Here is a 51,795-nt window from a genome sequence, read left to right as displayed (position 1 = left end):
ACCTCTTGCCGCTTAACTTCAAGCTCATTAATAAGCTCCTCAATAGTCTTCTCAGGCATGATTACCCCTCTACCCCCTTTTTCAAAAAAATAAAGCGAAGAGATTTTTCTTTCCCTTCGCTTTATCCCGTCTTCCCATTTTCACAAACCCTATTCTATTGTTATTCTCACTTTTTCACATTATCAGTAAAACTGCTTAATCTCCTAAATGCATTACTCCCAAACCTATTCTGCGATGATTAGTCAGAACATGAAAAGCAGATTCACCAAACATACAAACAGCCAACCATTTACCATTACTAACCACAGACACTTTTAAAAGCAAGCTACTGCTTAAAGGAGCATCCATCAACAAACCTCTTTCAGCCTCAAGCACAGCATGTATAACAGCGTGAACATCCGACTTAACCTGCCTTATAACACCATGCTTTAAACATGTTGTGACCGTTTGAATACCGAGCTTAGGACGCAACTCATCATTTATACCGCCTATCTCGAAGACACACGCCTTCAAACCTAAATTCGATAAAAGCTCCTTAATAAAGGCCTCCTCTTCTCTGGTCCTAGATATAGCCAGAAGCACAGCTGCCCGCTCCACATCTATATTTTGGAAAAACCAAATATCTTGAGTTTTACTTACTTCCCTCTTCTCCAAGCTAATCTAACCTTAACATAAGATGATCTATATGTCAAGAGAAAGAATAATAACCGAAGCTAAAGGAAATCCCTCTTTTTAGATAATAGAAGAATAATAAAAGCGGACACTAGCTGCAACACTAAGGAGAAAAATACAACATAAGTTAAAGAAAAATCATATAGTAGTCCTATAAAAGCGCTCCCTAAAAACCAGGAAACCCCATATATGGCATTAAAAATTCCATAGGCTGTAGCCCTCTTTTCAGGAGAAACCATTCCACCAACAAGGGCTCTTAATATCGATTCTTGGGCTCCCATTCCCATACCCCAAAGGAAGACTCCCAAAATTAAAAGATACAAACCTCCAAAGAAGATAAGAGGAGCAAAAAGAGAGGATAAGACGATAACGAAAGCTAAAACACGTAATCCCCATCGATCAAAAAGATATCCGTAAAGTAAAGCGGATATGGCATCAACTCCCATTGCCAACGCATAAAGAAGAGGTACATAATTAGGTGAGATTATACCGCTTTTAACAACATGAAAGCCAATCAGAGGATAATCAACATATCCAGCTGCTATAAGAGCTATAGCGATTAAGTAAATCCAGAAGTTCCTCGATAAGATACTTTCTAATTTAAAATAGGAAAGCTTCTCCATTTCCTCCGGAGAAGGATATAAAAGCCTACTAATAAGAAGCGTTAAGAGCGCTAAAGAGGCTGGAAGAAAGAGCCAAAGAAAAGCAGACTTATAATCGTTTTTAAGATAAAGTATTAAACTAACTATAGCAGGACCCAATAAAGCACCTATTTGATCTAAGGCTTCATGTATTCCAAAAGCTCTTCCTCCACCGATCTGAGAGGCAGCATGAGATAACATGGCATCCCTAGCAGGCGTTCTTATGGCTTTCCCCAATCTCTCAGCAACTATCAAAAATGCTGCAGCTTGCCAGCTTCCGGCAAAAGCTAAAAGAGGCACTGCTAATAAGTTAACAAGATAGCCTAGTATAGTAAACATCCAGTATCTTTTAGTTACATCGCTCAAGTAACCAAAGAGGATCCTTAAACCTTGACCGATAAACTCACCAAATCCAGCTACAAAGCCAACAACCGTGCCGCTTGCTCCCAAAGTTGCGAGAAATGGTCCTGCTATGCTACGAGCTCCCTCATATGTCATATCAGAAAGGAGGCTAACGATACCTAAAATAATAACGAATTTAAAGGCCTTTTCCTTCAATCCTTTTCTCTCCCAAGCAAAATGGAAACCCTCTCTATTTCCCTCTTTAGCTTTCTTGTGGCCTCAGTTATGTCTTCCTGAGAGAGAATATAAGAACAAACAGCTATACCAGAAGCCCCAGTCTCAAATATACTCCTAACATGCTCAAGCCTTATCCCACCTATAGCCACAACAGGTATAGTAACTGCAGAAATCACTTTTTGCAAACCTTCAAGACCTATGAGAACTATTTCCCTCCTTTTAGTAGCCGTTGGGAAAATGCTCCCCACCCCTAAATAGTCTGCTCCCTCTTCTTGAGCTTTCAAGGCCTCTTCAACACTATGAACAGTTGCTCCTATTATAAAGTTCTCCGGAGCCACCTTCCTCACATCGAAAACAGGTATATCCTCAGATCCAAGGTGAACACCATCAGCACCGCTTACCAACGCCACATCAACCCTATCATCCACTATCAAATAAGCACCATAAGCATGACAAATCCTTACCATCTCTTTAGCTATCTTAACCATTTCTCTGTCACTTTTATTTTTATCTCTGAGCTGAATAACGGTTGCCCCTCCCTCAAGAACCTCTTTAGCTATTTCAATGTGAGATTTTTTAGCAATTTCCTCATCTGTTATTACATAAAGGCTCAAATCTATTTTCATACATATCCCTCCCACAACAGATAAAGCTCATCTAAAAAACTCTCTTTAAAGCTACCAGGACCTTTACTTTTAGAGTAAGCCCTCTTTGAAATTTCAGAGAATAGCTCAAGAGCGCAGATAGCTGATAACCAAGGATCAACAACTGTTAAAAATGCAGCCATAATGGACCCTAAAGCACACCCCATACCTGTAACGTAAGCCATTATTCTCTCCCCACCAACAATCTTAGAAACCTTACTTCCATCAGAAACGATATTCTCCCTTCCGGTCATGGCGAAAACGCAATTATAATTAAGCGCTAGGCTCCTAACGATGTTCTCCACTTCCCCCTCTAAGACATCATAAGGAGCAGAATCAACCCCCTTCGCAAGGCCACCTAATCCATATATAGAAAGAATCTCACCCGCATTCCCCTTAACTATACATATCCCACCTACATTCAGAAGCTCAAACACCAACTTCCTTCGCATCTCTGAAACACCACAGCCAACCGGATCCAAAACCACAGGAATACCTTCATCTTTAGCGTACCTTATAGCCCTCCTTATACAGTTCATTCTCCCCTCATCAATAGTCCCAATATTCACCAATAAAGAATCAGCTTTAGAAAGAATTTCCTCTATTTCCATTTCGCTTACAGGCATCATAGGATGAGCCCCTATAGCTAAGGTAGAAGCAGCTTGAAAGGAAGCAGAAACGAAGTTCGTAATTTGAACTACCAAAGGAGAACGCCTTTTAACTTCACCCACTACTTTTATAAAATTATTATCACTTTTCATATTTTTACGTTATGATAAAGAGGGCCGAAACCATGCCCTATGTTCTTTGGGGCCTCCTTTATTGCCAAGTTAATATATTTCTCCGCATCAGATACAGCCTTGTACACATCCTTACCCTTAGCAAGCCCTGCAGCTATAGCTGAAGAAAGGGTGCAACCTGTACCATGAGTGTTTTTCGTCTCAACCTTATCCGATTGAAATACGTAAGAAGCTTTACCGTCAAACAAAATATCTATAACCTTAGAGTATCCCATTAAATGTCCACCTTTAATAAGAACATGTTTAGCTCCCATGTTAAAGATTATCTTCGCTGCCTCCTTCATATCCATAGGATTAGATATCTTAATTCCCGTTAATATCTCCGCTTCTGGAATGTTAGGAGTTATAACATAAGCAAGTGGAATCATAACTTCCTTAAGCGTTTTTATAGCCTCATCTTTTATGAGCGGCGCTCCCGTCTTAGCAACCATAACCGGATCAAGCACAACCTTCTCTATCCTATATTTCTTAATATTCTCAGCTACAACTATCATTATCTCACTATTTGACAGCATCCCTATCTTTACAGCACCGATATTTAAATCCTCAGCCACAACTTCAAACTGCTTCCCCACTATTTCAGGCGGAATATCAAATACAGCAAAAACCCCAGTCGTATTCTGAGCAGTTATAGAGGTAATTACAGAAGCACCATATACATTAAAGGCAGCAAAGGTTTTCAAATCAGCTTGAATCCCAGCACCACCGCTTGAATCAGATCCAGCAACAGTCAAAGCTATACCTTCGTAACCCAAAAAGATCACCCTCTTTTCAACAAGTAAACTAATCCCGCTACAACCATGCTGGGAATCGAAGCTCCTATCCAGGGAGCCTTAAGAGCTATAATCTCGTAAAGCACAAAACCTAAAGCCCAACAAAAGACCGCCCACCAGTTTACACCACCATTATACCAGTAAATCCCTTCTCCCATTTTATATAGATCCTCTACTTTTATAATCCCCTTTCTTAAAATGAAGTAATCTGCCAGAACCACTCCAAATATAGGACAAAACATTCCACCTATAAGGAGAAGGAAACCTTCATAAGCCCCTGGCGGAAAAACTAAGGCTATTGCAATGCCTATAATTCCAGCTATCACCAAAATTAAATTTCTATTAAAGCGAGAACTGAAGTTCATAAAAGATACTGCAGCAGAATAAAGATCAAGAAAAGTAGTAGTAACTGTCGAAAGGAGAACAAGAATCAAAGCTAATCCTGTAAAACCAAGCTTAACCATAACGGATATCACATCAGTGGAACCAGTGCTTAAGAAGGCCATTAATCCTAAAGCATACATCCAGGAGCTACCTATCATATAACCAAACCATGTACCCCAAAAAGCCCCGCTAACACTCTTAGAGTATCGAGAATAATCGCTAACCAAAGGAAGCCACGAAACAGGCATAGCTATGACAAGATCAAGAGCAAGTCCGAAATCCATACCTGATGGAGATTTGCCAGGGATTCCTTCCTTTAAGATAGAGTATGTCGCAACAACACAAACACCTGCAAGAGCTAAAACGCCGATTCTTCCAGCCCATTTCCAATACCTCGAGCCACCTATAGCCCAAAGCGTAGTTACAATTCCTATTAAGATTATCCAGAGTCTCCTGTCTATACCGGAATATATGGCATAAGCGGCATCACCAGCAACAAAAAGCATTACAGCAGTCCAACCTATAAGCTGAACAACATTAAGGATACTTCCAAGGTAAGATCCCCTTACCCCAAAAGAAGGTCTTAATGTAACCATGCTGGGTATACCATATTTATTCCCAATGATTCCTCCGAGAGCAAAGGGAGTATTCCCTATAACATGCCCCAAGATTATAACCAGTATACCCATACCTAATCCTAAGGGAGCAAGCATACCCCCAGCCCAAACCTCAGCCAAGGATATAGCCGCTCCTATCCATAAAAGAAAAAGATCAAAACCTGTCAGAATTCGTTCGTTATCCCGAACCGGCCTTATTTCCTCCATCTCTTAAAACACCTCCCTTTCTTATGATCTTTAAGACTATGAAACCAAGAATACTTCCGGGAATACTACTTGCCAAAAATGCAGTTTGAAGAGCAAGCCAACCTATATTGCTCTGAATATAGGGAACTATTATCCAAGCGCTTATAGTCGCACCTATGGGACCAGTTCCCAAAGGCTCGAACAAGGCTACCCAATCTCTTCTTATATATCGATAAAGAAGCCCCACTATGATTCCTCCTGGAATTCCACCTGGAAAAGCAAACAAAGTTCCAACGCCAAGAAGATTCCTAATTATAGCGGCTATAGTAGCTATTATCGCAGCCCAAGCAGGACCCAGCAAAACGCCAGCTATAGCGTTAACCATGTGCTGAAAAGGGTAAACCTTCGTAGGACCAACTGGAATATAGAGTCCTGAAAGAGCAACACAAACTGCTACAAGAACTCCACTTAAAACAACATGTCTTTTAAGCATCATTAACACCTCCTACACTGAAAATAAAGGTCCTCTGGGCATATGCCCAGAGGACCTTTATTTTCAACTACGGTGGTCCCTTCGCTGGCATTACCCAGAGCAGGTTCCACGGGTCGGCAGGTTATACCTACCCTCTCAGCCCCTAAACATCAGGAGCTCCCCGCCACCTATCATATTATTTTTAAGTATATCACAACTTTAAAGAAAAACCAAACCTTAACCCTCTAATATTTTCATGCTTTCCTCATAATCCATTTCCATAACATAAGGAAGACCAGTTACTTTAGAGGCCTCCTCAGTCAAACATATTAAATCACTTCTATCTAGGTACTCCAAGCTAAACTTCCTAGCACCAGCCATAAACTGTTTTAAGCCTGTTGCAAGTCTATCAAAATATGCGTATACTCCCAATGCCGATGGGGGTATCTTCTTCCAATCCTCCCCATACTGCTTCTTAAGATCTGATACGGAAGAGAATATCTCTTCAATATCTTCACCATATTTTTTATACTCCTGAGGAACCTTACCCTCTTTAACCATCTCTCCTATAGTCTTGCCCACCATAGCAGCAGTCAATGTAGATCTCCCCATAGCTACAAGCTTAACAAACGGGGCCCCAAGGGCTAGCCCTTTAAATATATGATCTTCCAAAGTGAAACCACCAGCTATGGCTATCGGTGGAACATACTTACCCTTATTTTTCAATATTTTTGCGTACTTATAAGTAAGGGACTCAAGATAAATAGTAGGAATGCCCCATTCATTCATCATCCTCCATGGGCTCATTCCAGTTCCTCCACCAGCCCCGTCAACTATAAGGAGATCTATTCTAGCTTCAGATGCACATTTTAAAGCCAAAGCCAGATCCCTTGGTCTATAAGCCCCTGTCTTAAGAGAGATATATTTTGCCCCTCTATCTCTAAGCTCTTGAACCCTCTTAAGAAAGCCATCTAAGGAAGCCATTCCTAAGCGAGAATGCCTTTCGAACTCTTTAATACCGCCCTTTCTATATATCTCTTGAACAACAGGATCATCAGGATCTGGATAAACTATATATCCTCTATCTTTTAGGGTCTTAGCCCACTCAATAGAGGGAAGCTTAATCTCTCCTCCTATATCCTTTGCTCCCTGTCCCCATTTTACCTCTACAAACTTGACTCCTAGATCACCCAATACATATTCAAGCACCTTCGCCCTCGAGTCTTCAACATTTTCCTGAACTATAACCTCGCCATAACCATCCTTTTGCCACTCTTTAAAGAGCTTTATTCTTCTTTCCATCTCGGGAGACTTAATAACCTGCCCATTCTTGAACTTGGCATCAGGATCAACACCACATACATTCTCACCTATTCCAACCATTGTACCAAATAAAGCAGAACCTATAGCTACCCCCTCCCAATTATCTCTCGCAACAAATGTAGAACCTAACCCAGTTGTGAACCAAGGAGCTCTAAGCTTAATATCCTTTATCTTAGTCTCAATACTAACCTTAGGGAAAGTAGCTACATCAGGATCAGCTTCAACACCATGAGCTCCTACGCAAGTCCCACTTATATTAATATGAGAAAAGTCAACAGGATAATCCTTCTGCGAACCAGCCGTTATCTTACCATAAGGCTGAGGATAAAGATATTCCCTACCCCTTATAGCAGATCTTCCAATCTCGCAAAGACCAATGCACCCATCCAAACAGGTAACGCACATTCCACTAAATGGAGAAAAATCCCTTTGCCTTAGCCTCGTTAAGGTAGCTTCTGAGGCATTGGGCCTTGAAAAAGACATCACTCAGCTCACCCTCCTCTAAGATTTATTCTAAGGTTTTGCGATACATTATAGATTCATATATGAAATATGTCAAGACCCTTTTTATAAACCTCAAAAGAGTAACATTGAAGGTAGCAATTATGATATAAGAGAGATTTTAACGTAAAATTTCTTGAGGATAGATAAAACTTACTTTTCCCGCCACTAAAAACGGCAGGAAACTACTCTTGTGGAAAAGATAAGTCCTTCACTAAAATAGGGAGCCATACACTTTACAGATGAGGTAACTTACAAAATCACATAGATTTTCTTTCGAAAATCATTAACAGATAAACTTCCATCAAGAACCTTATCTAAAAAGGGGGTTACCTTAATCTCGTTTTCTATAGCATAAATATAGGCACCAGGTTCTTTAATCTCTCCAATAAAAATGAAACCAACAATTACACCATCTCTTAAGGCTACCTTCTTATATTCTCCATCAGCTTTCTTCCTTATCACATCAAACCTATCCTCTACGCTCATTCCACCCGTGAAGATAGTTCTCCCCAATATATTAGCTATATTCCTCGTTACACTACCTTTATATTTAATCCTGAGGCCAGCCATGTTAGATCCGGCAACTTTACCCTGCTCCACCGCTAAGGGCCATATAGCGTGAAGCCTATCATCCCCGAAAACTATATCCCTTGTTTCAGCAACATCTCCCGCTGCATATATGCCCTCTACATTTGTCTGCATAAACTCATCAACCACCACACCCCTATTAACCTTAATCCCTGTACCACCTAATATTTCAGATGCGGGCTTAACCCCTTTACCAAATATGACACAAGATCCGCTCACGACCTTCCTCGAAGAGAGTCTTGCTATAATCCCTTCCCTTGTTTCTTCAACTTCAGTTATATCTTCACCCTTAAATATATCGCAACCCAATCTTAAGAGAATACCCTCAAAAATTTTTGAAGCTTCCGAGTCTAAAATCTGAGAAAGCAGTCTGTCCGATCTAACAACGAAAGTAAAGGGTATGCCCATCTTGTATAAGGCATCAGCTATCTCCATATTTACAAGACCAGCCCCAGCTAAAATAACAGGTTTATCCTTCACTCTCACAATAGCCTCTTTTATACCCTTTATATCCTCCACATTCCTAACGGTAAAGGAAAAAGAACTTTTAACATCAGGAGAAAAGGGGTTAGCGCCAGAGGCTATAAGTAAAGTGTCAAAAGAAAACTTACTCCCCTTTCTCGTTTCAAGAAGCCTATTTTTAGGATCAATCTTAATAACCTCTTCTCCAAGAAGAAGCTTAACCCCTTCTGGCACAGAAAGAAGGGAGACCTCAAACGAGGCCTCCCCACAGAGCATATAAGGAAGGACCATCCTACTATATGGTTTTACGCTATCCCTAGATAAAATTATCACTTCGTCCTTAGGTGAAATAGCCCTTATCCTTCTTGCAGCGGATATACCTGCTGGTCCAGCTCCGATTATTATGTGCCTCATAGTAGATCAGCTATACCAAGCTCCTCAAGTTTAGACTTCGTTGGAACAGAATCTTTATTCCAGCCTCTCAGCTCATAGTACTCATCGAGCATCTTTTCAAACTCTTCCCTATCTACAACCTCTCCTTTAGATGGGCCAGACTTTATGGGCTCCTTAAAGAGCCTTTCCGGTAAGGTATCGTCTTTCCTAGTAAATCCAGCCTTTAAGTTAAATAGCTTCTCAAGATTCCATATTCTCTCCCCTATCTTCATGAACTCTTTGACATCACATTCAAAGCCGGTAGCAGCAGAATACATAGCAGCTAAATCTTCAACATCAAGCCCAAATGTAGTAAATAAACATATGCCAGTCGAATCAAGTGCAGCAGTAACATCCTGCAAGGTCTTATCCAACGCTGCCTTCCCTTCATACCTTAGTCTATCAGCCCCACCGAACCTACCTAAAATTTCAGCAGCTATCGTATATCCTCTAACATGACAAGCTCCACGATTACTCGTAGCATAGTTAAGACCTATACCCTTAATAGCCCTTGGATCATAAGCCGGAAACTCTTGCTTTTTAACGCTCATGGAAAGCTCTGGATGCCCATAGTATTCAGCAAGCCTGTAAGAACCCTGGGCTAAAAGCTTACCCAAAGGTGTATCCTGATTCCCCATAAGTCTAATAGCCTCCACCAAGGCCTCACCACAACCAAACTCTAGCGGAATAGGGGAATCCCCCTTAGGTATGTAGCCCTTCTCATAAAGCTCCATTGCACAAGCAACCGTCGATCCAGCCGATATAGTATCTATACCATACCTATCACAAAGATAGTTAGCCATTATAACAGCATCAAGATCAGAAACACCACACATTGAGCCTAAGGACCAATCAGATTCGTATTCCGGTCCGCCACCACGTTCACCTTTATATTTACCATCTTTTATCTCCGTAACCCTTCCACAAGCTATTGGGCAAGCAGCACAACCCTCATTTCTTATGAGATTCCTTTCTGCGATAGTCTCACCAGCGATATTATTAGCCCCGTTAAAGTAAGCGTCTTGAGCATTGTAGCAAGGCAAACCTCCATGCTCATTAATAACATTAATTAATACTGCAGTTCCATATAAAGCCAAAGCAGAACCCCCAACCGGATCTTTAGCAAGCTTCTCTCTCGCTTTATAAACCGCCTCCATGAAGCGCTCCGGATCCGCAACCTTAACAGGTATAGTCCCTTTAACAACGATCCCCTTCAAGTTCTTACTTCCAACTGCAGCACCAACACCGGTTCTTCCTGCAGCTCTATGAGCATTAAACATCACATTAGCTATAAAAGATAGCTTTTCTCCAGCAGGACCAATAACCATGGTCTCAGCTTCAGAGTGAGTTTCGCTTCTTAAAATTTTATCAGCCTCATCTACAGTCTTACCCCAGACATGTTTAGCACATCTTATTTCAACCTTCTCATCCTTTATCCAGAGATATACAGGCTCCTTAGCCTTACCCTCAAGGACTATCATATCAAATCCCGCATGCTTTAAAGCAGGACCGAAGTGCCCACCAGCATTAGAGCAAGCTATGGTCCCAGTTAATGGTCCCTTAGTGACAACCATCACTCTACCAGAAGACGGGGCAAGCGTTCCACCTAACGGGCCAGTAGTTATAACAACCTTATTTTTCTCAGAAAGCGGATCTATCTTGGGGTCGACTTCCTCATAAATCAACCTTTCAGCATATCCTCTACCGCCTATGAAATCCCTCGCCCACACATCATTAAGAGGTTCAACCTTTATCTCTTCAGTAGAGAGGTTTACCCTTAAAATCTTTCCCTGATAGCCACCCAATTTCATGGGTTAACCCCCCCTTACCATTTCCTTAACCATTTCCTTATAGATATTGGCAGTCGCCTTTTGCTTGCTTAAAACCACATCTTCTAGCTCTTCATAGGCTACCGCCTTAGGTGGACATACTTTTACACAAGCGGGATCCCCATTGCAATAATCACACTTAATTATCTTCTTGCTCCCCATGTGAACTTTAATAGCCCCCCATGGACAAGCAACAAGGCATTGCTTGCAACCAATACATTTATTCTGATCATGTTTAACAAGCCCTGTATCCGGACTCTTCTCAAGAGCCTCTGTTGGACAAACCTCCGCACAGTAAGGCTCATCGCACTGAAGACAAACAGAAGGGACAAAAACTAGATCCTCAAAAAAGTTAAAGACTCTAATCCTGGAATAAGCAGGATTGAAGACTCCATCATGCGCAAAAGAGCATGCATCCTCACACGCCCTACAACCCGTACACCTTAGCGGGTCAACAATTAACACCTTCACGCATCACCACCCCCTAAATAAAAAGAATAGGGTAATGAAAGATGATTGTCAAGTCACTAGAGCAACAATATATTATATTGTTATGATAAAGATATTGATAATTCTCAAAAATTGAATTGCTATTGCAACTTTCCCACAGGAACAATGTATACCGGTTCCGCATTAGATGGTAAATTCAAAATGGCAGAAACCTTATCATCGATAAACGCACCTATAGGAACAGCACCAAGCTTAAGCGAGGTAGCCTGAAGCAAAATATTCTGACAAATGTGACCACATTCTATGTAAGCATATCTTATACCTCTTTGCCCGTACTTCCATGTGATCCTTTCATGAAACGAAGCGAGAATGAAAACTACGCTTGCCTCCTTGACAGGGCCTTGCCAAAGAGCCGCCTCGTAAAGCTTCAAAGATACATCTTCAAGCTTAAGAAGCTCAAGCTTGTGTTCCTTTGGAAGATATCGATAAACTCCCTTGTCAACCCCAGTCACCCTATTAATTACAACGTAGATATCTATCGGATACAAAGCACCAGCAGATGGAGCAGTTCTAAAGCCTCTTCTGGTATCCGTGATACCGTTAGCAGCCCAAAGAAGCTGTGATAGCTCTTCTAAAGACAGCGCTTTATCTATGTAGCTCCTTACAGATCTCCTTTTAAGCAAAGCCTCCTCTAAAGAAATCCCTCCAGAAAGCTTAGGATGTGGAAGACTTATATAGGTAGCAGAAAACGCATCATTAACTAAGCATAAAAGTAAAAGGATAGGGATGAGCAACCGAGAAAACCTTAAAGGCATATTTCATATCACCTCCTAAAAATTAAGGGGAAGGAGGTGAACCTCCTTCCCCTTAAGAAGCTTGCTCAAGGACTTTAGCTACCTCTTTCCTGATCTCCTCTACTTTATCTTTAGGTAGAGGCAAAAGCGGTAAACGCGGAGGTCCTCCATATAAGCCAACTATATCCAAAGCTGCTTTAAGTCCAGGAACTCCATAAGTTGAAGTTACAAAAGCATTTATCTTAAGTATAAGAAGTTGTAACTCCCTTGCTTTAGCTATGTTACCATCCTCAAAATTCTTTATTATTTTAGAACATACATCTGGAATAACGTTAGCCAATGCCATTATTCCCCCAACTCCACCCATAACCAAAGTGGAAAGAAGGAAGTTAGCAGAACCTGCAAATACTGCAAAACCTTTTCTGGCACCACAAACTATCTCTGAAATCTGAACTATATTCCCCGAGCTATCCTTTATGCCTAGTATATTCGGATGACTTGAGAGCTTAACAACAAGCTTAGCCTGCAGGTTTATCCCGCTATTTGCTGGCATATTGTATATTAAAACAGGAATAGGAGAATCATCAGCAAGCTTAAGATAATAGTTTTCTAAGACATCGTTTGTCATGGAACCCTTATAGTAGCTTGGAGGCAAAACTAAAACAGCATCGTATCCAAACTCATAAGCCTTTTTATTAAAGAATAAGGTCTCCTTATATGACTCACAAGAAGTCCCAGCAATAAGAAGCTTATCCTTAGGATAGTTCTCCCTAACAAACTCAAGAAGCTTTAGCTTTTCCTCCTGTGTGAGCATCACAAACTCCCCATTAGACCCCATAACTACTATTCCATCAAGAGAACTTTTGGCCCAAACCTCTAAATTCCTCTTTAAACCGTCAAAATAGAGCTCACCCGCCTCGTCAAAAGGGGTAGGTATCGGAGCTAAACAACCTTTAAGCTTCCTCAATTATCTTACACCGCCTTCCAGAACCTTAGAAGCAGCATCTAAGCCCTCTTGAACGTTAGCTCTGAAACCTAAGGACCTGAGAATTTCACCAAATGCAGAAAGGAAAAGCATTATATTCCTTGGAGTAGATGTACATCCCATAAGACCCACTCTCCAAATCTTTCCTTTAAGCTCACCTAAGCCGGCTCCTATTTCGATTCTATACTCGGTCATTAAACGCTTTCTAACTAGAGCTTCATCTACACCTTGTGGGACTTTAATTGTAGTTAAAGGAGGCAAACGATATTCAGGCTTAACCAAGAGCTCAAGTCCCATTGCTTCAAGTCCAGAAGTTAACGCTTTGGCATTTCTTATGTGTCTTTTCCACCTATTTTCTATTCCTTCTTCAGCTACTATCCTCAAAGCCTCATTTAAGGCATAGATAAGGTTCATCGATGGAGTATGATGGTAAACCTTCCCTCCATCCCAATACTTTTCTATTATTGAAAGATCAAGATAGAAGCTTCCCACCTTATTTTTGCGATTCCTTATATAATCGGCAGCTTTCGAGCCAACCGTTACAGGAGCCAAACCAGGTGGACAACTCAAGCACTTCTGGGTCCCACTATAAACGAAATCTAAGGAAAGCCTGTCGGTCGGAACCTCAACACCACCTAAAGATGTCACAGCATCAACTAAAAGGAAAGCCTCTCTTTCATGAACTATTCTAGCTATCTCCTCAAGAGGTTGCAAAACACCTGTTGATGTCTCAGCATGAACTATACCTACAAGCTTAACTTTCCCCGCCTCTTTTAAAGCCTTCTCTAAGTCATCAGGACAGATAGGCTCACCCCATGGAGCTGAAACTACCTTAACATCTGCCCCATATCTCTGAGCTATCTCAACCATCCTATTACCAAAAAATCCTTTAACGCATATAATAACCTTATCTCCAGGTTCTATAAGATTAGACAATGCTGTCTCCATTCCAGCAGTTCCAGTTCCAGAAACGGCTAGAGTTAACTCATTTTTGGTCTGAAAAACATATCTCAATAGTTCACGAGTTTCGTTTAATATAGATAGAAAATCTTCGTCAAAATACCCCATAACCGGCTCAGACATAGCCCTTAAGACGCGAGGCCCCACAGTTGATGGACCTGGTCCCATCAGAATCTTGTCGTAAGTTGGTCTCCTCCCAAGAGTCTTCAACGGAAAAACCCCTCCTTTCAAACTTGACCTTATACCCTGTTTCTTTTTAGCACCAATGCCCTCTCAAAAGCTTCCTTAACTATATTATAACAACAGCTACCTGTAGGATTATTGATCTCACATTTACAGTTAGACATGGCACCTGTAATTTTGCAAACATCAGCAATTGTATTTGCACCTTTCTCCAAAACAGCATTTATAACATCTTCCTCAGTTACCTTACTACAGTAGCATACATACTTGGGATTGGCATCCCTTTTAAGCCAAATGGGAACTTTTAACTGATTCTTCGAAAATACTTTCCCACGGCCGTAATAGCCCACATCACACTCTGGATTCATACATAAAAAGTAATCACCATCACCCACATCATTTAAATACTGCTCTTTAACGATATGTTTCACTGTAAAGTTCTTAACAGCCAATCCCTGCTTCCCACAAGCAGGACAAACCTCACTTACCAATCGAATGGAACTCTCACACTGACAACAGCTCGATGTTATACAGCAATCTAATCTCTGCACTTAATGCATCCACCTCCTTACCAAGAATCCATTTCTTAAATCTCCAACACTTTATTATATCACCAAAAGCTCGGTTATTTTCTCTTACCAAGTGAGTTTTTTCAACCATTTAACATATGATGTCAAGCAAAACATCATATTAATTTACTGGGCCGATTACCAGTGTTAGCTAAAATTTCTGCAAATCTTGCTATAATAATATTAATACGCTTTTTTTAAAGCTAAGAAAGGAGGGCAAAGATGAAAAGAAATCCTTTTAAAATCTTCGTCATATTTATGTTACTATCTAGTCTTTACACCCGAACATCAGCTAGTGTAGAAAGAATTCTTGATTTCCCATTGAAAATCGGAATAATCCCTGTGGTTAACGAAAGCGATGTCAAAATATACCCTAACAAATATGAAATAAGAGATGTCTTGGGAGAGGAAGCAACTAAAATGATGCTCAGATACTTCAGGAGATTTAATAGGCTGAAAATACATCTTTTACCATCTTTAAAAGAGAATGAAGATCCTTACGAAAAGTACGAAGATATGGATTTCGTTCTTCAAAGTAAGATACTAAGCTGCATAATTCGAAAAGGTGAAACTCTAGGGACAAATTGGAAAGCTACTCTTGAGTTAGAGATTAAACTGCTCGATATAAAAGAGGAGAAGATAGTTTTCGAAAGGGTAATTTTAGGAACGGATAACCAAGTTCTACCATACCTTGAAGATAAGGAAAGAAAAACATGGAAAGAGGTTGAAAAAGGCGCTCTTGGAGGAGCCTTAAGAAAGGTAATCTTTGAGGGAGCAAACCTGGTAGCAAGATATCTTCCTTTAAGAGGAAGAATAATAGCGGTACTCGATGAAAAGAGGTTTTTAATAAACCTCGGAGAAGAGGATGGACTAAGAAAAAACGATACTTTATATCTAATAAGAAGCAAAAGCGTAAAGACCATAGATCCCAAAAGACCAGTAGTACTAATACCACAAAGGCTTTTCGATCTACAGGTTAAGGAACTTAAAGCTCATGAAGCAATAGTGGAAATAATAAGGGTTAGAGATAGCGAAGCAGATCCTCCAAAGGAGGGAGATATAGTTGAAAGGCCTTTGTATCCATAAGGGGAGGTGAATTCCCTTGAAGAAAGTTATAATAATCATTCCTGCCTTTTTAATACTTTTTCTCGCTATTGGGAGACCGGTTTCCTCTCAGATAAATCTTGAACAGGAGTTAGAGAGAGGAAAAGCGCTATACGAAGCAGGAGATTACGAAGAGGGAATTATATTTCTCAAAAAACTTACTGAAAGATATCCTAACTCGGCTGATGCTTGGTTCTGGCTTGGAATGTGTTACGAGAGATTAGGATATTTTGACGCCGCCCAGGAGTGCTATAAAAGGACCCTAAGTATAGAACCTAAATACGAAGCCTTAAGCAAAAGATTAAATAAAATAGAACGGGAAATAGAAAGTCCTCCTCCAGAGTCTCCTCCGAGATTACTAAAAGAAGCAAGAAAGCTTGCCATAATAAGCACTCCGAAAGATGAGAGACTAGAAGGCAGAGTTGAACCGTTCGCTGAGGCCATAGCTCGCGAAATAAGGAGCAGACTTTTAAGATATGAAGGCATAGAGGTGCTAGCAAATCAGCTTTATGAAAATAATATAAAGAAGCTATCAGAAGATGCTGATTTACTTATATTTGTATCCTTTAGCTCCTCAAGAGAAAAGGTAGGCCTAAAAGATGCTGATTTTGCAGTTAACATAAAGGTAGTAGATCCATTGTCGAAAACCATAAAGTGGGAACAAAATATATGGATGGAGGACATGGTTAAAGAAGTTTACAGGGCCGTAAGGTCAAAAAGGCTTGGGACTCTGCTTTTTTATACGGAAATACCTATACTTATAAGCGGTGAAGCTGAAATCATAACAGTTGGAACAGTAATTAACTTTATGACATGGATATTAAATGAAACAATACCAGATTTACTCCCTATAGGAAACCTAACTCAAACGGAGCTCTTAACCGCCTTTGCAGCTCTGACTAAGAAAGTTGCAGATAGGATATTTCAATACTGGAACTTGGCCCCGACAATACACCCTTCAAAGCTTGAAAAGGAGAAACTTGAAGAGGAAAAAAGAAAACTCGAATGGCTCAAGAGAGGCGGTTTAGTAGCTCAAATAGCTTGGATAGATGATAAGGGAAAGGTCATCATAAATGCAGGAGTAGAAAAGGGAGTAGAGAAAGGGGACAAATTCCTTATCTTTAGAAAAGGAAGGCCTATAATAGACCCAACCAAACAAGAAGTTATAGGCTATGATGAGATAGTAATAGGCTACATTGAGATAGAGATGGTTAGAGAAAAGATATCCTTTGGAAAGGTAACAAAGTGGATAAGAAAGGACATAGCCGTGGGAGATTGGATAAGAAAGATAACAGATTGAATTAAAAAGTAGGGGCCCTGGAGGTAAAATCCTCCAGGGCCCCTTTTATAATCTATCTCTTAGTCCATGGGGGGCATTTCAGGCGTTTTTTTCTCCTTTTCAGGCTTCTCAGCTACGAGAGACTCAGTAGTGATTATCATGCTAGCGATGCTTGCAGCATTCTGAAGAGCACACCTAACGACTTTCGCAGGATCAACTATTCCAGCCTCCATCATGTTTTCAAGCCTACCAGTGAGAGCGTTAAATCCAGTTCCCTTGTCAGCCTCCCTGACCTTCTGAACAATTATAGAGCCGTCAAATCCAGCGTTCTCAGCTATCTGACGAATCGGATACTCAAGGGCTTTTCTAACTATCATAGCGCCTGTCTTCTCGTCACCCTCAAGCTTCTCAATAAGCTTTTCAACGGCAGGTATAGAGTTAATATAAGCTACTCCACCACCAGGAACGATACCCTCTTCTACTGCAGCTTTAGTAGCATTCAAAGCATCTTCGATCTTGTATTTCCTAGCCTTAAGCTCTGTCTCAGTAGGAGCACCAACCTGGATAACGGCAACTCCACCAAGTATCTTAGCAAGTCTCTCCCTTAACTTCTCCTTATCGTACTCACTTGTAGCTTGCTCTAATTCTGCCCTTATCTGAGCAGCGCGCTTCTTAATAGCCTCAGGATCACCATAACCACCAATTATGGTCGTTTCTTCCTTGCCAACCTTAACCTTCTTGGCCCTACCAAGCATATTTAAAGTTACGTTCTCAAGCTTGATACCAAGCTCTTCAGAAACCACCTGACCACCTGTAACTATCGCTATATCCTGAAGCATAGCCTTTCTTCTCTCACCAAATGCAGGAGCCTTAACAGCAACACTTAACAATGTCCCACGAAGCTTGTTAACTATTAAAGTAGCCAGAGCCTCTCCCTCTACGTCTTCAGCTATAACGAGCAATGGCTTTCCAGTCTGAACGACCTTCTCAAGAACTGGTAAGAAATCCCTGATGTTAGATATCTTATTACCACTTATCAAGATGTATGGTTCCTCAAGAACCGCCTCCATTCTTTCAGCATCAGTTATCATATAAGGAGAGATATACCCTTTATCAAATTGGAGACCTTCAACCATCTCAAGGGTAGTTCCTATGGTCTGAGATTCCTCAACGGTAATTACACCTTCATGACCAACCTTTTCCATAGCCTCAGCTATAAGGTTTCCAATCTCCTGATCGTTAGCGGAAATAGCAGCAACCTGAGCTATCTTCGTTCTCTCCTTAACGGGGACAGCCATCTTCTTTATTTCCTCAACCACAGTTTCAACAGCCTTCTCTATACCCCTACGCAAGAATACAGGATTAGCACCAGCAGCTACGTTCTTCAAACCTTCACGAACTAAAGCCTGAGCCAAAACGGTAGCGGTCGTTGTACCATCACCTGCTACATCGTTAGTTTTGCTCGCTACCTCCCTAACAAGCTGAGCGCCCATGTTCTCAAAGGGATCATCAAGCTCTATCTCCTTAGCGATGGTTACTCCATCGTTAGTAACCGTCGGAGAACCAAACTTCTTCTCCAAAACTACATTTCTACCCCTTGGACCAAGAGTAACCCTAACAGTATCAGCTACTTTGTTAACCCCTCTTTCAAGGGCTCTGCGTGCATCTTCATCAAAGAGAACTATCTTAGCGGCCATTTAAAATCACCTCCCTATCTTTCAATAATAGCTAAAATATCTCTTTCGCTTAAAATCAAAAACTCTTCCCCTTCTACTTTAACCTCGGTACCAGCATATTTTGAGAATATAACCTTATCTCCAACCTTTACCTCCAATGGAACCTTCTGGCCATTATCAAGAATCCTTCCGGTTCCAACAGCGATAATTTCACCCTGTTGGGGCTTCTCCTTAGCGGTATCTGGAAGAACTATACCACTTTTAGTCTTCTCTTCTGTCTCCAAAACTTTCACAATCACTCTGTCACCAAGCGGACGAAGCTTCATAGTTACATCCCCCCTTCCTCGCTATTAACCTCCTGTTATTATTAGCACTCATTGATGAGGAGTGCTAACGACATCCTAAATAATAAGACCCTTTGCTTAGTAAAGCAACAAAAGAATTAAGCAAAACCGGAGAATAAAAACCAAAGATCAGCCATTTTATGGGGTTTTATGTATAAAATCTCAAAAAATCTTCTCCTATCTTTAAATTAGGATGGGCAGTAATAGTTAAGGGGGCTACCCTCTCCCTTTTCAACTCATAATACCCAGCTGAGGCAACCATAGCAGCGTTATCAGTACACAAAGATATAGATGGATAAAAGACCTCAAAACCTTCCTCTTGAAGCTCCCTCAGTCTCGATCTTAAAAGGCTATTTGCTACAACACCCCCTACTAAAGCGATCCTTTTTATTCTCTTAAGCAAAGCTCCCTTTTTAAGCTTATCTATCAAGATTTCAACTACCTTTCGTTGGAAGCTTGCTGCGACATCTTCAACCCTTACCTTGCCTTTGTTCTCCTCCCAAAACAACCGTACCGCAGTTTTTATTCCGCTAAAACTAAAGTCAAGTCCTTCTTCAAGAGGATATGGAAATTCGATAAAGTAAGGATCCCCCTTTTTAGAGATCTCATCTATAGCTGGTCCACCAGGATAGGGCAAATTAAGTATTCTCGCCACCTTATCAAAAGCCTCACCAGCAGCATCGTCTCTTGTTTCCCCAACAAGTTCGAAATCACCATGATCCTTAAAAAGAAAGAGCTCGGTATGACCACCTGAAACAAGCAAACATAAGAAAGGAAAAGAAAGCTCGTGATATTCTAAAAATAAAGCATAAACGTGAGCCTCAAGATGATTCACCCCTAAAAGGGGCTTTTTCCATATCCAAGCAAGCGTCTTAGCAAACATCAAGCCTATAGTAAGAGATCCTATCAGTCCTGGACCGACGGTAACAGCCACACCATCTATATCCTTAGGAGAAAAACCTGAAAGGACCTGACTTATGAGAGGAAGAAGTCCCTCTAAGTGTTTTCTAGAGGCTATCTCAGGAACAACCCCACCGTAAGGAGCGTGATCTTTAACTTGAGATAAAACCACATTTTTTATAACCCTTTTACCACCTTCTACTAAAGCAACGGAAGTCTCATCACAGGAAGTCTCTATACCAAGTATTATCAAGAATTTCTACCCCCTATGAAGGCTACCTTAACTGCATCGATAAGCTGAGATATAGTAAACGGTTTAACAAGATAGGATGAAACTCCAAGTTTTTTTAAAGCCTTCTCATATTCCTCATCATCCTGAAACGATATAGCTACAACCCTAACTCCTGGAAACCTCTTAGATATAATCTTTAAAACGCTTATTCCATCCATCCTTGGCATACTTATATCCAATATAAGCACATCAGGCCTTAAGCTCTCTACAAGAGCTAAGGCTTCGCTACCATCCTTTGCTTCGCCAATCACTTCTATATCTTTACTGAAAGATAGCATAACCTTAAGATTTCTCCTAGTATCTTCCAAATCATCTGCTAGAACCACCCTTATCTTCTCCAACTTTAAGTCCCTCCCTTAAAACCATTATCACAGCTTGAGTTCGATCCTTCACCCCAAGCTTTTGAAGTATATTGGAAACATAGTTTCTAACTGTCTTTTCCTTCAAACCAAGCTCCTTAGCTATTTCCTTGTTCTTCTTGCCCTTGATTATTAAAGATAGAACTTCCTTCTCTCGAGGAGTAAAGATCGGGAGGTCTTCCTCTTTATAGAAACCACACACACTTCTTATAGCTCTAAGAAGCTCGCAGGCACCGATATCTTTAATTAAATACTCCGAAGCCCCTGCCCTAAGCGCCTCCATCTTACAAGCCTCATCATCATGCATGGTAAGAACTATTATTTTCACTCCCGGTTTTATCTCCTTTATCTTTTTTATAGCTTTTATACCCCCAAGGCCGGGCATAGATATATCCATCAATATAAGATCCACATCAATCTCCCTAACGAGCCTTATAGCTTCCTCTCCTGTTGAGGCATCAGCAACTACCTCTATGTCTCCTTCCGTTTCAAAAAGCTTCCTTAAACCTTCCTTCAAAAGAAGATGATCATCGACAAGCATTACTTTAATCATACGCCCAGCCCTCCTTTAGGGATCCTAACAACTATCTTAGTGCCCTTTCCCTTCTCCGTAAATATTTTAAAGGTACCTCTTAAAGCTTTCGCCCTTTCTTCCATACTAAAAATTCCTAGAGATCCTTTCTCCACACTCAATTTCTTAACTTCATATAAATCAAACCCCAAACCATTATCCTGAATTAAAGCTCCCACAAAGTCATTCCCCACCTCAATGACTATCCTAACAGAGGAAGCCTGAGCATGCTTATAAACGTTACTTAGGGCTTCCTGGACTATCCTAAATAAGGCTATTTCTATCTCCTTGCCACCCGTATCGTTTTCCTCTCCATGTACCCTAAAGTCAACTTTTATCCCAGAAAGCTTAGCCCAATCATCTATATACTTCCTTAAAGCAGGTATAAGACCCAAATCCTCTAACACCATCGGTCGAAGATCGCTTATAAATCTTCTGATATCAGAAAGATTAGTCTTCAACATCTCTTTCAGGTTATTTATCTCTTTAAGCGCATTCTCAACCACACCCTCTTTTAAGAGATGCTCGCACATGTCAAGTCTAAAAACAGCGTTAGCGAGATACTGAGCAGGACCATCGTGTACCTCTCTTGCAACCCTCCTTCTTTCCTTCTCAAGAACCTGAACCAAAAGCGGAGCCATTTCCGCCCTACCTTTTAATTCAAGCAGTTCTTTTTCAACCCTTTCCATATTTCCAGCTAAAAGGTCAAAAGCTAATCTAATTCTCTTAAAAAGATTATCTATCTTTCCAACAAGATCCTCTAGCTCTCTTACCCTTTTATCTATTAAATCCCTTTCCTTACGCAAAGCTCTCTCTTTTTCCCTGAGCCCTAAAAATTCTAACTGTTTTCTTTCCACCATCGCATAAGCCTCTTTTATATCCCTCTCTCCATATTTAGAGAAATCCGACCTAACTTCCACAAGCCACTGCCTGGCCTTCTCAAACTCCTGCTGAGCTTCATCCACATCCTTTATAACCATATCTATCTCTATTGAAAGCTCCTTCCTTCTAAGATAGAGCCTTTGAAGCTCCTCCCTTGCTTTCTCCCACATAGAGTGAACTTCATTACAAGCCTCCTCCAAAGCACTCTGGACCCTGTTTTGAATCTCCATAAGAAGCCCTAAAATATTCTCCTTCATTCAGTCTCCCCCTTTTAAAATGAAAACTTCTATGATAGAATTAATTCCGTTCGAAGAGGAGGTGAAACCAGTTTGCCAAATACTAAATCCGCTGCAAAAAAAATTAGAGTATCAGAGAGAAATAGGTTATACAACAGATTCTGGAAAAGCAGGATAAAGACCGAAATCAAAAAAGTTTTAGCCGCAATCGAAGCTAAGAATTTGGAACTCGCTCAAAATCTCTTTTCTCAAGCTACTTCCATTATAGACAAAGCAGTTAGAAAAGGCGTCTTACATAGAAACAATGGAGCTCGTAAAAAATCCCGCCTCGCAAACAAGATAAACCAACTTAAGGCACTTCTTGCTTCTCAGGCTCCTTCCTCTCTATAAATAAAGGGGAAACTGCCCAAACCAAAAGATCATAGGGGTTTCCCCTTCCCTTTTTAATCAAATCATCTGCAAGCGCTAGCCTCTTATAAGAGATAGATAAACTCATAGGGGCGTAAAGAATCGCCCCTTTTTTAATCTTATTGGCAAAGAAAGGATGCATATCTTTCAGGATTACTTCCTCCAAGGAGGGATCCGCTTTTAAGAAGAACATTATTCTCAGATATTTCCCAATAGTAGAAAGAATCTTAACAGGAGGCTCCTTCATAATAAAGCTCCTCTCCAAGCTTTTTAAAAACTTGAGGCCATCTTTACTTAATAGAGAATCTAAAAGCTCAAAAGGTGATCCCTCGATAAAGGTAGAAGCGACTTCCATAACGTCTTCCTTTTTTATCTCCCTTTTCTCACCCACATAAAGAATAAGCTTTTTTATCTCAGATTCTAAAACCTCAAGGTTTTCAGAAAAGCGCTCAGCCAAGACAAAAACAGCTTCTTCCTCTATCTTTTTGCCGAAACTTTCTACTTCTTCCTCTATCCATTTGTACAACCCTTTACCAGTAGGCTTTTTAAGTTCAGCATAAAGCTTTTTCTGAACCAGTGCCTTAAATACCTTACCTGAAGATGGAATAGATTCAGCTGTTAAGAGAAAAAAAACATTAGGGCTAGGATAAGAAAGGTAGCTTAAGAACAGATCCTCTCCCTCTTTCTGTATATCCTCAGCTTTCTTAACAACGACAAGCCTCCTCACAGAGAACAGAGAGACAGATCTCCCTTCTTCGTAAAGTTTGGACCAGGAAAGTTCTCCTCCATCCAGAAAAGAAGTTTCTTCCACCCCTTGAGCGTTTTTCTCTATCCACTTATGAAGGAGAGCGTCATCTTTACAAACCAAAAGAAATACTGGCTTAAGCTTGATCATGGGTCACTATATTAACAAGCTTCTCAGGAACTATTACAACTTTCTCAACCCTCTTGTTCCCTATCCTTCTTTTAACTATATCGCTCTCAAAGACTATCCTCTTTAATTCCTCCTCAGTTAAACCTATAGGAACCTTAATACTGCCTCTTACCTTACCATCTATCTGAATTACCACATTAACTTCCTCATCTTTCAAGGCTTCCGAGTCAGGTGATACCCAAGGATGATAAGCTAAGATCTCGCTGTGCCCAAGCCTAGACCATAGCTCCTCACATATATGCGGAGTAAAAGGATAAAGCATAACTATTAAGGCTTCCACTCCCTCTTTGAAAACCCTCAAGTCCTCCTCACTTTGAATCTCAAAATCTCCAAGCTCATTAGAAAGCTCCATAAGAGCGCTTATAGCAGTATTGAAATGAAACCTATCCTTTATGTCTTCTGTAACCTTCTGGATAGTCTTATGAATCTTTCTCTTAAGCTCCTTGGTTCTTTTACTAGATATCTCAGAAATAGGGATAGGCTCGGAAGATAAACTCCTTAGTTTTTCGAGCCTTTCATTAACAAGCCTCCACACCCTATTTAAGAACCTGTGGCATCCTTCAACTCCTCTATCGCTCCATTCAAGGTCTTTCTCCGGTGGAGAGGCAAAGAGTATGAATAACCTCGCCGTATCGGCTCCGAACTTTTTCATTATCTCATCAGGATCAACCACATTTCCAAGAGACTTAGACATCTTAGCTCCGTCCTTTATGACCATCCCCTGAGTTAAGAGTTTCTCGAAAGGCTCTCTAAACTTAACCAACCCTTGATCCGCAAGGAACTTGGTAAAGAACCTCGAATAAAGAAGATGAAGTATAGCATGCTCCACTCCACCAATATACTGGTCTACAGGCATCCAATAATCCACATCTTCCCTTTCGAAGGGGGCCTTATCCGTCCAAGGGCTTGTAAATCTTAAATAGTACCAGGATGAACAGATAAATGTGTCCATAGTATCGGTCTCCCTTTTAGCAGGGCCACCGCACTCCGGACATTTAGTATTAAGAAATTCCTCATGATAAGGAAGAGGAGTGGCTCCTCCCTCAAGAACATTCACATCAAGAGGCAAGATTACAGGTAACTCACTCTCCGGTACAGGAACTATCCCACAGCTATCACAGTATACTACTGGTATAGGAGCACCCCAATATCTCTGTCTTGAGATAAGCCAATCCCTTAACCTATAGTTAACTTTCCTTATACCAAGCCCTTGTTCTTCCAGCCACTGGGTCATCCTCTCGATACCCTCCTTATTAGGAAGACCGGTCCATGGACCAGAATTGATCATAATTCCATCGCCTTCGTAAGCTTCCCCAAGCTCATTAGGAAGATCCCTATCGAAGGGCCTTATAACAACCCTTATCGGAAGGCCGTACTGCTTAGCAAACTCAAAATCTCTCTGATCATGAGCCGGAACACCCATTATAGCTCCAGTTCCATATTCCATAAGGACATAATCTGCTATCCAAACGGGAATTCTCTCCCCATTAAAGGGGTTCTTGGCATAAAAACCAGTAAATATCCCTTTCTTCTCTCTACCAAGAGCGCTCCTTTCTATCTCGCTCTCTCTCATAACCTCTTCAACGAAAGTCCTTATCCTTTGACCGTCAGAAGAAGCCTTTACTATCTCATCCACTATAGTATGCTCAGGAGCTAAAGCCAAGAAAGTAGCCCCATAAATCGTATCTATCCTTGTAGTAAATATTGGAACCTTTACATTAAGATCCTCTATCTCAAAGAAAGTCTCCGTTCCCCAACTTTTACCTATCCAGTTTTTCTGCATTATCTTTACCTTCTCCGGCCAACCTTCAAGTTTGTCCAAAGACTCCAAAAGCTCATCAGCATAGGCCGTTATCTTAAGGAACCACTGATTAAGCTTCCTCTTTTGAACTAGAGAGTCGCATCTCCAACATCTTCCTCCTTCAACCTGCTCATTAGCTAAAACCGTTTTACAGCTCGGACACCAGTTAACAGGCGCTTCTTTCTTATAAGCTAAGCCTTTCTTGAAAAAGAGTAAAAATAACCATTGCGTCCACTTGTAGTAATCCGGTGAACAGGTAGCCACTTCCCTATCCCAGTCATAGCTCGCCCCCATCTCCTTAAGCTGCTTTCTCATATGATTTATATTTCTCCAAGTCCAATCATTGGGATGAACACCAGATTTTAAAGCGGCGTTTTCCGCAGGAAGTCCAAAAGCATCCCATCCCATTGGATGAAGCACATTGTAACCATTCATCCTTAGAAATCTAGCTACTACGTCCCCTATAGCGTAATTTCTCAAATGCCCCATATGAAGAGCTCCGGAAGGATAGGGAAACATCTCCAAAACATAATATTTTCTCTTCGACACATCTCTTTCGCATCTAAAAACCTTATTCTCCTCCCAATATTTTTGCCATTTAGCTTCTATAGCCCTAAAGTCATAAGCATCCATCAGAAGTTCCCTCCCCAACAACCCCTCTTAATCAAGCTTAACTAAAGCTATTTTAGCACAAAATCTCATAAAACCCTACCATAAAGGCCGAAGGAGGTTGCCTTCTCAATGAAGGCTTTAATCCAGCGCCCTTTAGGAGGTTCCCCCACAATAGAAAGCTCAACATAATGAGGTAAAAGGGCGCTTCCATCTTCCAAGGCAAAGGCCTCCAAGACCTTTCCAAGAAATCGCTGATTAAACTTAAGAGCGCTTTCCAAAGCTTTTTCTTTAACAGCATTTAATCTCTCCTCTACAATCTTACTTGGAAGACTTGGTAGATTAAAAGCATCCGTTCCAGGCCTTGGAGAGTAAGTAAATATGTGAACTCTACCAAAATTAGCCTCTTCAATAGCTTTTAAGGTCATTAGAAAATCCTCATCAGTCTCCGTAGGAAAACCTATCATTATATCTGTGGTAACATTAAAGTCATCCCTTATTTCTCTAAGTTTAAAGACAAGCTCAAGATACCTTTCAAGAGTATAAGGTCTTCTCATGAGAGAAAGTACCCTATTACTACCGCTTTGAAGAGGAAGATGAAGATGAGGAGCAAGGTTATCAAACCTTTTATAAAGCTCTAAAAAATCATCTCCCAAATCGAAAGGCTCAACGGAACCAAGCCTAAGAAGCTTTAAACCATTAAGAGAAAGAAGTCTTTCAAGGAGCTCTCTCAAACTGCTTCCTATATCCCTACCGTAACTACCAAGATGAACTCCGACTATGGTCACCTCATCATAGCCTAGGGAGATAAGCCCTTTAACTTCGTAAATCACTTCCTCAATAGGACGAGAAACGCTTCTCCCTCTAAGAGCCCTTATTAGGCAATAGCTACAGTTAGCATCACAACCATCCTGAACTTTTACAAACGGCCTTGAGTGATAGAATAGGCCTTGAGATATGGAGAAAAATCTGCCTTTATCATTCCCTTCAATGACCTTATATTTTTCCTCATTGTTAAAGGTTCGATCTGCTCCAAGCTCTAATACTTTATCCCCAACAAGTTCAACATAGCAACCGGTAACAACTATCTCAGCCTTAGGATTAAGCCTCCTTAATTTCCTTATACACTGTCTACTTTTTCTTTCAGCCTCCTTAGTGACAGCACAAGTATTAACTACTATGAGGTCGGCCTCTTCTGGAGAGGAAACCACCTCATAACCTTTTTCTTTTAATTTTGATGCTATTCCCTCTATCTCAGCTTGGTTTACCCTACATCCCAAATAGAATAGATACGCTTTCATATTAACCCCATAAGGCTAAAAGGGTACTTAACACCATTAAAGAAGCAGTTTCACTCTTTAATATATAAGGACCTAAGGTAACAGTCTTAAATCCAGAGGACATTAAGGAGAGTACCTCTTGAGGAGAAAAACCACCTTCTGGTCCTATGAAAAATAAAATCCTTTTATTTCTTTCCTTCAAGAGAATCTCTCTTAAGGGGACAGGCTCTCCCCTTAAACAGGGAGCTATTTTTAATCCTCCTATTTCTCCAGACAACTTTATAGCGTCATCAAAGCTTATAGGCTCCTTAACCTCCATAACATCGGGCCTTCCGCACTGCTTAGAGACTTCCTGGGATATCTTTCTCCACCTTTTAAGCTTCTCGTCTCCCACATCATTAACAACTGTATACCTGGTTATCATCGGATAAAAAGCCTTACAACCGAGCTCTGCAGCCTTCTGAAGAAGCCAATCTATCCTTTTTCCTTTTGTTACCCCTTGAAAGAGGATCGCCTCAAAAGGTAGAGGCTCTATCTCCTTCCTGCTAATCAGTGAAACCTTAACTTCATCTCTTGAAATCTCTTCTACCTTCCCTATCCATATACCCTGAGAGGTTAAAAGTTCAACCTCATCCCCCCTTTTAAGCCTCAGTACAACCGAAAGATGGTATGCCTCTTCTCCCTTAACTATAGCAAAATTCTCCTTTAAGTCAGCAAAAAACCGCCGCCGCTCCAATCCACCCATCCTCCTCCAATAAGGCCTTTATCTTAAAAGAATAATGCTCAAGAAGCTTCAAGAAAGGGGCCTTCTCCGCGATAGAAACCCCTGAAGCTATGAAAAGCCCTCCCTTTTCGATATACTGAGTTATTTCACCTAGACAAACTTCAAAAAGTGGCATAACCAGATTCGCAACAACTAAGCTAAACTTGACATTCTCCCTAACGAAGCTTAATATGTCTCCACCTACGATAAGAACACCATCCTCTATCCCATTTCTTTTCAAGTTTTCCCTTGTTTCTCTCAAAGCCAGCAGATCATTATCTATGGCCAATATAGGCTTAATTCCCTTTTTATAAAGGGCTATAGTAAGTATACCGCTTCCACAACCTATATCCACAGACAATCCCTCAACCTTATCTACTTCATTATCTATAAGCTTAAGCGCTATCCTTGTAGAAGAGTGATACCCTGTTCCAAAAGCCATGCCAGGCTTTATCACTATAGGAGTTAAACTTGAGGGGACCACTACAAACCTTCCAGCTCTAACTGGCTCATAACCCTCTTCTACCTGACGAACCCAATCTTTGTCATCCTCCTCACCAAACTCAACTTGAAAAGAGCTTTTTAGTAGCTCTGCTACCCTATCTCTTTCCCCAGAAGAGTAAAAATAAACTCTAAGGTGGGCTTTCCCTTCACATGGGAAGCCCACCCCTTCTAAACCCATCGATGCCACTTTTTCGAAAAGCTCATTTTCGCTTTCACCGTAAACATCAAGATAATACCATCTCATTAACCAAACCCCTTCTTAAACCTCTGAAAGAATCCCATGTTTTCCTCTATTTTTATCCCGCTCTCTTTAGCAAACTCACGGAGCAAGTCTTTCTGCCTTTCGGTAAGCTTAGAAGGTACCTCCATACCTACTTCAACAAACATATTCCCTCTACCTTTACCATCAATATTAGGCATACCCCTCTTTGGAATCTTAAAGGTTTCTCCTACCTGCGTTCCTGGTGGCACCTTAAGCTCGACCTTATCTCCATCTATGGTAGGAATCTCTACAACTGCTCCGAGAGCAAGCTCAGGGAAAGAAAGCTTAAGCTTATAGTAAAGATCACGCCCTCTCCTCTCAAACTGAGGATGAGGCTTAACATCTATAACCAAAAAGAGGTCACCTGGAGGTCCTCCTCTTTCTCCCAGTTCTCCTTCTCCAGCTATTCTCAAGCGGGTTCCAGTTTCTACACCTCTTGGTATATTCACTATTATTTTTCTCCATTCCCTTATCCTACCGCTACCATTACAGCTAGAGCAAACTTTATCTATAATAGTACCTTTACCACCACAATTAGAGCATGTTCTAACACTTATAAACTCACCAAATATACTTGAGCGTCGCTCCTCTACTCTACCTGTACCACGACAATAGGGGCAACCTCTTGGGGAGGTACCCGGTGCAGCTCCTGTTCCTCCGCATGCAGAACACACCTTCCACCTTGGAACACTTATCTCCTTTTCCCCTCCCCTAAAGGCCTCCTCTAAGGTAATTTCGAGAGGCATTTCAAGATCTGCTCCTCTTTTAGGACCCAGATCTTCAGCCCTTCTCCTAAAACTCCCTCCAAAGAACCTTTCAAATATATCTTCAAACGGATCAAAGCCAAAATCAAAACCTCTACCAAAATCGAAATCAAAGCCACCACCCGGAGGCGGCCTAAAGTCTCCATCAACCCTACCATACTGGTCATATTTAGCCCTTTTCTCTGGATCACTTAAAACCTCATAAGCTTCATTTATCTCCTTAAATTTCTTCTCCGCCTCCGGATTATCTTTATTCAAATCCGGATGATACTGCCTAACTAACCTCCTATAGGCCTTTTTTATCTCCTCTTGCGATGCATTTCGAGGAACACCCAATATCTCGTAATAATCCCTCATTACTTACTACCACCACTTGCCTCCCTGAAGTTAGCATCCATAGTGCTACCTGAGCTTCCGGCTCCAGGAGATCCCTGAGAACCATGAGCTTGGGCACCACTAGCGTAAAGCCTTGAAGTAACCTTATGAAGCTTATTAGTTAGCTCCTCTGTAGCCTTCTTTATAGCATTTATATCGTTACCGCTCATCTTAGAACGAAGCTCCTCTATTGCCTTATTAAGTTCCTCTTTTTCAGCACTTGTGATTTTATCTTGGAAATCGCGCATGGTCCTCTCCGTGGAATAAATAAGACTATCCGCCTGATTTCGGGCCTCGGCGAGCTCCTTCTTCTTTCTATCCTCCTCAGCGTAAAGATCGGCCTCTTTCCTCATCCTCTCTATCTCAGCTTCAGAAAGCCTGGTAGACTTTATGGTTATCGCCTGTTGCTTCCCTGTAGCAAGATCTTTTGCAGAAACCTGAAGTATACCGTTAACGTCGATGTTAAAGGTTACTTCAATCTGTGGAACACCTCTTGGTGCAGGAGGTATGCCACTTAAAATAAACCTACCTAGGGTGACATTATCAGCAGCCATTGGACGCTCTCCTTGAAGAACATGTATCTCAACAGAAGTCTGATTATCGACAGCCGTAGTAAAGATCTGACTTTTAGAAACAGGTATGGGAGTATTCCTCTCTATTATCTTAGTGAAAACTCCACCTAAGGTCTCTATACCGAGCGACAACGGAGTTACATCCACCAAGACGACATCTCTAACTTCCCCAGCAAGTATGGCAGCCTGTATCGCAGCACCTATAGCAACACACTCATCAGGGTTAATCTCCTTAGAAGGATCCTTACCCAAAAGCTCCTTAACCTTTCTCTGAACCATAGGCATCCTCGTAGAACCACCAACCAAAAGAACCTTACTTATATCAGAAGGAGAAAGCTTCGCGTCCTCTAAGGCCCTCAAAGTGGGGCCAACAAGCCTCTCAACGAGATCATGCGTCATTTCCTCGAATTTTGCCCTTGTTAAAGTTCTTTCAAGGTGCTTCGGTCCAGTATGGTCAGCTGAAATAAAAGGTAAGCTTATTATGGTTTCCACCATAGAGGAAAGCTCGATCTTAGCCTTTTCAGCAGCTTCCTTTAACCTCTGCATAGCCATTCTATCATTTCTAAGGTCTATACCGGTTTCCCTTCTAAATTCGCTAACAAGCCAGTCAATTATCTTTTGATCCCAGTCATCTCCACCAAGATGGTTATCCCCACATGTAGCTTTAACCTCGAACACCCCATCCCCAACCTCAAGTATGGATACATCAAAGGTACCACCACCTAGGTCGAAAACGAGTATCGTCTGTTCCCCTTGCTTGTCAAGACCATAGGCTAAAGCAGAGGCTGTCGGCTCGTTTATTATTCTTAAAACCTCAAGACCAGCTATAACGCCTGCATCTTTTGTAGCTTGTCTCTGAGCATCAGTGAAGTAGGCAGGAACAGTTATGACCGCCTTTCTAATGGGAACACCAAGGTAAGCTTCCGCATCCTGCTTAAGCTTCTGAAGTATCATAGCTGAGATCTCCTGTGGAGTATAGGCTTTTCCGTCGATGACCACCTTATAGTCTGTCCCCATTTTACGCTTTATGGAAACTATTGTCCTTTCAGGATTAACTATAGCTTGCCTTTTAGCAAGCTGCCCCACAAGTCGTTGCCCATCTTTTGTAAAGGCAACAACTGAAGGGGTTAACCTACTCCCTTCTGCATTAGGTATAACTATGGGCTGACCGCCCTCGACTACAGCTATAACTGAGTTAGTAGTTCCAAGGTCAATTCCAACAACTTTTTCTTTGCTTACCATTCCCCATCACCCCTTTTTCCCAACTTTTACTAAGGCAGGCCTTATAACCCTGCCACCCAAAGTGTATCCTTTTCTAACCTCCAAAATCACTTTTCCATCCTCTTCATCACTGTCAATAGGAATAACTTCAACCGCTTCATGAATAGAGGGATCAAACTCGCTTCCCACAGTAGGTACAACCTCAAGCCCTTCTTTAGCAAGGACGTTTAAAAGCTGTCTTAAGATCATCTTTATACCATTAGCTATGCTAGCGTTACCATTAGAATCAAGGCTAGCATTAGCAGCATGCTCAAGGTTATCAAGCACAGGAAGAATCTCCCTTATTATTCTTTCGGAAGCCATAGCACGCTCGATCTCCTTATCCCTTTCAACACGCTTTCTAAAACTATCAAAATCTATCTGCATCTTTGCTAACATATTCCTATAGCTATCTATAAGCTTCCTTAACTCAAGCTTTTCCTCTTCTGCTTCTTTAATCCTCTCTAGAAGCTTTTTATATTCTTTTTTACTCGGTCTTTTACGAAGAGATTTCATTTTTTAACTAAGACCCCCTCCTTAACTTGATTCGAAAACCTGAGTCATAGCCTTCATAATAGATATAACTTTCTTGTAATCCATACGAGTGGGACCAATTATACCTAAAACTCCCATTATCTTACCGCCCAAATTATAGCTAGCCGTAACCAAGCTACAATCCCTCATCTTTTCTACCGGGTTTTCTTCCCCTATTATTACGCTTATATTCTTCTCTCTAGAAAGCTCGGTAAGCATTTTAGCCATAAAATCTTCTTCTTCTAAGACCTCAAGAATTATCCTCATCTTCTCTACATCTTTAAATTCAGGAAGCTTAAGTATATTGGTTCTACCCTCCAGATAAACCTTACTCTCGATCTTTTCTTTAATCTCTCTAAGAGCTTGAACAGTTTCAACGCAAATAGTTCTGTATTCCTCAAGCCTCTTAATAATTTCCCTCAAAAGCGCTTCATTAAGACTACCCAATGTTCTACCACTTAGCTTTTCATTTATATATCTCCCAAGCTCTTCAAGCTCCTCAGCACTTATATTCTCCTGGAGAGATATAACCTTATGGTGAACCCAGCCTCCCTCTGTCACTATTATCATCATAGCATGCATAGAATCCAGTCTCACAAGTTCGATCTTCCTTATAGTGCTTTCCCTCGACCTTAAGGCAACTACAACGCTTAAGTAATCTGTAGCCTTTGATAGAAGCTTACCAATTCTCCTTAAAAGCAACTCTACCTCTTCTTTAGTCTTGTTAACGAAATCCATAAAAAGATGCTCATCTATAGAAAGCTCTTCCTCTCCACTTAATATGGCATTGACATAATATCTATAAGCTCTGTTAGTAGGCACCCTACCAGCAGAAGTGTGAGGCTGATAGAAAAATCCCATCTCCTCAAGATCCGCTATCTCATTTCTAATCGTAGCGGGACTTAACGTAGGAAAGTACTTCTTCGACAGAGTCCTCGACCCTACCGGCTCCGCACTCTCTATATAATCCTTAACAAGCGCAATAAGTATCTTCTTTTGTCTTTCAGTCAACATCTCCCCCACCCTCTTTAGCACTCCAACACTTAGAGTGCTAATAGCAATCATAAAAATTAGCACGAAAGTCAAATTTTGTCAAGCTCATGCGCTATAAGCCAGCGTTTAACCTCAATACCACATGAAAAACCTCCCAAACTGCCATCACTTTTAACAACCCTATGACAGGGAATGAAAAGAACATGTCTATTAAGTCTCATAGCTGTACCTACAGCACGTGGAGACGTACAGGCTTGACGAGCAAGCTCTCCATAAGATATAGTCCTTCCAGGTGGGATCTTCAACAATAGGGAGTATATAGGAAAGAGCTTCAATGAAACCCCAGTAAAATCAAGAGGATAAGAGAGACTCTTATCTTTACCCGAAAGATAATCCTCGAGAACCTTTTTAAGCCAACCTCGAGGTAAAACACTCCCTAAAGGAGAAGAGGAAAAAGAAGAGGAGAACAAACCTCTTAAAGAAAGCCTCAGAATAAGAAAACTAAAAGGGAAAGGATAGTAATAGATCTCATAACTAGCTTCATTGAAGCCCTTCCTCCCCAGGCTTCATCACCTCTTCAAGGGTTCTAAGGCCAAATATCTTAAGCGTAACTATACCTCCAAGTATTATAGGTATATAATCCGTGAAAAACCTCCACAAGACAGCCATAACGCCAGCCATATGTGCAGGCATTACGTAACGGAATAATATAGCAGCTCCACCCTCTGCCACACCGCTCCCGCCAGGTGTAGGAACGAAATAGAGTATAAATAAGAAAACCGCTTGAATCATCAGAACCTTATCCAATTCAAAGCTTAAACCCATTCCCCACATCACTGAGGGAAGGGCAAGAAAGTGAGCAAGAAGCTGTAAGAAGCTATAAGCTATAGCTAATGCAAGATGCCTCTTACCTTTCCCGATAAGAACCCTAAAGTTATCATTATAAAGCTCTATCTCCTTATTAATCCGTCTTATCACATACCTAGGCCCAACCTTTCTAAAAAGCCCTAACCTATGAAGGAAAAGAACCACCCACATCGCTATCTTCCTTATTAGCTCAACCCTCTTCAGGCTTATAAAGATAAGAATAGAAACGCCAACAAGGAAAACGGAAACATATATCATCATTCCCTTTAAAAGGGCATTTTCAGTCATTTCGGGATGAGCAAATATTATTATAGGACCTGCAAAGCTAAGTATTATAAGCGTTATTAAGGTTCTTATGAGAGTAACAGCAAAGCCTATACCGATGGGAACGTTTTTCCTATAGAGGACATATATCTGAAATGGCCCTCCACCACTTTGAAGAGGAGTAACAGCACAGCCGAAATAGTTTATCCATACAAGCACTAAACCATCAAGAAAGCTTATATCCCAGCCTGCAGCACGTATAAGCTCTCTAAACCTTAGAAACTCAAAAGTCCAAGAGGCAAATATACAGGAGAAAGCCAACAAAAGGGATAACTTATTCAGCTTAAAGAGAGCACTAATCGTCTCTTTACTTATCGTAAAGAAAATCACAAAAAAGGCAGTAGTAAAAGTTATAAGAAGGAAAATGAAAAGACCCTTCTTGAGGGAAGTCCCCTTCATAAGGATATTATACCATAGATCTGAAGATATCTAAAGCGAAGAAATCTCCCCAAATTAAACTTTCATTTATACCTTTCTTCCAGTGATAATGATAACAGCCTCCCTTAAGAAGCCCTTCCCAGTCTCTCTCCCTAGCAACATACTTAAGGGAAAGGGTCTTAAGCAAGCAGCTTCTCCAAGTCGAGAACTCCCTATCAAAAGAGGATAAAACTTTCAAGAATATGGCACCTGCCGATGTATCCTTAGGACCATATCTATCACAGAAATCCCATGGAGGAACGCCATCTTCATCCACGTTTCTTCTGGCAAACCTTAATATCCTCTTACAAGCTTCATTAAATACAGCCTCCCCAGTTTCCTCATAGGCTCTTAAGAAACCGAGAGCTCCCCATGCAGCCCCTCTCGACCAACAGCTTAAGGAGCTTAAACCTTGTCCTTTAATAGGGCCTTCACTCATAGAATATATATGAATAGTTGAACCATCATCTCTTAAAAGAAACCTTAAGGAGCTTAAAGCATGCTTCCTCGCAATCTCAAAAAGCTCCTCATTTCTGAACTCCTTTGAAGCCCACCAAAGCATCTCAATAGAGGCTAAAGTATCAATAGCTATACTACTACTCCTAGGGTAATCCATTGGGATGAAACCCAAGCTTTTATCAAAAAGCGATGCTAATCTCTTAGCTTCAACCTCTATTCTGTCTCTTATCCTCTTAGAGCCTGTTACTATATAAGCTGGGGCGAAAGAGCTATAAACCAAAAAACCTAAATTATGATTTAAAGGATACTCCCTCTCTTCAAGCCTCTTAAGAAGACTAAGCCCTATATCTCTAAAATCTTCGATTTTAATGAGCAACCCAACGAAAAAGCCCAAATCCCAAAAATCCGGATGGTCAAAGGGTTTAAACCACCACCTTCCCTTAATCGTGTAACTTGGAAAGCCTTTTTTAAGGTTTTCACTCTTTAAAACGCCCTCTATCTTCTCAAGAATCAAAGCTGTTCACCTCTTAAACACCTTAAGAAGCTTAAACACCTTGTCTACGACGAAATCAAACTCTTCCTCAGTCATATCAGGATAAAGGGGAAGGCTTATTTCGCTTTTTGAGGCCTCCTCTGTAATAGGTAAGAAGCTCTCCTTAACACCAAGGGTTCTAAGGTAATAAGAGTGAAGATGAACCGGTGGGGAATAGTGAACGCTTATCCCCACTCCCTCCTTCTCAAGAGAAAGAGCAAACTCATCACGAGAACACCTTAAAGCTTCTAAATTAAGCCTTAAAGGATATATATAATATGAAGGAAAGGCGTATTTCTTAACAACAGGTTTTATCAAAGCCTCCTCATCTTTGAAAGCTTCATTATAAAGCTCAAACCACTTTTTCCTTTTTAAGAGGAGATCCTTAGCCTTAGACAGCTGAACCAATCCTATAGCAGCTTGAATATCAGTAAAGTTATATTTATATCCAAGCTCAAGAGCATCATACTTCCACAGCCTGCCATTTATAGGGTAAACTATACCGTGATGAGATATAACTCTAAGCCTTCCTATTACCTCTTTACTTCCACATACCAAACCTCCCTCTCCAGTAGTTATGGGCTTGTTTGGATAGAAGCTAAAAACCGTTATGTCACTTAAACTATCGCTCCCTATCATTCTTCCATTATATGAAGCACCAAAGGCATGAGCAGCATCTTCAACGATACGAATATTATAATCTTTCGCTATATTCTTAAACTCATCCATATCACAAGGGTGCCCTGCAAAATGAACGGGAAGAATAGCCTTGGTTTTGCGTGTTATCCTCTTTAAGACCTCTTGAGGAGAGAGATTCATCGTCTCAGGGTCTATATCAGCAAATACCGGTTTGGCACCTACATAAAGTATCGCTTGAACTGTAGCTACATGAGTTAAGGAAGTTGTTATAACTTCGTCTCCAGGCTTTAAACCTAAAGACAAAAGCGCAAGATGAAGACCAGCGGTCCCAGAGGAAACTGCAAGGCAATCGGAAGCCGAAAGGAAGCTCTTACAACTTTCCTCAAACTTCTCAGTTAGCCTACCCTTAGTCAGCCATCCGCTCCTTAAGACCTCAGCTACGCTTTCTATCTCTTCATTCCCAATAGATGGCTTAAAGAAGGGAACACTCATTAGCTTAGATCCTCCCAACGGAGATCCTCTCCCTTCATGATATTCCTTTTAGCCTTTTTACCTAAAACATTTTTAAGATCCTCTACGCCTATCCCCCTCTTAGGTCTAACTAAAGATAACATCCTCCTTTCTATAATCGTTCCTCTCGGTATATCTATAGCGGCTTTGATTCCTCTCCTCCCCTTTGTTCTTACCTCCGATTCGCATGGTAAAGGCTCTTTTCTACCGCTTCCAAACATCTTCTCTATCTTCCTTATCTTGTTAACCATATCAGCAAGCTCATCAGGAGTTAAAGAGTGAATATGATCAGGTCCTTGTAAAGACTTATCTAAAGTAAAATGCTTCTCTATAGCTACAGCTCCCATGGAGACAGCAACCAAAGCTGCCTCTATACCTATGCTATGATCAGAAAAACCAACAGGAAGATAAAAGTGCCTCCAGAGGTCATTAATAGCCCTTAAATTCAACTCCTCCTGAGGAGCAGGATAACAAGAAACACAGTGAAGAAGTATTACTCTGTCGTTTTCCTCTCCATACACACAATCTACAGCAGACGCTACCTCCTCAATAGTAGCCCCACCGGTAGATAGAAATACCGGTTTCCACTTCCTAGCCACATGACTTATAAGCTCAAAGTTAGTTATATCTCCCGAAGCTATTTTGTAAGCCAAAGCACCTATATCCTCCATTATCCTCACAGCCTCAAGATCAAAGGGAGTAGCCATAAAGATAATGCCCTCCTTCTCAGCAAGGTAAGCAAGCTCCTTCCAAAGGCTATCAGGAAGCTCATACTTCTTAAACATCTCAAATTCAGGTGTTCCCTCCTCAACGAGGTTTTCCGCATGAAATATCTGAAACTTAACCGCATCAGCGCCGCTTTTTGCGGCCTGTCTTATAAGCTCTTTCGCAAGCTCCACATCACCATTGTGATTTATCCCAGCCTCAGCTATAACAAAGCAAGGAGCTCCCATACCTATGAACTTCCTGCCAACTCTAACCATTCTTATTATTCCACCTCTCATCTACTTCAAATTTGCTCTTCTGAATAACATGCTTATTCAAGACGGCTATTTCAGATCTAGCTATTAAAAGCTCAATAACATCTCCAATCTTCCAATCTACTTTATCCCTCATTTCCCTAAATATCGCCCTAATAAGCTCAAGATCCTCAGGGTAATCTACAGTTAACCTAAAGCTATCATACTTAAAATCTGGAAAAGCTTTAAGATATATAACTTTAAATTTATCAGGGTTTTCATTTATATAAGGAGTTACATGTTCTCTCTGATAGGGAGATTTTGCCTCCTCATAAGCCCTTTTCAGAGCACCAAAGGAAATAACTTCTGTAGAGGCTCCAAGAGGAAGACCAACAAAGGTTACATAGTCAGCCCTTTTATTAACAGCGCTCATAACTGCCTCGTCCATATGCTCTGGATCAGTTAATGGGTTATCAGCAGTTATCCTTACTACGTAATCCGCCTCAAACAAATAAGCAGCCTTATAAAACCTATCAAGCACATCTATAGGATCTCCTCTGAAGACTTGATAACCTCCTCTCCTTACAACCTCAACCAAAACATCATCCTCAGGGAGATTTGAGGTAGCTATAATAAAGCTATCCACTCTCCTGGAAAACCTTAATCTCTCAAGCAAAAAGAGAATAAGAGGTTTACCATCAAGCTCCGCAAGCACCTTACCTGGAAAGCGCCTTGACCCCATCCTGGCCTGAACTAATCCCACTATCCTCAAATTAAACCCCTCCTAAGGGAGTCTTGAAAAATATAGGATCGTTATAACAGCTCATGTAAAGCTCTTCAAAATCGTAAAAAGGAGACAGTTTCTTTCCACACGCCAAGTCTAAACTCCATTTGACGAAATTAGCACCTGAAGCTAACGTTAAGGCTATCCCTCCCGAAAAACGGGGATTTATCTCTATGAAGAAAAGCCCCTCTTCTCCCCATATGCATTGAATATTAACTGGACCTAATGGCCTAAGAATCTCACATATTTTTCTACCCCAGGATATCAGCTCTGAACTTCTAACTGTTCTTCCCCTTATAGAAACCCCATCACTCACCAAAATCCTCTCCCTTGGAACCACCGATATCACCTTACCCTCAAGGTCAACAAAGGCATCTATGGTATACTCCCTACCTTCTATGTACCTCTGAATGAGGTAATCCTCACTTATACTTTCGGGAATAACCTCTCCTTTATTAAGGGAAAAGTTACCCCTACTTCCTCTACCAAACCTCTTCTTAAACATGGCCTTAAAGGGCAAAGTATATCCTCTTTTAAACTCATCAAGGGTAAAGGTGTCTGGAGTGGGAATACCGTTCTTTTTAAAGAAAAAGAGGGTCTTAAGCTTATCATTGCAAGTCAGAACTACATCTAATGGGGAAACCAAGGGGAATACACCTTCTTCAAATAGAGCCTCTCTGATTGAGGCTATAACCAAAAGATCATCATCAGTCGTTGGTACAACCAAATCTATTTTTTCTCTCTTAACGAGGTCTAACACAAATTTGGGAAACTCCGGAGATAGAGTCAAAGGGGCTTTGTAAAAAAAATCAGCCACATAGATGGCCGGTGAAAGGGAATCTATATCAGTAGCATAAACTATCGCATACTGCTTAAAGCTTCTAACCAACACCACCTTTCTTGAAGCTGAAGTAATTAGAACCTTCACCATTTACCACCCATTCGGCAACCTCTAAAAGATCTCTCCCTATGAATAAGGGATTTAATGCTTCTACCTTTTCTCTCATATAATCATAAAAACCTAAACCAAAGCCCGTTAAAACAAAAATTCCCGCACAACCAACACGGTTAGCAAGTTCAAGATCCATAAGTTGATCCCCTACCACAAAGGAGCTCCTTAAATCTATACCTAACTCCCTAACAGCCCTTTCTATCATTCCTGGATTGGGCTTCTTGCAAGGAGCATTACTAACAAAGGGAGAATAATACAAGGCATCTATAATAGCTCCCTCTCTCCATAAAAGCTCAAGCATTCGCATATTCACAAGGTGTAAGATATCATGCGTATAGTATCCTCTCTCTATGCCACCCTGATTAGTAACGACTACTATTTTCCACCCTGCTTCTCTAAGAAGCTTTATACCAAGAGCTACTCTATCTAATAGTTTAACGCGTTCAGGATGATTAAGATATCCCATATTGTCAAGAATAGTACCATCTCTATCTATGAAGGCCGCCCTAACCATAACTTCAATGACGCAATTGTCGAGCCAAGGATAAAAGGTAATCGGTTAGCTTGCCCCACTCCTCAACCGTTGGAGCTACTTCATAAGCCAGAAGATCCGAAAGCCTTATAAAATCCCTGTCCTCAAGAGCCTTAGAAACTTCCCCCAACCTGGTTATTACCAAATCTCTCTCCGTTTCAAAATCAATACCTTCTACCTTCTTCCATTCAACCCCAAGTAAAAGAGCGGTATATTCAAAGACCTTTATCAGCCAACCGATCCCTTCAACAGCCTTAGGAAGAAGCATTAAGGCTTTTTTAAACTCTCCCACTCTAAATAAAGAAGCTATATCCTTTAATCCTCCTGCAAGCCGAGGCAAGTAAACCTGAAGATCAGTCAAAGATTCCCTAACAAGCTCCACTACACTTTTGCTAAAAAAGGATATCTCTTTAACTTTACTTACATCAACCTCCTCAAGCTTTCTTTCACCGAGAGGCTTTCCATCCAACTCCACCCTCGTTATTACTCTACCGCTTCTTTTAAGCTCCTCTTCAACCTTAGAGACAACCTCACCAACCTCCATATCCTCAAGGTCTATTCTCTCTTCCTCATCGACGAAGACTTTAACCATATAACTTCCTCCTTTTAATCTATATCTATTTTGATCCACTTAAGCTCGCTAAATAGGCTGAAAGCCAATTGCTTTGGCTTTGCAATTTGCTCAAGGCTTCCTCAAGGGCTATGAATCTATTCCAGAGGGAACTTTCCTTCTCAGCCAATCTTGCCTCCATATCAGCTTTTTCCTTTTCAAGGCGATTAAGCTGCTGATCTATAGTACCACCAGTCCCAGCTGTAGAAAGTATAATACCGCCCCACCTTGTGTAATTATAGAGTATATCTTTTATCCTCCTAGCTACTCCCCAGTAATCTTTGTTTTCAGCATCTCCCACATAGCTTGCAGTGACATTAACCCCCGGTGAAGGAGCATTTCCCAAAAGAACCCTACCTGTAGAGTAGCTTAAGCTAAACTCACCCATGCCTGGTACACCAGCCACAAGAGAGTAGCTATTACCCCCAACTCTCACGCTTGGCGGTTGCTCCATAGACACAGGCGTTACACTTAAACGATAAACTGTCCTTCTTGAGGCAGCGTATCTTTCCGCAATCTGAGATCCGCTTAAAATGGAATTATAAACCGCTACCTCATCTATTATACCATTAAACGGATTTCTTTCAGAATAATTATTAGCAGAACCCACAGTTAAGCTTCGAGAGTTAACTTGTGCTGAGCCGCCTCCATCTCCAACTACCCAGCTTCCCGAAACCAAAGCATTATTTATCCTAACACTTATAGAGTTCCCATCCCCAAATTTAAAACTTACAGCTAAATGATACCAGTTTCCGCTACTTATCTGAGCTAAAGAGGTTCTATAAACATGCTCTGTGCCAACAGAATCAACATAAAAGAATTCGAGCTCACTTCCATTAAGCCTTAAACCATAATTTGTACCCAAATCATCACCTTTAACGAGAATGGTTTGAAGCCCACTTGTACTTGTGGGCTTTATCCAAGCCTCAAGCGTCAAGGAATCAGTTATATCAAGCAATGGGTTTGAAGCTATACTGACATAATCTGAAACACCATTAAAGTATAGAGCATAATTTCCTCCTTCAAGAGATCTCGAGGCTCCTACAACTTGAGCATTAAGCCCATTACCAGAGTAATCATAGGATGTGCTTCCAGCTCTTTCATCAAAGTGCCACAAACCTATGGGACTACCTATCTTGTATTCCATTAAACTCTCCGATTCTACATAGCGCCCCTCGGCAGCAAAGAGCCTATATACTTTCAAAGGATCCCTTTCAATAGCCTCTCTAAACTTGCCTTCGTCGAACTCCAAGTGTCCCTTCTTAGCCTGTTCTATAGCTGCTGAACCGATACTCCACGAGCCTGTTGTTAATCCTACTTGGCTTACTATCTCTAATCCTGGAACTCCAGGGACTTTCCTCGTTATTTCGTCTCTCAATCTGTAATACAAAAGCCTTAAGCTCGTTTCTTCCCTAAGTATCCCTTGCTTTTTTTCCTCATCAGTCTGGGGATCCACAACAACCCTTTCAGTGAGATACTTACTTAAAAGATCAACTGTCTCGTTATACTTCTCAACAAACTTTTTCATAGCTTCGACAGCCTTATCAACGTTATAAGTAACACTAAGTCGAGCATTCCCTACACTTTGGAGGCTTAAGGTTATCTCTGGAATAGCATTCCTAACAGTATTGGTAGAAGAAGTTATAGCAACTCCATTAACTTTAACGATCGCATCTTGAGCGATCTGAAGAACATTAATCTTCTCCTTAGCATCGTTTAAAATACCTAGGGATTCCAACACCTCGCTTGAATCGGCACCGCCAGAGACGCTTCCCGAATCGATAAGCGTTATACCGGCAGAGCTCCCTGTATTGATATTCTCCAAAACAAGCTTCCCTCCGATAATATAAGCCTTAACTTTGGTTTGGTTGGTCACAGAGTTTATAGCATCCCTAACCTCATTTAAAGTGTAAGCATCGCTCACTGTAATAGCCACACCATTGATATAAAACGTGTGACTTCCTGTCCCTGAGCCGGTACCTATGGGAGCACTTGGATCAGAAAAGTAACTCCCGCTTAGTCTTTCCCCATAAGCAAGCTGAACCACCTCAATATCATAGCTTCCGGGAGTAGCATAATTAGTTGCTTTCCCAGTAACTACGCTCTCGTTTGTAGATTTAACAGTTCGGGAGGTGAAGGTAACAGAAAAGGTAAGATCACCAATAGAGTTATACAAAGACAAAAGAGAGCTATTAACCTCAAGAAGGGCCTCCTTCTTCCACTTAAGGTAATTTATCTTCTCCTCAAGCCTCTTTAAAGGCTGTTTTTCAACCTCCATAAGCTTCTCCACTATGGAGGACGTATCCAAACCAGAAATTAGACCGCTAAACTGAATTGAAGATGTCGCCAACTTCCTTCACCTCCCACTTATATTATTCGGAAAGGAAAATAGGAGCCTAAGCCTTTTCATCAAAAAGAACCCCCATAAGCTCCATCATTTTTGCAAACATATCAAGTATCCTCTCAGGCGGTATCTCCCTTATAACCTTATCGTTTTTAACATCAACCACCTTAACAACCCAGAACTTCGTTTCCTCATGAAGCTTAAATTTAAGCTGGATGTTAAAAAGATCAAAAAACTTATTAAATTTATCCACAATATCTTTCAGCTCTTCTTTATTAAGCTCTCCCTGCGCAGCCTTTTTCTGATCCTCTTGAATCTTCTTCAAAGGCTCTGAGAGCGCTTTCTCCTGATGAGCTTCCTTTTTAACTACCTGAATTGTTTTAAAGTCCGCCTCCAGTTTCATGTCCTCGATCCTCATACCCTCAAAACACCTCCAACCCTAAAAGAGAAAAGGGGAAGAGCGCCAACATGGGCACTCCCCCCCTTCCCATCAAACAGTAGATCGTTATCTCAACAGCTGTAACACGGTCTGAGGTATCGTATTAGCCTGAGCAAGCATAGCAGTACCAGATTGAAGAAGTATCTGAAGCTTAGTAAACTGCATCATTTCCTGAGCCATATCTACGTCCCTAATTCTAGATTCAGCAGCCTGTGTATTCTCCTGAGCTACCCTCAGATTCCTTATAGTATGCTCAAGCCTGTTCTGGAAAGCACCAAGCTTCGCACGCTGGTCAGAAACCCTGTTTATAGCATCGCTAAGCTTAGTTAACGCAAGCTCAGCCCCCTCATGAGTAGTAACATCAAGCTCAGTTATACCAAGACCATCAGTGCTCAAAGAATCTATATCTATCCTCATAGTCTCACCCTCGTTAGCTCCAACATGAAGGAAGAGGTTCTTGTCCGTCTTAACTCTCACTTCAGCAGCACTACCCCAAAGGTAAACTTCATCAGTAGTATCACCAGATGAAGGATCAACGTAAGAGAAAGTTTTAGCTGTTGCCCAAGGAGTATTAGAACCTTTAACCTCAAGGCTTAAGCCAACAGCCTTCTTAGTGTAGTCGTAATTAAGCGGAGTGTAAACGTTATTACCGATCTTCTGTTTGTCAAGCTTAACCAAGTAGCCTTGCCCCTCAATTATAAGAGCTTTATCATGGTATATAGCTATATGATTACCAAACTGGTCAGTAGAATATACCCTGACTTTTACGTTAACACCGGTTGTTGAGCGAGCACCTATGACTGTTGAATCAAGAATACCATTAGCATTGGCAGCGCTGAAACCTATATTGCTAAGAGCTCGAGAAGTATTGGTAGTCACATCACCAGTGGCCATATCTATCTTCCTATTAGCCTCGGAAACATCGGAGTAAAGAATTATCTTGTTATTAGGATCGGGAGTTATCTGGTAAAGCCTTAAGCGCGCTTGCCCATCTTGAGCTCCAGTCGTAACAACCTCCGCCTTAACACCTGTCACCTCAGAGTAACTATTGATTCTAGCAGCAACGGAAACGAGAGACTGTAAATTCAATCCTATACTATCATCCCTTAAGGTTATCCATACACCGTTTATCCTTATTCGATCCCCATTTACAAACTGATTGGTAAAGACGCCTGTCGTTATTCCCTCCGCTCCCTCAAACCACCTTTCATTGGAATCGCCACCCCTTCTGATCAATGTATAACCCCCAGATAAGACATCAACACCACTACTAAAGCCAAGAGCGTTTATAAGGCTAACCGTAGAATATCCCAAGTTTATTCCTCTTCCTGGCGTTGCCTCAACCAGTCTAAGCTGCCATGTATGCACGCTTGCGCTGATACCCACTTGTACGGCCTCAGCAACTACACCAGTTTGAGAAGCCTTACTATTTATCATTCCAACTATATCCTGAATCGTATTATTTGCAGCAACATTCCCCACATATATGTTATTTATAAATATCGATCCAGTTGCACCCACAACATCAGAAATATTAGTTGTTATATTACCACCTACTCCACCCATCCTCAAGCCGAAGCCCAGGTCCTTCAACGTTTGATCGTCACCGGAAAGCTGAATCACATTAGAGGTCCCCACATCAAGCTGAACGAGCTGAAGGTGATAAACACCAGGGGTATAAGGATTCTGAACCTTGCGAGCCTCAACGTTAGTTTGGGCTCTTACAGCATTAATCTTATCAACTATGTACTGAAGCTTATCAGAGGCAGCGTTATACTCCTCGGAATCAAAGTGAACCGCTACGCCGTTTATGTATATGTTACCAGTGTGAAGCACCATGCTTGTACCACCGGTTGAATCAAAGGCGGTCCCACCGATAAGCTTAGCCACATCGGCAGCTTGATATATAGCTACCTGATACTTTCCAGCCTCAACGCGGCTATCAGCGCTCATATTAACAACTGTAGCATCTCCCCTAACCTTATTTATGCTGTAAGAAAGCTCTCCAGTCAAAAGCTTTTTGGTGTTAAACTGTGTGGTTTCAGCAATCCTATCTATCTCAGCCCTAAGCTGATCTATTTCCTTCTGTATCTGCTGACGATCGTACGCAGTGTAAGTATCGTTTGCAGCCTGGTTTGCTAGCTCTCTCATTCTCTGCAAAATAGCGTGGATCTCATCCATAGCTCCCTCAGCAGTCTGTATTAAAGATATACCGTCTTGGGAGTTTCTAACAGCCTGAGCTAAACCATTTATCTGGGTCCTCATCTTCTCAGAAATTGCAAGACCTGCAGCATCATCAGAGGCACGGTTAATCCTTAAACCTGAGGAAAGACGCTCAAGCGACTTGGACAAACTCGACTGTGTAATCGTTAAATTACGATAAGCATTTAACGCGGAGATATTGTGATTAACTATCATAAGCCTCACCCTCCTTGGTTAAATCTTTTACACCTTAAGCATCCTTGCCTAAGGTGCCGAGCCTTCCGTTGGCTCTAAAAGCATCCATGCAAAACTATCTTAAACTTATCTTTACATAACTTAACTTCTCCCTCTTAAACCACCTCCTCTCACCATTTATATCGGAAGCCTTAAGACCAACTTAAGAGGCCTTTAAAAATTTTTTATAAAGAGCATCATAAAGACTTAACGTTTTCTCAAAACCGAACTCCCTTAAAACCCTTTCCTTAGCCTTAACAGAAATATACAACAAATCCCCATAATTTTCAAGAGCATATAATAAAGCTTTTAGTATTTCCTTCTCGCCAATCTCACCCAAAGGCAAAGCGTATTCACCACCGCAAACTAAATCCTCAGTCCCCTCAATATTTGAAGATATACAGGGAACTCCCAATGCCATAGCCTCCATTAAAGCTAAACCAAGCCCTTCGCTTTTACTTGGGAAAATAAAAACATCCGAAGCCTTAATCAAAGAATATGGATCTTTTATGTATCCTAAAAACTTAACCCTATAAGGGATTCTCTTAAAAACGGAAAGCATCTCCTTAAAATATCCTCTTTCTCTAACGGGTCCTATAAGGAAAAGATAAGCATCTGCTCCACTACTAATGAAAGCCTCAAAGGCCTTTATAAGCTCAAGGTGTCCCTTTCTCTCAGATATACCACCAAGAGTGGTTATCCATAGAGAACTCTTTGGAACCTTATACTTAAGGGCAAAACGCTCCCTAAGAACTTCCTTAGAAGGGTAAATATCATTAATATAAAGACCAGGTCTTATAACAGACGTCTTATTATTATCAATCCTAAAGGGTATTTTACTTAAAAGGGCGCTTCTATATCCCTCTGAAACGAAGCATATATGATCAACCCTAGTTAAAGCCCAACTGTCCCAGAGATTCATCCAGTCTGGTCTATCAATTCCCCAACTGTGAAAGGTTAAAACTATAGGCATGTTAACCCTTAAAATATCCCTGCAAACTACGCAAGCGGAAGCTGGAACACAAGACTGAGGAGCCAATATACCAAAGCTATCTTTCTCTAATACTTTAAGAAGCTCAGATACGCTTTCCCAAAAGACCTGAGAGGACCTATTGAAAAAGTCTATCTCGTAAATTTGGGAAGAGATCCTTTTAAATTCCTCTTTAAGATCCTTCCACTCAACCCAGTCCCCGCTTCTAGAAACTGAAACCAAAGATATATCCCATCCAAATCTTTTCAGACCTTTAGCGAGATTGGTTAGAAATATCCCAGAGCCATCCTTTAAAACAGGTATTAAAAAAAGCACTCTTTTTAAACCTTGAATATTATGTATATTACATCACCATCCTGAACGATGTAATCTTTACCCTCTATCCTGACAAAACCCTTTTCCTTAGCGATCTTATAATCACCAAGTTTTAATAGAGAATCAACTGCAATAACCTCCGCCTTTATAAAGCCTTTCTCCATATCGCTATGAATTTTACCGGCAGCCTGCAAAACTTTCGTTCCCCTTAGCACAGGCCAGGCCCTTAGCTCCTTTTCGTTAAATGTGAAAAAGGTTATAAGATTCAAAAACTCATAAGATGCTTTTATAAGCCTCTTAACTGAAGATTCAAGTCCCATCTCTCTCATAAGCTCTTGAGCCTCTTCCTGAGAAAGCTCTGAAAGCTCCATCTCAAGACGAGCACAACCCCAAACAACAGGAGAACCTCTTGAAGAGGCCCAGCTTATAAATTTATCCAGCAAGGATTTATCTATCTCCTCAGAAGAGTTGAAATAATAAAGGTGGGGTTTGGTTGAAAGAAGCTGGTAGTATTTAGAGAGCTTTTCAAGCTCCTCTGAAGAGAGTTTTCCCCTCAATGGTTCACCTTTCGAAAGAGGCTCTCTTACCTTTTCCAGCAAGCTTAGCTCTTCCTTCGCCTTTTTATCTCCGACACGAGCAGCTCTTTTATACTTCTCGATCCATTTCTCAACAAGCTCAAGGTCAGACAACATAAGCTCTATCTCAACTATTTGAGCATCCCTAACAGGATCTATGCTCCCCTCAGAGTGAGATACGCTTCCATCCTCAAAAGCTCTGACTACCTCAACTACTGCATCAACCCCCCTTATATGGCTTAGAAACTGATTTCCAAGCCCTTCTCCCTTACTCGCCCCCTTTACTAGCCCAGCTATATCGTAAAATTCTATTTCTGCAGGAGTAACCTTAGGAGGATTTAAAAGCTCAGCAAGCTTTTCCAACCTTTCATCAGGAACAGAAGCAACTCCTTTATGAGGATCAATAGTAGAAAAGGGATAGCTTGCTACTAAAACACCTGCTTTAGTTAAAGCATTAAATAGTGTAGACTTTCCCGCATTAGGTAAACCAACGATTCCTAAGGACAGGGGCATATTAACCTACCTCGCCGGATAGCCTATGGGAAATATATAGAGAGGAGCAATATCTTGAGGAAGGGCAAGAACCCGAGAGACCGCTTCGTCATTGAAAGCCCCTATAGCAACAGTACCAAGGTCCTTTTCTGCGCAAGCAAGATAGATATTTTGCCCTATGTGACCAGCTTCAAGTATTGCGTATCTTTTGCCCCTTTCACCATAAACCGAAGTTATCCTTGGATAATAAACTGCTATAACGATATTAAAAGAGGCATCAGCAACATATCTCTGATTCAAACAGGCTCTTGAAAGATCCCTCATGACATCTCCCTTAAGGTGAAGAGAGACCTTATTTTCAAGGTTAATATATCTATAAACTCCGGGTTCCAAGCCTTCCACATCTCCTAAAACCGCATATATTTGAATTGGGTAGGTAGCTCCTCCAGAAGGAACAACCAGCCTGCCATCAACCTTACCATAGGAAACCCATAAAAGGTAGTCAAAAAGCTCACGAGATACCGTCTTTTTAACAAAACTTCTAACCGATCTTCTCTTTAACAAGAGATCCTTAAGCATGAACATCACCACCTTTTTAAAAGCTTACACTTCAAGTATAACACAAAAATAAAGGCATCCTCCCTTAACTAAAGGGAGGATGCCTTTTCCTTTCAGCATGGAGCCGGTGGCCGGACTCGAACCGACAACCCGTGGATTACGATTCCACCGCTCTGCCTGTTGAGCTACACCGGCATATAAAGAAAATGGCGCTCCCGACGGGATTTGAACCCGTGCCGCCGCCTTGAAAGGGCGGTGTCCTAGGCCCCTAGACGACGGGAGCGACCATGGTGGGCTGTGCAGGGATCGAACCTGCGGCCCTCGGATTAAAAGTCCGATGCTCTACCACTGAGCTAACAGCCCTAAAAGCAAGATAAATATACTATGGGGGATAAAATATGTCAAGGGCCCTGATTTTTATTTTACCATAAAAGCACTATGTTATAATTTCAAGAAGAAAGCCTTGGGAGGTGATTCTTTTGAAGAAGAAAAATAAACAAAGTATTTTTTTAGCTTTACTTATACTCTCATTTCTTTTCTTTGTCTTTTTTACAGAGCTTGCCTTAGCAAACCAAAGGGAAGTGGAGATAAGAGTTGGTTTAGCAACGTGTGTAAGAAGCGCCATCTTCTCCTCAGAAAGCGATATGACAGCTTTCATGGGATCTAAAATCATCTTCAAGGGAAAAGAATTACAGCTTGCTTTTGAGTCAGGATCGATAAAACTTAGCAATAACTCTTATAAGGGAAAGATAAGCATATCACCTCCAAAAGGAGGCTTTATATATTTTGATAGAAAACCCTATAGAGGAAGGTTCGAGGTCATATCTGGCGAGAGCGGCTTAACTATCGTAAATGTCCTATCAATAGAGGAATATCTTTACGGAGTGCTTAAGGCGGAAATCAACCCATCCTGGCCATCTGAAGCTTTAAAAGCGCAAGCAGTCGTTTCAAGAACCTTCGCTTTAAGCAACTTGGGAAGACACGGCAACCAGGGATTTGACCTATGCTCAGGAGTCCATTGCCAAGAGTATAAGGGGCTATCAAACGAGGATCCAACCCTTAACAAAATAATTGATGCCACCAGAGGAGAAGTTTTAACATATAAAGGATTAGTTGCAAAGGCATTTTACCACTCTGATAGCGGCGGATATACCGCATCAGCCAAGTCCGTTTGGGGAGAAGATATACCTTATCTAAGAGGAAGGAGAGAGGATTTTTATAATAATTGCGACTCTCCACACAAGCAATGGAAATTGGAGCTCCCGATAAGCAAGCTCACAGAAATATTGTATGATAACGGCTTTGAAATAGGAACAGTTAAAAACATATTAATAACTAAAAAAGATGATTTCTCTTTCAGAGTTATAACCCTTCGAATATTGGGCACACAAGGAAGCGTAGAGCTACCAGCTACACGCCTTAGACATATGTTAGGCCACACCATCTTAAGGAGCACCGCCTTTGACGTTTCAAAAAGAGAACCTTCAACAAAAAAAGAGACCAAGGATGAAATATCTACCTCACCTTCTCAAATCAGCAAAGAGGAAAGAAGAGCCAAAGCAAGAAACATAAACGTGCGCGAGCTTTTAGCAAAAGGTCTATCCTATGATGAGATAATACTCATACTAGCTGAAGCTTATGGAATATTAGAAAGGGATGTAGCTCCCCAAAATGAAAAGCTTAAAGAAAAAGTGGAATTCAAAGCCAAAGAGGGTGAACCGGTATTTGTATTCGAGGGAAAAGGTTGGGGACACGGAGTAGGAATGAGTCAGTGGGGAGCAAAAACTCTTGCTGAAAGAGGTAAAAGCTACCTTGAGATACTTTACTTCTACTTCCCGGAGACTCAAGTTCAAAGAAAATGGTAAACATAATGGGGAAGGGGTTTAGACCCCTTCCCCATCGCTTTAAACTAAATCGGTTTTATTCTCCTTTCCTCCTCTCCCTCAAGCTTAAACTTTAATAAGGCATCCCTAAGCTTATTAGCCTGTTCACTCAATCTACCACCTATCTCCCTAACCTCACTAGATACTCTCTCCTGATCACCAACAGCCCTCTCTATACCCTCTATTACCTCCATAACATGCCTAACAGACTTAACTATAGAATCCATAGCAGCAGCCATCTGCTCAGTAGCAGCAGATTGATTCTCCACCAACGTAACTATCTCCTTTATACCCTCCCCAACAGATTCTATAGCCTTTATAACATCATTTATCCTATCCCTAGTCATATTAGCTAAGTCCACACTCCTCTTAACAGCACCCTCAGACTCCTTCATCATCCCCTCTAACTTACCTATCTCCTCAACCATCCTCCTAGATAAACCCTCTATCTCAGATGCAGCTAAGTTAGACTCCTCTGCTAACTTCCTAACCTCCTCAGCTACTACAGCAAATCCCCTACCAGCCTCTCCAGCCCTCGCCGCCTCTATAGCCGCATTCAAAGCCAATAAGTTGGTCTGATCAGCTATCCCACTTATCTTAGAAGCTATATCACTTATCTGCGATAAAC

50 protein-coding genes, 3 tRNA genes, 1 pseudogene and 1 riboswitch are annotated in these 51,795 nt (G+C 41.2%); of the genes and pseudogenes, 4 read left to right on the top strand and 50 right to left on the bottom strand.

What is annotated here, in order from left to right; all coding sequences use genetic code 11:
• Positions 1-195: 195 nt before the first annotated feature.
• From NZ900_08780 to NZ900_08710, 15 genes are all read right to left on the bottom strand, one after another.
• Positions 196-654, bottom strand: a complete 459-nt coding sequence (locus tag NZ900_08780; GenBank protein ID MCS7234174.1) for a HutP family protein — start codon at positions 652-654, stop codon at positions 196-198.
• Positions 655-713: 59 nt separating this feature from the next.
• Positions 714-1,871: an MFS transporter gene (locus NZ900_08775; GenBank protein MCS7234173.1), complete on the bottom strand. Its 1,158-nt coding sequence runs from the start codon at positions 1,869-1,871 to the stop codon at positions 714-716.
• The gene (gene thiE, locus NZ900_08770; GenBank protein MCS7234172.1) at positions 1,868-2,524 is read right to left on the bottom strand and encodes a thiamine phosphate synthase; all 657 of its coding nucleotides are present in this window, start codon (positions 2,522-2,524) and stop codon (positions 1,868-1,870) included. Before thiE ends, NZ900_08775 begins: the two co-directional genes overlap by 4 nt.
• A complete protein-coding gene (gene thiM / locus NZ900_08765) occupies positions 2,515-3,297 on the bottom strand; it encodes a hydroxyethylthiazole kinase (GenBank protein MCS7234171.1) in 783 nt (260 codons plus the stop codon). The genes thiE and thiM overlap by 10 nt, the downstream gene beginning before the upstream one ends.
• Positions 3,294-4,091, bottom strand: coding sequence for a bifunctional hydroxymethylpyrimidine kinase/phosphomethylpyrimidine kinase (thiD, locus tag NZ900_08760; GenBank protein ID MCS7234170.1), 798 nt, complete (start codon positions 4,089-4,091; stop codon positions 3,294-3,296). Before thiD ends, thiM begins: the two co-directional genes overlap by 4 nt.
• Positions 4,092-4,096: 5 nt before the next feature.
• Positions 4,097-5,317, bottom strand: coding sequence for a putative hydroxymethylpyrimidine transporter CytX (gene cytX, locus NZ900_08755; protein MCS7234169.1), 1,221 nt, complete (start codon positions 5,315-5,317; stop codon positions 4,097-4,099).
• Positions 5,289-5,789: an energy coupling factor transporter S component ThiW gene (gene thiW / locus NZ900_08750; protein MCS7234168.1), complete on the bottom strand. Its 501-nt coding sequence runs from the start codon at positions 5,787-5,789 to the stop codon at positions 5,289-5,291. Before thiW ends, cytX begins: the two co-directional genes overlap by 29 nt.
• A 59-nt stretch (positions 5,790-5,848) precedes the next feature.
• A riboswitch (TPP riboswitch) is annotated at positions 5,849-5,962 on the bottom strand.
• Positions 5,963-6,005: 43 nt separating this feature from the next.
• Positions 6,006-7,574 carry an FMN-binding glutamate synthase family protein gene (locus NZ900_08745; protein ID MCS7234167.1) on the bottom strand — a complete coding sequence of 523 codons (1,569 nt, stop codon included), beginning with the start codon at positions 7,572-7,574 and terminating at the stop codon, positions 6,006-6,008.
• Positions 7,575-7,844: 270 nt separating this feature from the next.
• Positions 7,845-9,059, bottom strand: a complete 1,215-nt coding sequence (locus NZ900_08740) for an FAD-dependent oxidoreductase (protein MCS7234166.1) — start codon at positions 9,057-9,059, stop codon at positions 7,845-7,847.
• The gene (locus NZ900_08735; GenBank protein ID MCS7234165.1) at positions 9,056-10,882 is read right to left on the bottom strand and encodes an aldehyde ferredoxin oxidoreductase family protein; all 1,827 of its coding nucleotides are present in this window, start codon (positions 10,880-10,882) and stop codon (positions 9,056-9,058) included. The genes NZ900_08740 and NZ900_08735 overlap by 4 nt, the downstream gene beginning before the upstream one ends.
• 9 nt (positions 10,883-10,891) lie before the next feature.
• The gene (locus NZ900_08730; GenBank protein ID MCS7234164.1) at positions 10,892-11,377 is read right to left on the bottom strand and encodes a 4Fe-4S dicluster domain-containing protein; all 486 of its coding nucleotides are present in this window, start codon (positions 11,375-11,377) and stop codon (positions 10,892-10,894) included.
• A gap of 119 nt (positions 11,378-11,496) precedes the next feature.
• Positions 11,497-12,171 carry a SagB/ThcOx family dehydrogenase gene (locus NZ900_08725; protein MCS7234163.1) on the bottom strand — a complete coding sequence of 225 codons (675 nt, stop codon included), beginning with the start codon at positions 12,169-12,171 and terminating at the stop codon, positions 11,497-11,499.
• A 52-nt stretch (positions 12,172-12,223) separates the two neighbouring features.
• On the bottom strand, positions 12,224-13,117 hold the full coding sequence (locus tag NZ900_08720; protein ID MCS7234162.1) for a dihydrodipicolinate synthase family protein: 894 nt from the start codon (positions 13,115-13,117) through the stop codon (positions 12,224-12,226).
• Positions 13,118-14,305, bottom strand: a complete 1,188-nt coding sequence (locus tag NZ900_08715) for an alanine--glyoxylate aminotransferase family protein (GenBank protein ID MCS7234161.1) — start codon at positions 14,303-14,305, stop codon at positions 13,118-13,120.
• A gap of 29 nt (positions 14,306-14,334) precedes the next feature.
• Positions 14,335-14,829: a (2Fe-2S)-binding protein gene (locus NZ900_08710; GenBank protein ID MCS7234160.1), complete on the bottom strand. Its 495-nt coding sequence runs from the start codon at positions 14,827-14,829 to the stop codon at positions 14,335-14,337.
• A gap of 240 nt (positions 14,830-15,069) precedes the next feature.
• Here NZ900_08710 and NZ900_08705 point away from each other — a divergent pair, with 240 nt between their 5' ends.
• Together NZ900_08705 and NZ900_08700 are read left to right on the top strand one after the other, a co-directional pair.
• Positions 15,070-15,933: a hypothetical protein gene (locus NZ900_08705; GenBank protein ID MCS7234159.1), complete on the top strand. Its 864-nt coding sequence runs from the start codon at positions 15,070-15,072 to the stop codon at positions 15,931-15,933.
• Positions 15,934-15,949: 16 nt separating this feature from the next.
• Complete coding sequence (locus NZ900_08700; GenBank protein MCS7234158.1) at positions 15,950-17,251, top strand: tetratricopeptide repeat protein; 1,302 nt, start codon at positions 15,950-15,952, stop codon at positions 17,249-17,251.
• Positions 17,252-17,310: 59 nt separating this feature from the next.
• Here NZ900_08700 and groL read toward each other — a convergent pair whose 3' ends face one another.
• The 6 genes from groL to NZ900_08670 all read right to left on the bottom strand — a co-directional run bounded on the left by groL (position 17,311) and on the right by NZ900_08670 (position 22,511).
• Positions 17,311-18,927 (bottom strand): chaperonin GroEL, encoded by a 1,617-nt coding sequence (groL, locus tag NZ900_08695; GenBank protein ID MCS7234157.1) that lies wholly within the window; start codon positions 18,925-18,927, stop codon positions 17,311-17,313.
• A 14-nt stretch (positions 18,928-18,941) separates the two neighbouring features.
• A complete protein-coding gene (groES, locus tag NZ900_08690; GenBank protein ID MCS7234156.1) occupies positions 18,942-19,232 on the bottom strand; it encodes a co-chaperone GroES in 291 nt (96 codons plus the stop codon).
• 166 nt (positions 19,233-19,398) lie between these two features.
• A complete protein-coding gene (gene tsaD / locus NZ900_08685; protein ID MCS7234155.1) occupies positions 19,399-20,403 on the bottom strand; it encodes a tRNA (adenosine(37)-N6)-threonylcarbamoyltransferase complex transferase subunit TsaD in 1,005 nt (334 codons plus the stop codon).
• On the bottom strand, positions 20,400-20,783 hold the full coding sequence (locus NZ900_08680; protein ID MCS7234154.1) for a response regulator: 384 nt from the start codon (positions 20,781-20,783) through the stop codon (positions 20,400-20,402). The genes tsaD and NZ900_08680 overlap by 4 nt, the downstream gene beginning before the upstream one ends.
• Positions 20,752-21,354, bottom strand: coding sequence for a response regulator transcription factor (locus NZ900_08675; protein MCS7234153.1), 603 nt, complete (start codon positions 21,352-21,354; stop codon positions 20,752-20,754). Before NZ900_08675 ends, NZ900_08680 begins: the two co-directional genes overlap by 32 nt.
• Positions 21,351-22,511 carry a sensor histidine kinase gene (locus NZ900_08670; GenBank protein MCS7234152.1) on the bottom strand — a complete coding sequence of 387 codons (1,161 nt, stop codon included), beginning with the start codon at positions 22,509-22,511 and terminating at the stop codon, positions 21,351-21,353. Before NZ900_08670 ends, NZ900_08675 begins: the two co-directional genes overlap by 4 nt.
• 72 nt (positions 22,512-22,583) lie before the next feature.
• On the opposite strand from NZ900_08670, the gene rpsT reads away from it, so the two are divergent.
• The gene (gene rpsT, locus NZ900_08665) at positions 22,584-22,880 is read left to right on the top strand and encodes a 30S ribosomal protein S20 (protein ID MCS7234151.1); all 297 of its coding nucleotides are present in this window, start codon (positions 22,584-22,586) and stop codon (positions 22,878-22,880) included.
• Here rpsT and holA read toward each other — a convergent pair.
• The 28 genes and pseudogenes from holA to NZ900_08525 form a co-directional block, all read right to left on the bottom strand.
• Positions 22,840-23,793, bottom strand: coding sequence for a DNA polymerase III subunit delta (gene holA / locus NZ900_08660; GenBank protein ID MCS7234150.1), 954 nt, complete (start codon positions 23,791-23,793; stop codon positions 22,840-22,842). The genes rpsT and holA overlap by 41 nt on opposite strands.
• The gene (gene leuS / locus NZ900_08655) at positions 23,780-26,266 is read right to left on the bottom strand and encodes a leucine--tRNA ligase (protein ID MCS7234149.1); all 2,487 of its coding nucleotides are present in this window, start codon (positions 26,264-26,266) and stop codon (positions 23,780-23,782) included. Before leuS ends, holA begins: the two co-directional genes overlap by 14 nt.
• 65 nt (positions 26,267-26,331) lie before the next feature.
• Positions 26,332-27,543: a tRNA (N(6)-L-threonylcarbamoyladenosine(37)-C(2))-methylthiotransferase MtaB gene (gene mtaB, locus NZ900_08650; protein ID MCS7234148.1), complete on the bottom strand. Its 1,212-nt coding sequence runs from the start codon at positions 27,541-27,543 to the stop codon at positions 26,332-26,334.
• A 1-nt stretch (position 27,544) separates the two neighbouring features.
• The gene (locus NZ900_08645) at positions 27,545-28,267 is read right to left on the bottom strand and encodes a 16S rRNA (uracil(1498)-N(3))-methyltransferase (GenBank protein ID MCS7234147.1); all 723 of its coding nucleotides are present in this window, start codon (positions 28,265-28,267) and stop codon (positions 27,545-27,547) included.
• Entirely contained in the window at positions 28,233-29,033 is an 801-nt protein-coding gene (locus tag NZ900_08640) for a 50S ribosomal protein L11 methyltransferase (GenBank protein ID MCS7234146.1), read from the bottom strand. Before NZ900_08640 ends, NZ900_08645 begins: the two co-directional genes overlap by 35 nt.
• Complete coding sequence (gene dnaJ, locus NZ900_08635; protein ID MCS7234145.1) at positions 29,033-30,172, bottom strand: molecular chaperone DnaJ; 1,140 nt, start codon at positions 30,170-30,172, stop codon at positions 29,033-29,035. Before dnaJ ends, NZ900_08640 begins: the two co-directional genes overlap by 1 nt.
• Positions 30,172-32,004, bottom strand: coding sequence for a molecular chaperone DnaK (gene dnaK / locus NZ900_08630; protein ID MCS7234144.1), 1,833 nt, complete (start codon positions 32,002-32,004; stop codon positions 30,172-30,174). Before dnaK ends, dnaJ begins: the two co-directional genes overlap by 1 nt.
• Positions 32,005-32,010: 6 nt before the next feature.
• On the bottom strand, positions 32,011-32,538 hold the full coding sequence (gene grpE / locus NZ900_08625) for a nucleotide exchange factor GrpE (GenBank protein MCS7234143.1): 528 nt from the start codon (positions 32,536-32,538) through the stop codon (positions 32,011-32,013).
• A gap of 21 nt (positions 32,539-32,559) precedes the next feature.
• Complete coding sequence (gene hrcA, locus NZ900_08620; GenBank protein MCS7234142.1) at positions 32,560-33,567, bottom strand: heat-inducible transcriptional repressor HrcA; 1,008 nt, start codon at positions 33,565-33,567, stop codon at positions 32,560-32,562.
• Between the two features lie 71 nt (positions 33,568-33,638).
• Entirely contained in the window at positions 33,639-34,019 is a 381-nt protein-coding gene (locus NZ900_08615) for an MGMT family protein (protein ID MCS7234141.1), read from the bottom strand.
• A gap of 70 nt (positions 34,020-34,089) precedes the next feature.
• The gene (locus tag NZ900_08610) at positions 34,090-35,139 is read right to left on the bottom strand and encodes a flippase-like domain-containing protein (protein MCS7234140.1); all 1,050 of its coding nucleotides are present in this window, start codon (positions 35,137-35,139) and stop codon (positions 34,090-34,092) included.
• Positions 35,140-35,146: 7 nt separating this feature from the next.
• Complete coding sequence (locus tag NZ900_08605; GenBank protein ID MCS7234139.1) at positions 35,147-36,130, bottom strand: glycoside hydrolase family 88 protein; 984 nt, start codon at positions 36,128-36,130, stop codon at positions 35,147-35,149.
• Between the two features lie 6 nt (positions 36,131-36,136).
• The gene (locus tag NZ900_08600) at positions 36,137-37,297 is read right to left on the bottom strand and encodes a DegT/DnrJ/EryC1/StrS aminotransferase family protein (GenBank protein ID MCS7234138.1); all 1,161 of its coding nucleotides are present in this window, start codon (positions 37,295-37,297) and stop codon (positions 36,137-36,139) included.
• Positions 37,279-38,280, bottom strand: coding sequence for an N-acetylneuraminate synthase family protein (locus NZ900_08595; GenBank protein MCS7234137.1), 1,002 nt, complete (start codon positions 38,278-38,280; stop codon positions 37,279-37,281). Before NZ900_08595 ends, NZ900_08600 begins: the two co-directional genes overlap by 19 nt.
• The gene (locus NZ900_08590; protein MCS7234136.1) at positions 38,273-39,019 is read right to left on the bottom strand and encodes a glycosyltransferase family protein; all 747 of its coding nucleotides are present in this window, start codon (positions 39,017-39,019) and stop codon (positions 38,273-38,275) included. Before NZ900_08590 ends, NZ900_08595 begins: the two co-directional genes overlap by 8 nt.
• Before the next feature lie 10 nt (positions 39,020-39,029).
• Complete coding sequence (locus tag NZ900_08585; GenBank protein MCS7234135.1) at positions 39,030-39,968, bottom strand: ATP-grasp domain-containing protein; 939 nt, start codon at positions 39,966-39,968, stop codon at positions 39,030-39,032.
• Positions 39,922-40,506, bottom strand: coding sequence for an HAD family hydrolase (locus tag NZ900_08580; GenBank protein MCS7234134.1), 585 nt, complete (start codon positions 40,504-40,506; stop codon positions 39,922-39,924). Before NZ900_08580 ends, NZ900_08585 begins: the two co-directional genes overlap by 47 nt.
• Before the next feature lie 4 nt (positions 40,507-40,510).
• Positions 40,511-41,116 carry a hypothetical protein gene (locus NZ900_08575; protein ID MCS7234133.1) on the bottom strand — a complete coding sequence of 202 codons (606 nt, stop codon included), beginning with the start codon at positions 41,114-41,116 and terminating at the stop codon, positions 40,511-40,513.
• A 25-nt stretch (positions 41,117-41,141) separates the two neighbouring features.
• Positions 41,142-43,484, bottom strand: a complete 2,343-nt coding sequence (gene fliD / locus NZ900_08570) for a flagellar filament capping protein FliD (GenBank protein ID MCS7234132.1) — start codon at positions 43,482-43,484, stop codon at positions 41,142-41,144.
• A gap of 46 nt (positions 43,485-43,530) precedes the next feature.
• Entirely contained in the window at positions 43,531-43,896 is a 366-nt protein-coding gene (locus NZ900_08565; protein ID MCS7234131.1) for a flagellar protein FlaG, read from the bottom strand.
• 87 nt (positions 43,897-43,983) lie between these two features.
• The gene (locus NZ900_08560) at positions 43,984-44,334 is read right to left on the bottom strand and encodes a flagellin (GenBank protein MCS7234130.1); all 351 of its coding nucleotides are present in this window, start codon (positions 44,332-44,334) and stop codon (positions 43,984-43,986) included.
• Positions 44,335-45,900: 1,566 nt separating this feature from the next.
• Positions 45,901-46,335, bottom strand: a pseudogene (locus tag NZ900_08555) (flagellin).
• Between the two features lie 181 nt (positions 46,336-46,516).
• Positions 46,517-47,659, bottom strand: a complete 1,143-nt coding sequence (locus NZ900_08550; GenBank protein ID MCS7234129.1) for a glycosyltransferase family 4 protein — start codon at positions 47,657-47,659, stop codon at positions 46,517-46,519.
• Positions 47,660-47,664: 5 nt separating this feature from the next.
• Positions 47,665-48,741: a redox-regulated ATPase YchF gene (gene ychF, locus NZ900_08545; protein ID MCS7234128.1), complete on the bottom strand. Its 1,077-nt coding sequence runs from the start codon at positions 48,739-48,741 to the stop codon at positions 47,665-47,667.
• Positions 48,742-48,753: 12 nt separating this feature from the next.
• A complete protein-coding gene (locus NZ900_08540; protein ID MCS7234127.1) occupies positions 48,754-49,305 on the bottom strand; it encodes a SagB/ThcOx family dehydrogenase in 552 nt (183 codons plus the stop codon).
• A 98-nt stretch (positions 49,306-49,403) separates the two neighbouring features.
• Positions 49,404-49,479 (bottom strand) — tRNA-Thr (locus NZ900_08535).
• 12 nt (positions 49,480-49,491) lie between these two features.
• A tRNA-Glu gene (locus tag NZ900_08530) sits at positions 49,492-49,567 on the bottom strand.
• 5 nt (positions 49,568-49,572) lie between these two features.
• Positions 49,573-49,647 (bottom strand) — tRNA-Lys (locus NZ900_08525).
• Between the two features lie 116 nt (positions 49,648-49,763).
• On the opposite strand from NZ900_08525, the gene NZ900_08520 reads away from it, so the two are divergent.
• The gene (locus tag NZ900_08520; protein ID MCS7234126.1) at positions 49,764-51,149 is read left to right on the top strand and encodes a SpoIID/LytB domain-containing protein; all 1,386 of its coding nucleotides are present in this window, start codon (positions 49,764-49,766) and stop codon (positions 51,147-51,149) included.
• A 44-nt stretch (positions 51,150-51,193) separates the two neighbouring features.
• Here NZ900_08520 and NZ900_08515 read toward each other — a convergent pair.
• A partial coding sequence (locus tag NZ900_08515; protein MCS7234125.1) for a methyl-accepting chemotaxis protein occupies positions 51,194-51,795 on the bottom strand: 602 nt, incomplete at its 5' end.

It is taken from the genome of Synergistota bacterium (assembly GCA_025060595.1).
Lineage (GTDB): Bacteria > Synergistota > GBS-1 > GBS-1 > GBS-1 > 42-11.
This window is presented reverse-complemented; position numbering and strand designations above follow the sequence as displayed.

Coding starts and splice junctions, on each gene's coding strand:
- thiM (MCS7234171.1), bottom strand. CDS start 3,297: ATGAAAAGTGATAATAATTTTATAAAAGTAGTGGGTGAAGTTAAAAGG.
- cytX (MCS7234169.1), bottom strand. CDS start 5,317: ATGGAGGAAATAAGGCCGGTTCGGGATAACGAACGAATTCTGACAGGT.
- thiW (MCS7234168.1), bottom strand. CDS start 5,789: ATGCTTAAAAGACATGTTGTTTTAAGTGGAGTTCTTGTAGCAGTTTGT.
- NZ900_08745 (MCS7234167.1), bottom strand. CDS start 7,574: ATGTCTTTTTCAAGGCCCAATGCCTCAGAAGCTACCTTAACGAGGCTA.
- NZ900_08740 (MCS7234166.1), bottom strand. CDS start 9,059: ATGAGGCACATAATAATCGGAGCTGGACCAGCAGGTATATCCGCTGCA.
- NZ900_08725 (MCS7234163.1), bottom strand. CDS start 12,171: ATGCCTTTAAGGTTTTCTCGGTTGCTCATCCCTATCCTTTTACTTTTA.
- NZ900_08705 (MCS7234159.1), top strand. CDS start 15,070: ATGAAAAGAAATCCTTTTAAAATCTTCGTCATATTTATGTTACTATCT.
- groL (MCS7234157.1), bottom strand. CDS start 18,927: ATGGCCGCTAAGATAGTTCTCTTTGATGAAGATGCACGCAGAGCCCTT.
- groES (MCS7234156.1), bottom strand. CDS start 19,232: ATGAAGCTTCGTCCGCTTGGTGACAGAGTGATTGTGAAAGTTTTGGAG.
- NZ900_08675 (MCS7234153.1), bottom strand. CDS start 21,354: ATGATTAAAGTAATGCTTGTCGATGATCATCTTCTTTTGAAGGAAGGT.
- NZ900_08670 (MCS7234152.1), bottom strand. CDS start 22,511: ATGAAGGAGAATATTTTAGGGCTTCTTATGGAGATTCAAAACAGGGTC.
- holA (MCS7234150.1), bottom strand. CDS start 23,793: ATGATCAAGCTTAAGCCAGTATTTCTTTTGGTTTGTAAAGATGACGCT.
- leuS (MCS7234149.1), bottom strand. CDS start 26,266: ATGGATGCTTATGACTTTAGGGCTATAGAAGCTAAATGGCAAAAATAT.
- mtaB (MCS7234148.1), bottom strand. CDS start 27,543: ATGAAAGCGTATCTATTCTATTTGGGATGTAGGGTAAACCAAGCTGAG.
- NZ900_08645 (MCS7234147.1), bottom strand. CDS start 28,267: ATGGGTGGATTGGAGCGGCGGCGGTTTTTTGCTGACTTAAAGGAGAAT.
- NZ900_08640 (MCS7234146.1), bottom strand. CDS start 29,033: ATGAGATGGTATTATCTTGATGTTTACGGTGAAAGCGAAAATGAGCTT.
- dnaJ (MCS7234145.1), bottom strand. CDS start 30,172: ATGAGGGATTATTACGAGATATTGGGTGTTCCTCGAAATGCATCGCAA.
- dnaK (MCS7234144.1), bottom strand. CDS start 32,004: ATGGTAAGCAAAGAAAAAGTTGTTGGAATTGACCTTGGAACTACTAAC.
- grpE (MCS7234143.1), bottom strand. CDS start 32,538: ATGAAATCTCTTCGTAAAAGACCGAGTAAAAAAGAATATAAAAAGCTT.
- NZ900_08610 (MCS7234140.1), bottom strand. CDS start 35,139: ATGAAGGGGACTTCCCTCAAGAAGGGTCTTTTCATTTTCCTTCTTATA.
- NZ900_08595 (MCS7234137.1), bottom strand. CDS start 38,280: ATGGTTAGAGTTGGCAGGAAGTTCATAGGTATGGGAGCTCCTTGCTTT.
- NZ900_08580 (MCS7234134.1), bottom strand. CDS start 40,506: ATGGTTAGGGCGGCCTTCATAGATAGAGATGGTACTATTCTTGACAAT.
- NZ900_08575 (MCS7234133.1), bottom strand. CDS start 41,116: ATGGTTAAAGTCTTCGTCGATGAGGAAGAGAGAATAGACCTTGAGGAT.
- NZ900_08565 (MCS7234131.1), bottom strand. CDS start 43,896: ATGAGGATCGAGGACATGAAACTGGAGGCGGACTTTAAAACAATTCAG.
- NZ900_08560 (MCS7234130.1), bottom strand. CDS start 44,334: ATGAGGATAGATATAGATTCTTTGAGCACTGATGGTCTTGGTATAACT.
- NZ900_08540 (MCS7234127.1), bottom strand. CDS start 49,305: ATGCTTAAGGATCTCTTGTTAAAGAGAAGATCGGTTAGAAGTTTTGTT.